The sequence below is a fragment of the Achromobacter sp. FW305-C-28 genome, assembly GCF_058783235.1.
This window is the reverse complement of the sequence record NZ_JBYSYL010000012.1, coordinates 113,853-169,976: the sequence shown is the minus strand read 5'-3', so window position 1 is coordinate 169,976 and position 56,124 is coordinate 113,853. Positions and strand designations below refer to the sequence as shown.

The window sequence follows — 56,124 nt, the reverse complement described above, 5'->3', positions numbered from 1 at the left end:
TTCCCCAGGCGTGATCTTGCTGTGCACAAGTATCCGCCGGGGGCCTCCAAGTTCGGCCCTGCGGGCCGAAGCGTTCACTCACTTACCCTCTGAGCGAACGGCTGTGTTGGTGGACTTCGTCGACCAATTCGGCTACCGCTTCGGGCGGGGTGAAGCGCGAAATGCCATGGCCCAAGTTGAACACATGGCCGCCCTTGCCTACCGGCCCGAACGCGTCCAGCACCCGGCGCGCCTCGGTGCGAATGGCGGGGCCGCCGCCAAACAGCGCCATGGGATCCAGGTTGCCCTGGAAGGCGACCGAATCGCCGGTACGGCGGCGCGCCGCGGACAGGTCCACGGTCCAGTCCAGGCCCACGGCATCGCAGCCGCAAGCGGCGATGGCTTCCAGCCACTGGCCCCCGCCCTTGGTGAAGACAATGGCCGGCACGCGGCGCCCTTCGTGTTCGCGGGTCAGGCCCGCCACGACCTTGCGGGTATAGGCCAGCGAAAACTGCTGGAACAGGCCGTCGGCCAGCACGCCACCCCAGCTGTCGAACAGCATCACGGCCTGCGCACCTGCCGCGATCTGCGCGTTCAGGTACTGCAGCGTGGCCTCGGCATTGATTTCCAGGATGCGGTGCAGCAGATCGGGACGCGAATACAGCATGGTCTTGATCAGACGGTAGTCGTCGCTGCCCTGCCCTTCGACCATGTAGCAGGCAATCGTCCACGGGCTGCCGGCAAAGCCGATCAGCGGCACCTTGCCGTCCAGGTCGCGCCGAATGGTGGACACCGCGTCGAACACATAGCGCAGCTTGTCCATGTCGGGCACGGCCAGGCGCGCCACGTCATCTTCCGTGCGCACCGGGCGGGCAAAGCGCGGGCCTTCGCCTTCGGCGAAGTCCAGGCCCAGGCCCATGGCGTGCGGCACGGTCAGGATGTCGGAAAACAGGATGGCCGCGTCCAGGTCGAAACGCTCGAGCGGCTGCAATGTGACTTCCGAGGCGTAGTCCGGGTTCTGAGCCAGGCCCATGAAGGAACCGGCCCGGGCCCGCGTCTGACGGTATTCGGGCAGGTAGCGACCCGCCTGGCGCATGAGCCAGATGGGGGTGTAGGGCACGGGCTCGCGCAAGAGCGAGCGCAAGAACACATCGTTCTTCAAGACGGCAGCGGACACGACTATCCTCGATGATCGGAAGCCGTGATTTTACTGCCCCAAGCTGACAGGGCATGACTGCCGCCTGCTGACGCCTTGCCGGCGCGCAAAGCCGGACGCTTTTCGCTTGGGTTCCAGCGCCGGCGCCTGGCAACATCCGAAGGCGCTGTGCCAGTTTGCACGCAGCGGGCCGGCCGGGTTACCGGACAATGGCCGTCAAACGTCGCCGCGTTCGGCCCGGCGCCGGTAGGGCGCGGCGTCGATGCCGTGCTTGCGCATCAGCGCCCAGAACGCCCGCCGGTGCTTGCTCGATGCCCGGGCCGCCCGCGCCACATTGCCCTGGTGGCGCGACAGCGCCAGGCGGATGTAGTCGGACTCAAAGCCGTCCACCACCCGCGCCTTGGCCTGGCGGAAGGGCTCGTGAACGCCTGGGGTTGCCTGGTGATGCAGGCCCGCCAGGCCTTGCTGCAGCACCTGCGGCGCCAGCAGCGGGCGCACGGACGGCGGCGTCTGCCTGGCCGGCGACGGCCTGGTGTCAAACGTGGCGCCGGGCCGGCCCCTGCCCGACGCCGGCGCCGGATACACCGCCCCGGTTTCTTCCAGCTGACCGGATGGCGCCCACGGCCCACGCCGCGCCAGGCGCCCCAGCCGCACCCGCAGGCTTTCCAGGCAGTACGGCGCCGTCATGAAATCGGCAGCCCCCAGCTGCAGCAGGTCTTCGATGGCCGGTGCGGTCATGTCGTGCACGAACAGCAGCACGGGCGTGACCAGCGCATCGCCCGCCTGCTGCAACGCCATGCGGGTCCAGGCCAGCGAAGCGGGCGCGACAGGCAGGATGCAATGGTCGTGCCGCCGCAGGCCTAGTGCCAGCCGGGCCAGCGCGTGGATGTCCGGACTGTCGTCCGTGGAAGCCGCTGCGTTTCGCAGTGGCACCAGGTGCAGCCGCACCCGCGCCAGCCGAGGCTGGTCGCGCGCGACCCACTCGCGCATGGCGGTTTCGTGGCCAGGGGTGAGCAACACCCCGCAATCCGTGGTTTCTCGCACGCTTTCTTCCTCAGGCGGCTTGCCTAAAGTTGAAGGCTACGGGTGGGCCACCCCGCTCGCCATTCGTAGCGAACGCAAAATCCCTCACGGTTTGCCGAGGCCGTGGCCCCCGCTACAGGCATGAAAAAAGCGGCCCGAGGGCCGCTTTTTTCAAGTCCGGGGCGAACCCCGGCGGACAGCTGTCGCCTAGTGCGAACGGCCGCCCTGGCGCAGCTTGCGCGCCGCGATGGCTTGCGCAGCCAGCATGGCGAGTTCAGCTTCGACAACCGCGATGTCGGCCTTGTCCTTGGCGTTGGCCAGGGCCTCTTCGGCGCGCTTGCGCGCTTCCAGGGCACGGGCTTCGTCCAGGTCCGCGGCACGGATGGCGGTGTCGGCCAGGACCGTCACGCTGCCCGGCTGCACTTCCAGAATGCCCCCGGCGACGAAGATGTTTTCCTCGCCTTGGTCGGCACGAACGATCTTGACCGTCCCGGGGCGTATGCGCGAAATCAGCGGGGTGTGACCGGGCAAGATGCCCAGCTCACCCGCCTCGCCAGGCAGCACCACGAACTTCGCCTCACCGGAGAAGATCGCTTCCTCTGCGCTGACGACATCCACATGCAGGGTAGCCATATCGGTTCCTTATTGCAGTTTCTTGGCCTTCTCGAAGGCCTCGTCGATCGAACCGACCATGTAGAAGGCCTGTTCCGGCAGGGAATCGCACTCGCCGTTCACGATCATCTTGAAACCACGGATGGTTTCAGCCAGCGGAACGTACTTGCCGGGCGAGCCGGTGAACACTTCAGCCACGTGGAACGGCTGCGACAGGAAGCGCTGGATCTTGCGCGCGCGGGCCACGGCCTGCTTGTCTTCCGGCGACAGTTCGTCCATGCCCAGAATCGCGATGATGTCGCGCAGTTCCTTGTAGCGCTGCAGCGTCTGCTGCACGCCACGGGCCACGGCATAGTGCTCTTCGCCGACGACTTGCGGGTCGAGCTGGCGGCTGGACGAATCCAGCGGGTCCACGGCGGGGTAGATACCCAGCGAGGCGATGTCACGCGACAGCACGACGGTCGAGTCCAAATGCTGGAAGGTCGTGGCAGGCGACGGGTCGGTCAAGTCGTCCGCAGGGACGTACACGGCCTGGATCGAGGTGATCGAGCCGGTCTTGGTCGACGTGATGCGCTCTTGCAGCTTGCCCATTTCTTCGGCCAGCGTGGGCTGGTAGCCCACGGCCGACGGCATACGGCCCAGCAGTGCGGACACTTCGGTACCGGCCAGGGTGTAGCGGTAGATGTTGTCGACGAAGAACAGGATGTCACGGCCTTCGTCGCGGAACTTCTCGGCCATCGTCAGGCCGGTCAGTGCCACGCGCAGACGGTTGCCCGGGGGTTCGTTCATCTGACCGAACACCATGGCGACCTTGTCCAGAACGTTCGACTCTTCCATTTCGTGGTAGAAGTCGTTGCCTTCGCGGGTACGTTCACCCACGCCGGCAAACACCGACAAACCGCTATGCTGCTTGGCGATGTTGTTGATCAGTTCCATCATGTTGACGGTCTTGCCCACGCCGGCGCCGCCGAACAGGCCGACCTTGCCGCCCTTGGCGAACGGGCACACCAGGTCAATAACCTTGATGCCGGTTTCCAGCAGTTCCACCGACGGCGACAGTTCGTCGAAACGGGGAGCCGATTGGTGGATGCCACGCTTTTCTTCGTGCTGGATCGGGCCGGCTTCGTCGATGGGACGACCCAGCACGTCCATGATGCGGCCCAGCGTGCCGGTGCCGACCGGCACCGAGATCGGGGCGCCCGTGCCGTTGACCTTCATGCCGCGGCGCAGGCCGTCGCTGGAGCCCAGCGCAATGGTACGCACCACGCCGTCGCCCAGCTGTTGCTGCACTTCCAGCGTCAGGCCCTTTTCGGCGAACGAGGAGGACTCGTCGTCGGCCAGGGTAAGCGCTTCATAGATCTTGGGCATGTGATCGCGGGGGAACTGAATATCCACCACGGCGCCGATGCACTGAACGATGGTTCCGTTGCTCATGTCGATTCCTTGCTTGATAGCTTTAGATGGGAGCTGCCTGCCTTAAACGGCGGCAGCGCCCCCTACGATTTCCGAAATTTCTTTGGTGATCGCGGCCTGACGGGTCTTGTTGTAGACCAGTTGCAGCTCTCCGATGACCTTCTTGGCGTTGTCCGACGCCGCCTTCATGGCGACCATCCGGGCCGACTGCTCCGAAGCCATGTTCTCGGCCACGGCTTGGTACAGCAGGCCTTCAACGTAACGCTGCAGCAGGTCGTCGATCACGCTACGGGCGTCGGGTTCGTAGATGTAATCCCAGCTGTAGTCCGACTTCACTTCCGACGTCTTCGCCAGGTTCTCGGCACCCGTCTGGTACGGATCTTCCAAACCACTGGCCAACGGCAGCAGGCGCAAGAACAGCGGCTCCTGCTTCATCGTGTTGACGAAGCGGGTCGAAGCCACGTACAGCGCGTCGATGCGACCTTCCAGGTAGGCGTCCAGCTGCACCTTGATCGCGCCCAGCAGGCGGTCCAGTTGCGGTTTGTCGCCCAGTTGCACTTCCTGGGACACCAGCTTGGCGCCGATACGGGTCAACACACCCACGCCCTTGTTGCCGAAAGCGGTCGCTTGCACGGCGATGCCGTTTTTCTCGAACTCTTTCAGCTTGCCCAACGTCACGCGAGTGATGTTGGTGTTCAAGCCGCCGCACAAACCCTTGTCGGTCGTCACCATGACCACGCCGACCGCCTTGATTTCGCGTTCGACCAGGTACGGGTGGCTGTACTCGGGGTTGGCCTGCATCAGGTGCGCAGCAATCTCGCGCACCTTGGTGGCGTACGGACGACCAGCACGCATCCGTTCCTGCGCCTTGCGCATCTTGGATGCGGCGACCATTTCCATCGCCTTGGTGATCTTGCGCGTGTTTTGCACGCTCTTGATCTTGGTTCGGATTTCCTTAATTCCGGGCATTGCGCTTTCCTGTGAAGACTGGCCGATGGGTTCCGCTCACGCCTCAACCATCCGGTAAGGATGGGTGAGGCGTTGCAGACGCCTAACCCATCACTTTCTTAAAAAGCACCGTGCTTCTTGAATTCCTGAACGGCGGTGGCCAGTTCGGCCTCGTCGTCCTTGGACAGTTCCTTGGTGTCTTCGATGCGCTGGATCAGGGCCGCATGCTTGGCCTTGAGTTGATCCTTCAGCGACTTCTCGAACGACAGCACTTGGGCCACGTCCACGTCATCCAGGTAGCCGTTGTTGACCGTGTACAGCGTGACGGCCAGTTCCCACACTTGCAGCGGCTGGTATTGCGGCTGCTTGAGCAGTTCGACCACGCGCTTGCCGCGTTCCAGCTGGCGACGGGTGGCGTCGTCCAGGTCGGAAGCGAACTGCGCGAAGGCGGCCAGTTCACGGTACTGCGCCAGGTCGGTACGGATACCGCCGGACAGCTTCTTGACGACCTTGGTCTGCGCAGCGCCACCCACACGCGACACCGAGATACCGGCGTTGATAGCGGGGCGGACACCGGCGTTGAACAGGTCGGTTTCCAGGAAGATCTGGCCGTCCGTGATCGAGATCACGTTGGTCGGAACGAAAGCGGACACGTCGCCAGCTTGGGTTTCGATGATCGGCAGTGCGGTCAGCGAGCCGGTCTTGCCCTTGACGGCGCCATTGGTGAACTTCTCGACGTAGTCTTCGTTCACGCGGGCAGCGCGTTCCAGCAGGCGCGAGTGCAGGTAGAACACGTCGCCCGGGTAGGCTTCGCGGCCCGGCGGACGGCGCAGCAGCAGCGACACCTGGCGGTAGGCCCAGGCTTGCTTGGTCAGGTCGTCATAGACGATCAGGGCGTCTTCGCCGCGATCGCGGAAGTATTCGCCCATCGTGCAGCCGGCGTAGGCAGCCAGGTACTGCATGGCGGCCGAGTCGGAAGCCGAAGCGGCCACGACGATGGTGTATTCCATCGCGCCGTGCTCTTCCAGCTTGCGCACCACGTTGTTGATCGTGGAAGCCTTCTGGCCGATAGCGACGTACACGCAGGTGACGCCCTTGCCCTTCTGGCTGATGATGGTGTCGACGGCCACGGCGGTCTTGCCGGTCTGGCGGTCGCCAATGATCAGTTCGCGCTGGCCACGGCCGATGGGAACCATCGAGTCGATAGCCTTGACGCCGGTTTGCAGCGGCTGCGACACCGAGCGGCGGGCGATAACGCCAGGCGCCACTTTTTCGATGATGTCGGTGGCCTTGGCATTGACCGGGCCCTTACCGTCGATCGGCTCACCCAGCGTGTTGACCACGCGGCCTTTCAGTTCGGGACCGACCGGAACTTCCAGAATGCGGCCGGTCGTCTTGACCTGGTCGCCTTCGGAGATGCCGGTGTAGTCACCGAGAATAACGGCGCCGACGGAATCGCGCTCGAGGTTGAGCGCCAGACCGAAAACGTTGTTGGGGAATTCGAGCATTTCGCCCTGCATCACGTCGGACAAGCCGTGGATGCGGGTAATACCGTCGGTCACGGACACGACGGTGCCCTGAGTACGGACATCAGCCGAAGCGCCCAGGCCCTCGATGCGGCTCTTGAGCAGTTCGCTGATCTCGGAGGGATTGAGTTGCATATTGACTCCTGGAATCCTGTTAGTTGCCTTAAGCGGCGAGCGTATCGCGCATGCGGGCCAATTGGGCTTGTACGGACGTATCGAGCACCTGGTCCCCGACGGCCACGCGCACGCCGCCAATCAACGACGGGTCGACGGTGACGCTGGGCTTGAGCTTGAGGCCGAATTTGTGTTCAAGGGCGGTGACCAGTTCTTTGACTTGGGCATCGCTCAGCTCGAACGCGCTGGTGATTTCCGCCTGCGCCGTGCCATCGTGACGATTCCGCAGCACCACGAATTGCGTGGCGATGTCGGGCAGCAGCAGCAGCCGGTCGTTTTCAACCAGCAGCTCGATGAAATTGCGGGCGGCTTGCGGCAAATCGGCCTTGATCAGGCCGGTAAACAGGTCGACGCGCTGCTTGTCACCCAGACGCGGGTCGGCCATGGCCTCGCGCACGTCGGGGTTGGATGCGACCTGGGCCAGCTCGCTGACCAGGTCGGCCCAGACCTGCAGACCGGCCTTGTCGTCGCGCGCGGCGGCGAACAAGGCTTCGGCGTAGGGCCTGGCAACAGTGGAAAGTTCAGCCATGACGGTCCCGGATTAAAGCTGCGCGCGAAGCTGGTTCAGCAGCTCGGCGTGCGCGCGGGCGTCAACCTCGCGCTTGAGGATCTGTTCAGCACCCTTGACAGCCAGCGCGGCAACGTCGTCGCGCAGCGAATCACGGGCGCGCTGCACTTCCTGCGCGGCATCCTGTGCAGCTTGCGCCACGATGCGGGCACGCTCGGCTTCCGCTTCGCGGCGGGCCTGCTCGATCAGGGAGGCGGCTTGCTTCTCGGCCTCGATGATGCGGGCGTGGTTTTCGGACTTGGCAGAAGCCTCGATCAGACTGACGCGCGCCTGGGCCTGGGCCAGATCGGCCTTGCCCTTCTCGGCGGCGGCTAGGCCGTCGGCGATTTTTTGGCGGCGCTCGTCCATCGCCTTCGTCAGAGGAGGCCACACGAATTTCATCGTGAACCAGCCCAGAACGAAGAACACGAGCATCTGGAAAATGATCGTCGCGTTCAGATTCACGGTCGTTCCTTTAACACCTTGCGGCTCCGACGGCACCCGGGAGGGGCAACGCGGAGCACTCGATACTTTGCTGACCGGCGACGGGGCTTATGCCCACATCGCCGCCAGCGTCATGACCCGCCTTTTCGCCGGCGGGCGTGCCTTAGCCGACGAACGGGTTGGCGAAGGCGAACAGCATGGCGATACCCACGCCGATCAGGAATGCCGCGTCGATCAGGCCAGCCAGCAGGAACATCTTCGTTTGCAGAGCGTTCATCAGTTCAGGCTGACGAGCCGAGGCTTCCAGATATTTGCCGCCCATCAGTGCGATGCCGATGCAAGCGCCGATAGCGCCCAGACCGATGATAAGACCGCAAGCGAGAGCAACGAAAGCGACGTTGGTCATGACAACTCCTTGGTTAGAAATCTGAAGTCAAAAATAAAAAAATGAGGGTACTGCTCAATGCAAGAGGATCTTGCTATCCAGCGCCGGCCGGGTGGCCGACGCCGGAAATTCGGGGGGATCAGTGGCCTTCGTGGGCCTGGCCGAGATACACCAGGGTCAGCATCATGAAGATGAAGGCCTGGAGCAGCACGATCAGGATGTGGAAGATTGCCCAGATCGAGCCGGCCAGCACGTGGCCGATTCCCAAGCCGATGCTTGCACCGTTGAAGCCGGTCCAGGCGCCGCCCAGGAGGGCGATCAGCATGAAAATCAGTTCGCCGGCAAACATGTTGCCGAACAACCGCATGCCCAGCGATACGGACTTGGCGGCGTATTCGATCAGGTTCAGCAGCAGGTTGAACGGTGCCAGCACGACGGCGCCGATGCCGTGCGCGTGGAACGGCGCGGTGAAGAGTTCTTTGATGAAGCCGCCCGGGTGCTTGATCTTGATGCCGTAATAGAACATCAGCAGTAGCACACCCAGCGACATGCCCATGGGCACGTTCAGGTCAGCGGTGGGCAGCACGCGGTGGTAGTAGAGGGGGTCGCCGTGGTGCGCGCCCAGGCCGGTCCAGCGCCAGATCGAGGGCAGCAGGTCGACGGGCAGCAAGTCCAGCGCGTTCATCAGGATGATCCAGAGGAACACGGTGAGCGCGAGCGGAGCGATGAAGAGACGGCTCTTGGCGTTGTGGACAATGCCCTTGGCCTGATCGTCGACCATGTCGACGATCATTTCCACGAAGGCCTGGAAGCGGCCCGGAACGCCGGCGGTCGCACGGCTGGCGGCGCGCCACAGGAAGAAGATGACGATCAGACCCGTCAGGCCGGACCAGAACAACGAGTCGTAATTGATGATGTCGAACTGAGCAATTGCGCTCTGTTTCTCGCCCGTATTGTTCAGATGCACCAGGTGATGCTGAATATACGCGGACTGAGGCGACACGTCGCTGGCAGCAGCCATTTGAATCCTACCCTATTTGCTGTATGCCCAGCCCTTGCGAGCTGGACGATTCCACGATTCGGTTTGCCGTAAATTTCCCGGCGCGCTATGACAACTTGCGGAACATCAAAAGCAGGAGATATCCCTTCAAGGTGAGAATCAGACCGAGCAGTGCGGCAGGCCAGACCAGCGTGTCCTGCGCCACATGCGAAAGCAGCCACAACAGCAATGCCGTTGCGAACAACTTGATCAACTCACCAGAGAGAAAGGTAAAGGGACTGGCTTTACCGGCCCGAACACTGACAGCCAGGCGCAATGCGAACAACGCATTGGGTATGAAATACGCTCCTGCCCCCGCCAGCGCCGACCAACCTGCCGCCGCCCCTCCTACAACCCCCGCTATTACTGCTGCTGCGAGCCCCATGGCGCCTTGCGCCACCAGCGCCAACAAGAGTCCGCGGCCCGCTTGAGCATTCAGCGCCGCGCGGTCCGCGTCGCTAAGCACCAGCACCCGGTCCACCGAGTCCTGATTCGCCAGAACCTGGCGCACTTCGCCCTGTTGCGACAGTTGCCGTGGTTGCGTTGGCAACCCCATCTGCCGCGCAGGTTCGTGCCGCACTGTGTTCTGCTGCATCAAACTTCCCCGCGTAAATTCCGGCCTGGCTACCTGCTTGGCTGGAACCCCGAAAGCGCTCTTGAAATCTGCTCAAGTAGCCCCACGTAGTTCCTGACCTTGCTAAGCCTGGCTTTTCGGCTTAGCTCTCCGGCCCGGCTTTTCAGCCTGGCCGCATAGCCCTGCCCCTCTGTACTGCTCTCTTGTTTCGCTACGAAGACCAGTGCTGTCGGCACCTTTGTCCTTATCCCGCAAGCGTCAAACCCGCAGAGTATAGCGTGATTCTTTTTACCCGAGCAAATGAACTTTCGGGGGTTTGTAAGGTGACAACAAGGGGCTGAAGCCTCGCGGCTGCCGAGAGAAATTGGGGACGCGAATGCCCCTCGCCGCCGGGCTCCCTCCATCCCGTCGACACAACACGATTGCGCAAAAAGAAAGCGGCCCCACCGGGGCCGCTTTGTCGTTGGAGGACGCCGCCATCATGGCGGCGCCGCTTTCCGCGCCAGGTCAGTCGCGCTTGACCGGCGGCGGCGCCCACAGGCCGTCCAGCGCCGTGTCCTGCGGCCAGTACAGACGCATGCTCAGCAGGAACTGGCCTTCGTTGGCCGGCGTGGCCAGCCAGTTCGAGCGCTTGCGTTCGCCCGGATCGCGGCGCTGGATGTAGATGTCCAGCGAACCGTCGGCGTTGTACTTCAGGCCGTCGGTACTGCGCAGGGCATAACGGTTGGCCGGGTTGTCGGCAAAGCCGTGCTTGTCGTTATAGACATGCAGTGACCAGAACGCGTTGGCCGGTGGCAATTGGCCCTTGTCGAAGTGCAGCACATAGTCTTCGTTCGACGACAACGCGCGGCCCTTGGAGTCCGACACCGTGACCGGATACAGCACGTCTTCCGGCGTGGGCGCACCCAGGCCCGCATAGGCAATGGCGGCGCGGCGCGTGTAGTCGGTGCCATACGTGCCGATGCCGGTCAGCACGGTGTTCCAGCCGTTGATCGGGGTGGCCAGGCGCGAGACGCCATCCGCGATGCGGCGGCCGGCCAGGGGCTGCGCGTCAGCCAGGGCCTGCTGCACGGTGGGGCTCAAGCGGCCATACGAGAACGGCTGGCGAGCATCGAGCCCGATGCGGCGCATGCGGTCCAGGATGGGCGTGTCGTTGGCGTGCGGCGGGTTGTTGCGCAGCACGTCGAAGAACAGCGTGAAGAACGAGGCGGCGTCCATCGCGGCCGCCTGTTCGGCGGGCGTGCCTTCGACCACGGTAACGGGCATCGGCATGGGCACGTCGCTACCGATCGGTGCGGTGCCGACGCCAGGACCGGTCTGCGGATAGGGCGATGCCGCGCCGCGGGCACGGCCCGGTACCGGCACGACCGGTGCAATCAACGGGCTGGCCGACATGTTGGCCTGGATCTGATTCACATTGGCGTAGTCCTGCGGACCGCCGGTCTGGGTCCAGCCGATCAGCCAGCCGGTGGACGTGGGGCTGTGGATCACGTCCACGCCAGGCGGCAGCGTGCCTTGCCAGTTGGGGCCGACGATGGCGAAGGACTGCGCGCCGGGGCCGTTGGTGCGGGTGCCGCGCGAGGCGAACACGTCGCTCCACATGTCCAGCGCGGACAGCACGCTATAGCGGTTGCCGGTATCGGGCAGGCGCACGATCAAGGGCGCGCGCGACACGTCGAACCACAGGCTGGAATACAGCGCGTCGGCGCTGGGCCACGGCGTATCGGCGGCGCGCGGGTCGGGGAACGCGGCCTTGTGGCCGAACTGGTTCACCGGCGCCTTGCCGTCCAGCGGCGACTGCACGGCAGTGGCCTTGCGGCGCGCCAATTCCATCAACACCATCGGGTACGCGTAGACGTAGGCGTCGATGGCGGTCTCGCGCAGTTCCTGCGCGCTCATCTGCGGCGCGGGCGCAGCAGCGGCCGGGTATGGCGTCTCGGACACCAGCCGCATCGACGGCCGCGGCGATTGGGCTTGCGTAGCGGTCACGAAGCAGACGCCCAGGGCGCCCGCGAGCACGGCGGCGGACCACCGGCGATTAAAAGGGGAAGTACGCATGCAAGGCTCCTTGTTGCTATTGTTTGCAGGCGAGCCGCCGCGCGTAGGCTTACCAGTTCGGGCAAGCCTCTCTGGCGCGGCACCTCTTAGTGATGACGCCCGTTCAGGATATGACCGATCACTGCAACAAGGTGCTGCCCAAAGGTTTCAAGGCGCAACGTTCCCGGGATGCCGACGCCGCACATGAAAACGCGCCCTTGCGGGGCGCGTGGGTCTTGCCTGGCGCATCCGGCCTGCCGGCACGGACGTAACAAGGTTTAACGGTGTTTAAAGTCCGGTTTGCGCTTTTCGGTGAAGGCGGCCATGCCTTCCTTCTGGTCTTCGGTGGCAAACAGCGAATGGAACACGCGGCGTTCGAACAGCAGGCCTTCGTTGAGCGACCCCTCGAAGGCACGGTTGACGCATTCCTTGGCCATCATGACCGAAGGCAGCGACATCGAGGCGATGACGGTGGCCGCGTCCATGGCTTCTTCCATGAGCTTGTCGGCCGGCACGACACGCGACACCAGGCCGGCGCGCTCGGCTTCTTCGGCGCCCATCATGCGGGCGGTCAGTGCCATGTCCATGGCCTTGGCCTTGCCCACCGCGCGCGGCAGGCGCTGCGTGCCGCCGGCGCCGGGGATGACGCCCAGCTTGATTTCGGGCTGACCGAACTTGGCGCTGTCGGCGGCGATGATGATGTCGCACATCATGGCCAGTTCGCAGCCACCGCCCAGCGCGTAGCCGGCCACCGCCGCGATCACGGGCTTCTTGATGCGCTTGAGGGTTTCCCAGTTGCGCGTGATGTATTCGCTGCCGTAGACATCCATGTACGACCAGTCTTTCATGGCGCCGATGTCGGCCCCGGCGGCGAAGGCTTTTTCGCTGCCGGTGATGACCACGGCGCCGATGCCGGCGTCGGCTTCAAAGGCCAGCAGCGCCGCCCCGAGCTCGTCCATCAGTTGATCGTTGAGCGCGTTGAGCGCCTTGGGGCGGTTCAGCGTCAGCAGACCGACGCGGCCGCGGGTTTCGACCAGCACAAACGACTCGCTCATTGAATGTCTCCAGGGGAAGGATGAAATAAGATATACGCATGGATAAAACCGATGCTTTCCCCGTACTTTACCGCCTCGCGCCCCATGACCCCGCCGGACACCGCTACCGGATAACCCTAACCGTCCAGGCCCCCTCGCCGGACGGCCAGCGGCTGTCGTTGCCGGCCTGGATTCCGGGCAGCTACCTGATCCGTGATTTCTCGCGCCAGATCGAGTCGCTGACGGCCTATTCGGGCAATCGGCGCGTGGTTGTCGACAAAATAGACAATCACACCTGGCAGGCCGCGCCTTGCGACGGACCGCTGCGGGTGGAATATGCGGTGTACGCCTGGGACCTGTCGGTGCGCGGCGCCCACCTGGACGAAACGCACGGCTTTTTCAACGGCACCAGCGTGTTCCTGCGGGTGCACGGGCAAGACCACCTGCCCTGCCTGGTGGACCTGGCGCCGCCGCGCGGCATCGACGGCTGGAAGGTCTACACCAGCCTGCCGGAAGCCCGCGGCCACCAGGGCGCGGCGCGCCGTCACGGGTTCGGGCGTTATCTGGCGCCGGACTACGACGCGCTGATCGACCACCCGGTGGAAATGGGCACGCCGCAGGTAGCGAGCTTCACGGCGCATGGCGCCGAGCACGAACTGGTGTTCACGGGCGTGGCGCCCAACCTGGACCTGGCGCGCATCACGGACGACGTTCGCAAGATCTGCGAAACCCAGATCGCGTTTTTCGAACCGCGCACGAAGCGCGCGCCGTTTCTGGACAGCGCCGATCGTTATGTGTTCATGACGATGGTGACGGGCGACGGCTACGGCGGCCTGGAACATCGCGCAAGCACGGCGCTGATGACGGCGCGCAAGGATCTTCCGGTGCTGGGCCAGCAAGGCCAGGGCGACGGCTACCGGGGCTTTCTGGGCCTGGTGAGCCACGAGTACTTTCACACCTGGAACGTGAAGCGGATCAAGCCGCAGGCGTTCGTGCCGTACGACCTGTCGCAGCCGGATCTGTCGCGGCTGCTGTGGGTGTTCGAGGGGTTCACGTCTTACTACGACGATCTGCTGCTGTTGCGTTCGACTGCGATCACGCAAAGCGATTATCTGCGGCTGCTGGCCAAGACGATCACGAGCGTGGCCCGCACGCCGGGGCGGCACAAGCAGTCGGTGGCGGAAAGCTCGTTCGATGCCTGGACGCGCTATTACAAGCAGGATGAAAACTCACCGAATGCGCTGGTGAGCTATTACACGAAGGGTGCGCTGGTGGCACTGGGGCTGGATCTGTTGATCCGCCAGGAATCCGCCGGGGCGTATTCGCTGGACGATGTAATGCGGCTGCTGTGGCAGCGCTATGGGCGGGATTTCTATCAGGGCAAGCCGCAAGGGTTGCCGGAAGATGGGCTGCCTGGGTTGATCAAGGAAGCGACCGGGGTGGATGCGCGGCGCTTCATCGCCCGCTATGCCTATGGCGTGGCGGATGTGCCGCTGGCCGAACTGCTGGCGCCGCATGGGGTGAAGGTGCAGTGGAAGGTGTCGGCGAATCTGCCTTCGCTGGATGTGCGTACGCGCAAGCAAGGGGACTCACTGGTGCTGGCTACCGTGTTGGAAGGCGGGGCGGGGCATAAGGGGGGCTTGTCGGCGGGGGATTTGTTGGTGGCTATTGATGGGTTGAAGGTTGAGGGGGCTGCGGGGGTTGAGGTGTTGCTCGGGCAGTATCGGGTGGGAGATCGGGTTCAGGTGCATGTTTTTCGGCGGGACGAATTGAGAGTGTTCACGGTCAAGTTGGCTGCGCCTGAGGCGTTGGATTGTGTGCTGACGTTTGGGTGAGGTTTTTTGATGGTTATTTAAGGGCTCTTCTTTGGAAGGGCCCTTTGCTTTTGGAGGGTGGGGTTCTTTAGCCGCGCGTGACGGGGCAGGCGCTCTTGATGTGCCTTACTGGTGGGCGCTGGGGCGAGCTTCTTGCTTGGCGTGGTGGCCGCCATCAGTTTGGGTTTGGAGCGGTTTGCGGGGCCCGCCTCGTGCCGGCCGCGCGGGCGGCCTTGCGAGGCTTACGCGGTGTCTTGCGTCGGCGGATGACGCTGCGCGCTTGCGGCGGGGGTGCTGTGATTTCGGCGGGGGTTGTTGGTGACTTGTCGTTGCGTTGCTCAGTTCAGTTTTGCGCCTGAGACTTCTACCGCGTTTTTCCAGGTGGTGAGTTCTTTTTCTATGTGGTCGGCGAAGGCTTGGGGGGTGGAGCCTACGGTTTCGTAGCCGTAGCTGTTCAGTTGGGCCTTCAGGTCGGGGGTCTGGATCGCGGTGGCGATGGCGGTGCTCAGCGTGTCCAGGATGCGGGGTGGGGTGTTGGCGGGGGCCAGGATGCCGTACCAGCCGTTGACGACGAAGCCGGGGACGGATTCGGCGACGGTGGGGACGTTGGGGAGCAAGGGGGAGCGGTGGTCGCCGGTGACGGCCAGGGCCTTGAGTTTGCCGGATTGGACTTGGGGGAGCGAGGTGGAGATGCTGTCGAACATCAGGGAGACTTCGCCGCCCAGCAGGGCGACGACGGCGGGGCCGCTGCCTTTGTAGGGGACGTGCATCATGTCGGTGCCGGTGCGGGCCTTGAACATTTCGGCGGCAAGGTGGCTGGTGTTGCCGTTGCCGGCGGAGGCGAAGCTGAGTTTGCCGGGGTGGGACTTGGCGTAGGCAATGAGGTCGGGGATGTTGTCGGCGGGAGTGGCGAGCGGGGCCGAGACGAGCATGGGCAAGGTGGCGACGAGGGAGACCGGGGCGAAGTCGCGGCGGGTGTCGTAGGGTAGCGAGGGGTAGAGGCTGGGGTTGATGGCGTGGGCGGCCAGGACCATGAGCAGGGTGTAGCCGTCGGGTTTGGCGCGGGCCAGTTGCGAGGAAGCGATGGCGCCGCCTGCGCCGGGCTTGTATTCCAGGACGACGGGCTGGCCCCACTTCTTTTGCAGGGCGGCGCCCAGCGGGCGGGCGAGGATGTCGGCGCTGCCGCCCGGCGGGTAAGGGATCAGCAGGGTGATGGGCTTGTCGGGGTAAGGGCCGGCGGCTTGTGCCGGGACGCCGGCCAGCAGGCTGGCGGCAGTGACGTATGCGACGACGAGAGAACGGAACATGTCGGAGCTCCTGAGTGGGCGAACGAGAAGCGGCGGGCGGAAACGATGGCCTCTTCCCGTCGATGCGACGGGTGCAGCCTGCAAGTGCAATCAGCCGTAGCGCGGCGTGCCGGCGGGGTCGAGCTGGATGGTGCGCAGCGGGTCGGGGAACTGCAACGGGGCTTCGGTGACGGACTGCAGGAAGTCAGGGCTGATGCCTTGCAGCACGGCGTGGACGCGCAGGCCGCTGAGGGTGACGTCAATGACGGCCAGGTCGGTGTAGATGCGGGTGACGACGCCGGCGCCGGTGAGCGGATAGCGGCATCGGCGCAGGATCTTGGGTGCGCCGTCGCGGTCGCGATGTTCCATGATGGCCAGGACCTGCTTGGCGCCGACGGCCAGATCCATGGCGCCGCCGACCGCGGGGATGGCATCGGCGGCGTCGGTTTTCCAGTTGGCGAGGTCGCCGCTTTCGGAGACCTGGAAGGCACCGAGCACGGCGTAATCGAGGTGGCCGCCGCGCATCATGGCGAACGAGATGGTGTGCTCGGTAACGGACGCGCCGGGCAAGAGCGTGATGGGCAGGCGGCTGGCGTTGATGAGGTCGGGGTCGATGGCGTCGCCCACGGCGGCAGGGCCCATGCCGAGGATGCCGTTTTCGCTTTGCAGCAGGATGTCCTTGTCGGGCGGCAGGTAGTCGCCGACCAGGGTGGGCATGCCGATGCCGAGATTGACGATGGCGCCGTCGGGGATGTCGTTGGCGAGCAGTTGCGCGATCTGTTGGCGGGTCAGGGGGGTCTGCATGTCAGGTCTCCACCCGGACGACGGCTTTGACGAAAAGGCCTTGGGTCATGATCTGCTCCGGCACGAAGGTGCCCAGCGGCACGACGTCGTCGACCTGGGCGATGGCGTGGCCGGCGGCCATGCACATGACGGGGTTGAAGTTGCGGGCAGCGTGGCGATACATGAGGTTGCCCCAGCGATCCCCCTGGTGGGCGCGGATCAGGGCGTAGTCGCCGCGCAGCGGCTGTTCGAGCACGTAGCCGACGCCGTCGATGACTTCCTGGTGGCGGCCCTGGGCCAGTTCGGTGCCGTAGCCGGTGGGGGTGTAGAACGGCCCCAGGCCGGCGCCGGCCGCGCGCAGGCGTTCGGCCAGCGTGCCTTGGGGCACGCACTCCAGTTCGACTTCGCCGGCTCGAAAGGCGCGCGCGAAAGCTTCGGAGTTGGGGGGCCGCGGGTGCGAGCAAATGATTTTCCTGACCAGCTTGCGGTTGAGCAGCGCGGCAATGCCGCGGTCCCAGGTGCCGGCGTTGTTGGCGATCACGGTGAGGTCGCGGCGACCGAGTTCGGCCAGGCAGTGCAACAGTTCGAAGGGCACGCCGGCTTCGCCGAAGCCGCCGACCAGCACGGAAGCGCCGTCGGGAATGATGGCCACGGCCTCGGCCATGGATGCCTGAATCTTGTCGATCACTTATTGCTCCTGCGCGATGCCCGCGGCGGCCACGATCTGTTGCCAGCGCGCGCGTTCCTGGTCGATGAAGGCAGCGAACTCGGCCGGCGTGTCGCCGCCGGCCTGTCCACCCATGGCGCGGAACCGTGCGCTGATGTCCGGGCTGCGGACCACGTCGCGAGTGGCGGCATAGAGGGTGTCGATGATCGGGCGCGGCGTGCCGGCGGGCGCGACCAGGCCGAACCAGGCAGTGACGACCATGTTCTTGACGCCGGCCTCGGCCATGGTGGGCACGTCGGGCAGTTCCGCCAGGCGCTGGTCGCTGGTGACGGCCAGCGCGCGCAGCTTGCCGGACTGGATGTACGGCATGGAACTGGGCAGGTTGTCGATCATGAAGGTGAACTGCTGGCCCAGCAGCGCGGCCACGGCAGGGCCGGCGCCCTTGTAGGGCACGTGGGTGCCCTGGATGCCGGCGCGCTGCTTGAAGAGTTCGGCGGACAAGTGCGGTGACTGGCCGGACCCGGAACTGCCGAACGAGATGCTGCCCGGCTCGCGCCGCGCGTCGGCCAGCAGGTCAGCGACGTTGCGCACGGGCGACGCGGCGTTGACGACCAGCACGTTGGGCACCGAGATGACGCGGGTGACAGGTGCGAAGTCGGCGGCCTGGTAGGGCAGCGTCCTGTAGAGCGCGTAGTTGATGGCGTTGGGGCCGATGTTGCCCATCAGCAGCGTGTAGCCGTCGGGCTTGGCGCGCGCCAGGGCCTGGGCGCCGATGATGCCGGCCGCGCCGGCGCGGTTTTCCACAATGACCTGCTGGCCCAGCCTGGCGGCCAGTTTGTCCGCGATGAGGCGTGCGGCGATGTCGGTGGTGCCGCCGGGCGAGGCCGGGATGATGAGGGTGATGGGTCGCTCGGGCCAGGCCGCCTGCGCGGAGCCTGCCAGGGCGATCGCCAGCGCGCTGGCGGCCAGCCAGCGTTGCGGGTGCAACATGCTTGTCTCCCTACGTGATCATCGAACGGATCAACTTGTGCGGGAGAGTGTGTGCGCGGCAGGCGCAAATGCCTATTCCGGAATGTGGAGGAGCGGCTTCGCCTGTGCCGAAGAGCCGCCGTTGCGGCGCGTCGCGAAGACGTCGGCGCGGACATCCGCGCGGATTCAAGACGGCGTCGAAACCGCGCCGCCGGATAACGCCCGGTCGGCGCCCGGTCAGCGCCCCGGCCGCGCCGCCATCTTGCCGGCCGTCTGCAGAAAGGCCTGCAAGGCACGGTTGCGGCCCAGGCGCCGGGTGACGGCGTAGACGGTGCCGCGCGACAGTTCGGCGGGCAGCGCGCAGACCACGATGCGGTCGCCGAAATGGCCGCAGGCGGATTGGGGCACCAGTGCGACGCCCAAGCCGGCCGCCACCAACGCCAATTGAGCGGGCACTTCGGCCACGCGCTGGGTCACGGTGTGCGCGATGCCGGCGCGGGCGCAGGCGTCGGCCAGGCCGCGGGCAAAGCCCGAGGTGTCCGGGCGCAGCATCACGAAGGCATCCTGCGCCAGGTCGGCCAGCGCCAGGCGCTTCCTGGCGGCCAGCCGATGGCCGGCGGGCAAGGCCGCCACGACGGGGTCGGGCCATAGCGCCAACGATTGCAGTTCGTCGTCGTCCACCGCGGTGCGCGAGATGCTGACGTCGATGCGTTGCCCGCGCAGCGCGTCCAGCTGCGCGGCCGGGTTCATTTCGTTGAGCAGCACGGACACCTGCGGATGGGTGGCGGCATGGCGCGCGATCAGCGCCGGCACCGGGCCCAGGAAGTGCGATCCGGACAGGCCGATCTCGATGCGCCCCGCCCTGCCCTGGTCGACTTCGCGGGCTCGCACGGTAGCGTCCTTCAGGCCGGCCAGCGTGGCGCGCACGTCGTTCAGGAAGGCCGCGCCGGCCTCGGTCAGCATCACCCGGCGGTTGTTGCGGTCGAACAGCTTGACGTCGAGCTCGCGTTCAAGCTGCGCGATCTGCAGGCTGAGCGGCGGCTGCGAAATATGCAGCCTGCTAGCCGCGCGGGTGAAGTTCAGTTCTTCCGCCAGCACGGCGAAATAGCGAAGTTGGCGGAGTTCCATGGCGGCCAATGATTTGCGAAAGATATGAAACCAGACAAAAACTATATTGGAAACTATCGTTCGCGGCGAGCAGAATTGTTTGGCGCCGATCGGGCGCAGCCATTTCTCCCGGAGGCCCCGCCATGACCACGCCGCCCCGCGCCCTGCGCATCGGACAGATCGTCCCCAGTTCCAACACCACCATGGAAACGGAGATCCCGGCCATGCTGCGGCTGCGCGAGACCATCGCGCCCGAGCGCTTCACCTTCCATTCCAGCCGCATGCGCATGAAGCAGGTGACGGCGGCCGAGCTGGCCTCGATGGACCGCGAGTCCGACCGTTGCGCGCAAGAGCTGTCCGACGCTCGCGTGGACGTGCTGGGCTACGCCTGCCTGGTGGCCATCATGGCGCAAGGCCTGGGCTACCACCGTGTATCGCAGGAGCGGCTGCACCAGGCGACCGTCGACAACGGCGCGCCGGCACCCGTCATTTCCAGCGCGGGCGCGCTGGTGGAAGGCCTGCACGCCATCGGCGCGCGCAAGGTCGCCATCCTGACGCCCTACATGAAGCCGCTGACCAAGATGGTGGTGGACTACATCGAAAACGAAGGCATCGAGGTGCACGACAGCCTGTCGCTGGAAATCGCCGACAACCTGAAGGTGGGCGCACAGGACCCGCTGGCGCCGGCCAGCCACGTCAACCGCCTGGACACGCGCGGCGTGGATGCAGTGGTGCTGTCGGCCTGCGTGCAGATGCCGTCGCTGGCGTCGATTCAGCCGGTGCAGGACCGCCTGGGCCTGCCGGTGGTGACCGCGGCCGCGGCCACCGTGTACCGCATGCTCAAGGTGCTGGGCCTGGAAACGCGCGTGCCCGATGCCGGCGCGTTGCTGACCGGCAAGTATTGAGCGCTATTTGCCGAACGACAGGACCTCGTTGGCGTTGACGATGGCGGCGGCGATTTCTTCGGTGGTGACCCGCTTGTTCATCGCCTGCTCGCGGATCAGGTCGTAGGCCTGCCCTTCCGTCACGTTGCGCGTACGCATCAGGATACTCTTGGCTTCCGAGATGCGGCGCGCGCCCAGCAGCTTGCCTTCGAGCTTGCGCAGGCGCCGCGCGTGCGACTTGATGTCGTCGCAGACCTGCCGCGCCACCACCAGGGTCGACAACAGGCCGAACGAACGCACCGGCGACGGCAGCACCGCCTTGGCGCCGATGCGCAACACGGCTTCGACGATGGTCGGATTCTCGTAGGTGACGATGGCGATGACCATCGGCGCGTCTTCGCTCTTGGCCCATTCGAAGCCCAGGTCGATGAAGTCTGGTCGCACCGCCAGGAAAACCGCATCCAGCCCCTGCGGCAGCGTTGGCGCGGGCGGCCAGAAGGTCTCGACCTGGCAGCCTATGCGCTGCAACTGCTGCGTCAACTGCCGGCCATCGGCATCATCGGGATGGTAGACCGCAATGCGCAGCGTGCGCAGGTCCTTGAGCAGCGTAGGCGTCGCACGCATGACGCGCAGGCGGCTGGCCGACTCCACGGTCAAACCTCCAGCGAACTCAGGGTCGCCGTCCAGTCGCCCAGCGAATGGGTGACCAGGTACGGATCGGGGTGCACCGGCCGCGTGGCTTCTCGCACGATGGTGAACTGCCCCTTGCCGTTGACCCGTCCCACCCGCGGATACAGGCAGGTGTGGTGGTTGGTAGGGTTGATGCGCACGCGTCCCTGCGGCGCGTCGAACTCGCTTTGCAGCACGCGGGGCAGTATCTGCGCGATCTCGTCCGTGCCGGTGTCGCGATAGGCGTTGGCGAAGATATGCATCTGGAAATAGGCGGCTTCCCAGCACAGGTTGGGCACGCAGTCCGGGCCGAAGCGCCGCCGCAGTCGTTCCAGGCAGCGATGATTGACCTCGGAATCGATCGACTGGAAATACGGCGCCGAGGTGAAATGCCCCGCGGCCACCTCGGGTTCCATCTGCGAGATCTCGGCCTCTGACGTGGTCAGGCTGGCGATCGGCATGGTCTTGGGATCGAAACCGGCATCGGCGTAGGCGCGGTAAAGGCAGGCCGTGGAATTTCCCACCACCGTCGAGAAGATGAAGTCCGGACGCTTGTTGCGGATGTCGTCGAGAATTTCACGGTAGTCGCGTTCGGTCGCCGTCAGCGGCACGTAGCGCTCTCCCAGCTTGGCGCTGTCCTGGCGTTGCAGCACCAGCTCGCGCATGATGCGATTGGACTCGTACGGATAGATGTAGTCCGAACCGATCAGGTAGACGCGGGCGCCGAAGTTGGCGGTCATGAATTCGGCCAGCTGCACGCTGTTCTGGTTGGGAGCGGCCCCCGTGTAGATGATGTTGTTGGAGAACTCGAAGCCTTCGTACAGCGTCGGGTAGAACAGCAGCCGATTCCATTTCTCGACCACCGGCAGCACGGCCTTGCGGCTGCTCGACATATAGCAGCCGAAAATGACGTTGACGCGGTCTTCGGTGATCAGCTTTTCGGCCAGGACGCTGTAGATGGCGGGATCCGAGCACGGGTCGTAGCGCACCGGCACAACCTCGCGTCCATCGACGCCGCCAGCCTCGTTGATCTCGTCGATGGCCAGCAGCGTGCCTTGCAGCTGCGAGCGACCGATCGTAGATGTGGCCCCGGTTTCAGAGAACAACACGCCCACACGGATAGGATCTTTGTTTGCCATGGTCTGAGGAGTCGAAGCACAGAGTTCAATCGGTCCAGGTGATCAGTTTCAACATAGGCACGGGCCGCGTCAACACGTGGATTCCTGGGGGTCTCAGCCAAGCGTGGCGCGGCTATAGCCGTGGGCGAGCGCAGCCGGCAGCGCTGCCGCGTTCAGCACGATCCGATACCCGCGGAATCCGAACATCGCCCGCAGCTGGGGTTCAGCGCGGCCATCCAGCGCCACGCATTGCACCCGCAGCCCGCCCCGGCGCAGTGCCAGAACCGCTTCGCGCGCATCGTCCACCAGGTAGCGCGGATCGTGCACGTCGATGTCTGACGGCGCTCCATCGGTGACGACGATGAGGGCACGCCGCTCGCCGGACAGCCGCAGCGCCAGCTCGCCGGCATGGCGCAGCGCCGCGCCCAGGCGTGTCGAATAGCGGGCGCGTGCCGCCGCGATGCGGCCCAGCGCCGCGTCCGCAGGCGTCGCGCCCGCGTCCAACAGGCGGTAATAGTGCACCGCGGCACGCGTGTCGGAACAGAAGCCGTGCACCGCGATGCGGTCACCGCTTCCAGCGACCGCGCCCACCAGCAGCGCCGCGGCGCGCTTTTCCAGGTCAAGCACGGTGGCGCCGTCCTGCGCGGGGTCATTGGCCGAGGCGGACAGGTCCAGCAGCACCAGCGTGCTGCAAACGCCGGGCTGGCTTCCCGGCCGCTGGAAAAAGCGCGCGTCCGGCGCCAGATCCAGGCGACGGTCGATCATGACTTCGATGGCGGCATTCAGGTCGATGTCATCCCCCTCCCATTGGCGCCGCAGCCGCCGCGCCCGGTCCAGGCGACGCGAACGCGGCAGTGCCAGCCGGGGCTGGCGCTGCCCCGCCAACAGCGGCGCTTCGCCACGCCAACCCGGCAGGCGTTCGATCACGGTGCACCAGTCCGGCCGGCTGCGCGCCAGCCGGTAGTCCCATTCGGGATAGTCGTAGCGGCCCAGTTCGGTGTCCTCGTCCGACGCCGCCTGGGCATCGCCCGGCGCGGCCTCGCGCGATTGCGGCGCCGCGCCCTGGCTTCCCAGGGCCAGCGCGGGCGGCGGCTCGGCGGCATCGCCGTAATCCCACAGATAGCTGTTGTCGTCGCGATAGCCCACCGGCACCACGTACTGCAGGGGATTGAAGCGCACCCGCATCTGGCCCAGGTCATTGGCCAGCAACGAACCCAGCCGACGGAACGCGGCAATATCGGCCAGGTCGGTGGCCGCCTGCGCTTCGAATAGATCGCGCCCCTTGTTGACCCAGTGGTTGTCATCGCGCAGCGCAGGATCCATCAACAGGCGGCACAGGCGTTGCATCAGCGCGGAAAAACTGAGGTCGGCCGGATCGGGCAGTGACGGCACGAATGGACGAAACCAGCGGCGCACGCCGGGATAACTGGCCGCCAGCACCCGCTCCACCCGCGCATCCTCGATGGCGGACACCACCGCCAGGCCCATCGGCTTGAGACTGGCGACGGGCTGGGCGGCGGGCGAATACAGCAGGTGGGCCGCGGCGTGAGCGACGGCGGCGTGATCCTTTGCGGCGACGCCGGGCGCGGCGCCCTCCCTGGCGGCGTTGTCCGGCAACAGCAGGTGCGTCAACGTCAGCACCGGTCGCGTCGGGCCGTCGGCCGCCTCGGAATCTGACGGCTCCACCGTCATGTCACGCCCGGACAGACCGCATAGCAACCACGAGAGGCCTGGCCGGGCCCTGTCCGACGCCTGCGTGCGCACGCGTGCAGCAGCGCCTTCCGCGGTTCCGAACGTCGCAAGCGCGCGCATCGTCATTCCAGGTTGGCGTCGATCAGCGCCCGTAACGCCGTCGCCATGTCGGGATCGTCGGTCAAGGCGCGCGTCATGGTCATGTCGCAGCTCTCGGCCGGGCTGACGCCGTCGCGGATCAGCACGCCGGCATAGATCAGCATGCGCGTCGACACGCCTTCGTCCAGGCCATGATGCTTGAGCTCGCGCGAACCCTGCGCGATACGCACCAGCCGGCGCGCCAGGCTGGCGTCGATGCCGGCTTCGTGCGCAACGATCGACGCTTCATGATCGGCGTCGGGATAGTCGAAATCCAGCGCCACGAAACGCTGGCGCGTCGATGGCTTGAGATCCTTGGCGCTGCTCTGGTAGCCGGGGTTGTACGACACCACCAGCTGGAAGTCTGGATGCGCGTGGACCACCTCGCCCTTCTTGTCCAGCGGCAGGATGCGGCGTGCGTCGGTCAACGGGTGGATCACCACGGTGGTGTCCTGGCGCGCCTCGACCACCTCATCCAGGTAGCAGATGCCGCCGTGGCGCACCGCCAGCGTCAGCGGACCGTCGTGCCAGGCCGTCCCGTCGGCGTCCAGCAGATAGCGGCCGACCAGGTCGGACGCGGTCATGTCTTCGTTGCAGGCCAAGGTCACCAACGGCCGGCCAAGCTTCCACGCCATATATTCCACGAAGCGCGTCTTGCCGCAGCCCGTGGGGCCTTTCAGGATGAGCGGCAGCCGGTGCGCATAGGCATGCGCGTACAGTTCGGCCTCACGGCCGCTGGGACGGTAATACGGTTCATGCGCAATCCGGTAGGCGTCGAGCAGAGCGGCCACGATGCAGATCCTTTGCAGCGGTCCGGCCAGCACCTGGCCGGACCTGGCGAACGGGAAGGGACTAGCGGTGTTGCGGCGCCTCGTTGGGAATGCCTTCGATCGGGCATTCCGGCGTGCCCACGGTCGAGCGCGTGAACGATTCGACCTGTTTGCGGGTGCCTTCCGGATCGTTGATCCAGTTCGCGTAGAAGTTGTAGGGGCATGCCGCGACGCCGCTGGCGTCCTCGCCCGAGTTGATCTTGCCGGTGTAGCCGCGATGCACCAGCTTGAACAGGTGGTTCTGCGACTGCATGTTCTTGCGCGCGTCGCGGATCAGGCTGGTCGACAGTTCGGCGTACTGGATGCCCATTTCTTCTTCGCCGCATTCGCCCAGGGTGCGTCCGTCGAAACCGATGATGGCGGAATGGCCGAAATAGGAATAGACGCCGTCGAAACCCGCCGCGTTGGCCACCGCCACATAGACGTTGTTCATCCAGGCCATGGCCTTCGATACCATCACCTGCTGATCCTTGGCGGGGTACATGTAGCCCTGGCATCGCACGATCAGCTCGGCGCCGCGCATGGCGCAGTCGCGCCAGATCTCGGGGTAGTTGCCATCGTCGCAGATGATCAGGCTGATCTTCAAGCCCTTCGGGCCTTCCGACACGTAGGTGCAATCGCCCGGATACCAGCCCTCGATCGGCACCCATGGCATGATCTTGCGGTACTTCTGCACGATCTCGCCCTGGTTGTTCATCAGGATCAGCGTGTTGTAGGGCGCCTTGTTGGGATGTTCTTCGTGGCGCTCGCCGGTCAGCGAGAAAACGCCCCAGACGTTGGCCTTGCGGCAGGCCTCGGCGAACACCGCAGTTTCCTCGCCCGGAATGGCCGCGGCGGTGTCGTACATTTCCTTGGCGTCGTACATGATGCCGTGGGTCGAGTACTCGGGGAAAATGACCAGGTCCATGCCAGGCAGGCCGCGCTTCATTCCCACCACCATGTCGGCGATCTTGCGGGCGTTGTCCATCACCTCGGCCTTGGTATGCAGGCGCGGCATCTTGTAGTTCACGACGGCCACGCCCACGCAATCGTTGCTGCTGGAGATATCTCCATGTCTCATGACAATGCTCCTCAAAGGTTGACGGTCATACCGTCAGGAAAGACCTGATCTTGTCCTGGTCCAGGCCGGCCCGGTCCGCCTCGTGCACGATGCGGCCGCGATCGATGACCAGGAAGCGGTCGGCAAGGTCGAGCGCAAAACTCAGCATCTGTTCGGACACGACGATGGCGAAGCCCTGTTCCTCGCGCAATGCATTCAGCGCCCGCGCGATGTCCTTGATGATCGACGGCTGGATGCCCTCGGTCGGCTCGTCCAGGATCAGTACCCGCGGGTTGGAAATCAGCGCGCGAGCGATCGCCAGTTGCTGCTGCTGTCCGCCCGACAGATTGCCGCCCTTGCGTCGACGCATCTCTTGCAGCACGGGAAAGAAGCGATACAGGTAGTCCGGCACTGCTTTGATCCGGCTGTGCTCGGCGCCGGTCAGGATGTTCTGCTCGACCGTCAGGAACGGGAAGATCATGCGCCCCTGCGGCACGAAGGCCAGCCCATTGCGCACCCGCTGGTAGCTGGCCAGCCCGGACAGCTCGGTGTCGCCCAGCCGGATACTGCCGGAACCGGAACGCAGCATGCCGATCAGCGCCTTGAGCAAGGTGGTCTTGCCCATGCCGTTGCGGCCCATGATGGCCACCGATTCGCCCGCCGCCACCTCGAAACTCACGTCGCGAATGACGTGCGATTCGCCGTAGCTCACATTCAACCCGTCGATGCGAAACAAGGATGTCTCCCTTTCAATGACCCAGGTACACGTCGAGCACGCGCGGGTCGGCTTGCACCTCGGCCACGCTGCCCTCGCTCAACAGCCGCCCCTGGTGCAGCACCGTGACCTTGTGGGCGATGCGTTTGACGAAGTCCATGTCGTGCTCGATCACCACCACCGACTTGCCGCGCGCAATGCGCACCAACAGCTCGGCGGTCTGTTCCCGTTCGCGCGGGCTCATACCCGCCACCGGTTCATCCAGCAGCAACAGGCGCGGCTCCTGCATCAACAACATGCCGATCTCCAGCCATTGCTTCTGGCCGTGGCTGAGACGCCCGGCCTTTTCGGCCAGCCGGTCGGCCAAGAAGACCTGCGAGGCCATCGCCTGGATGCGCTCGCGCACCTCGGCCGTGCGACGAAAGCGCAGCGAACGGATCACGCCGTGCACATTCGGCAGCGATATCTCGAAGTTCTCCAGCACCGTCAGGTCTTCGTACACCGACGGCGTCTGGAACTTGCGGCCGACCCCTGCCCGCACGATGTCGAACTCCGCCAGCCGCACCAGGTCGCGGCCCTCGAACATCACGCGCCCCGCCGACGGTCGGGTCTTGCCGCAGATGATGTCCAGCAAGGTGGTCTTGCCCGCGCCGTTGGGACCGATGATGACGCGCAGTTCGTCCTGCGCCACGCTCAGGCTCAGGCCGTCGACTGCGCGAAAGCCGTCGAACGACACGGTCAGGTCCTCGACGCTCAGGATGACGCCCGCGCTGGGGCGGTCAATGCGCATGTCCATGGCGGGTGACTCGGACAGGTCCAGTGCAGTGGTCATCGCGCGCTCCCGACAGTGCGGCGTGCCTGCAACTGGCTGACCACGCCGGCCAGGCCGTTGGGCATTGCCACCACCACCACGATGAAGATCGCGCCCAGGAAATACAGCCAGATCTCGGGAAAGGTCTCGGACAGATACGATTTGAGAAAGCCAATCAGCAACGCGCCCACCACCGCACCGGGAATCGACAGCCGGCCGCCGACCGCAGCGTAGATCACCATCTCGATCGACGCCACGACGCCGATTGCCCCCGGCGAGATCAACCCCACCTGCAGGGTGAAGAACGCGCCGCCAATGGACGACAGGATGGCCGCGACGCAAAACACACAAGCCTTCACATGCGCGGTGTCATAGCCCGAGAAGCGCACGCGGTCTTCGCGATCGCGGATGGCAATGAGGATCTTGCCGAGCCGGCTGCGCACAATGAACAATGCCGCCACCATGGCCAGCGTCAGCACGGCCGCCTCGACCAGATACAGCACCTGCTTGCCATCGTCGCCGACGATGTCCCAGCCGAGCAGCGTGCGGAAATCGGTGATGCCGTTGGCGCCGCCGGTGTCGCCTTGCTGGCCGATGATCAGGACGGTCAGCGTCATCGCCAGTGCCAGCGTCACGATGGCGAAATACACGCCGCCGACCCGCTTGCGAAAGATCGCCAGGGAAAACAGATACGCCGCCGCGCCCGGTAGCGCCACGATCAGCAAAAGCGTCCATCCCAGGGAATGGAACGGCAGCCACCACACGGGCAGGCTGTCGACGCTGCTCCACACCATGAAGTCGGGCAGCTCGGGAGCGGACGCCTCCAGCTTCAGGAACATGGCCATCATGTAGCCGCCCAATCCAAAGAAGATGCCCTGCCCCAGGCTCAACACGCCGCAGTAGCCCCAGGTCAGCACGATGCCGATCGCCACGAAGGCGAACGCCATGTATTTGCCAAGCAGGTTGAGCCGGAACGGGTCCAGCGATAGCGGCATCACGGCCAGGATCAGCAGCGCCACCAACGCCAGCGCGATTTCCTCGGTTCTGCGGTGCAAGGTCTTCATCGTGTCATCCTCGCGTCTTGGCCGCGAACAGCCCGTTGGGGCGGAAGTACAGCACCACGATCACCAGGACCAGGATCGTGACCTTGGCCATCGAGCCGCTCATCAGGTACTCCAGCGTGGTCTGTGATTGCGCGATCGCCAGCCCCGAGAAGGCAGTACCCAGCAGGCTTTGCACCCCGCCGAACACCACCACGATGAACGAGTCGACGATATACAGCTGGCCCGTTCCCGGATTGGTGGAACCGATCATGGTGAATACGCAGCCGGCGATGCCTGCCAGGCCAGAGCCCAGCGCGAACGTCAGGGCATCGACTCTCCGCGTGTTGATGCCCACGGCGCCCGCCATGGCGCGGTTCTGGGTCACCGCCCTCACCCGCAGTCCCCATGCGCTGCGGTACAGCAGCAGGTAGACGCCCAGCGCCACCAGCAGCGTCAACCCCAGGATGAAGATGCGGTTCAACGGAAATTGCAGATCGGGCGTCGGCTCCCAGGCGCCGCTCAACCATGAGGCCAGCGGCACGCTGACTTCCTGTGCGCCGAAGATCGAGCGATAGGTCTGCTGCAGGATCAGGCTCAGGCCCCAGGTCGCCAGCAGCGTGTCCAGCGGCCGGTTGTAGAACCAGCGGATGAAACCACGTTCGAGCAAGTAGCCAAACGCCGACGTCGCCAGGAACGCCAGGGGGATCGCCACGAACAGATAGACGTCCATCCACCCGGGCGCCCAGCGCTGGAACGCCACCGACACCAGATAGGTGGTGTAGGCGCCCATGGCCATCAGCTCGCCATGGGCCATATTGATGACGCCCATCAGGCCGAACACCACGGCCAGGCCGATCGCCATCAGCAGCAGAATGCTGAACAGGCTGATCCCGTTGAAAAACTGCATCGCGGCGATATCGATGTTCATGATCGCGTTCCATGCGCCGACGACGGCGCCCTCGGCGGTTGGCAGGCCCGTTTACAGCTTGGGGAAGGGATTGGGTTCGATCAGGTCGGCCGATTCCCAGACCACGTCGAACTGGCCGTCGGGCCGAGCACGGCCTACGCGCACTTTCTTCCACACGTGATGGTTCTTCTCGTGCACCCGCACCGTGCCTTCCGGCGCCTCCAGCGTCAGGCCGGCCGAGGCCGCGATGACCTTGTCGGGGTCGAACGAGCCGGCCTTCTCGGCGCCCAGCTTCCATAGATAGACGCTGTTGTAGGCCACTTCCATCGGGTCGCCGATGACGCGATCCTGTCCATACTTGGCTTTGAATGCCTTGACGAACTTCTCGTTGGCCGGATTGCGCAGGCTCTGGAAATAGCCCATGCAGGCGTAGTAGCCCGCCGCGTTGTCCTTGCCGATGCCCTCGATCTCGTTCTCGGACACCACGGTCGACAGCAACACCACCCGCGTGCCGTCCAGCCCGGCGGCGCGCAACTGCTTGTAGAACGCCACGTTCGATCCGCCCACCACCGTGCTGTAGATGCACTCCGGCTTGGCGGCCTTGATCTTGTTGATGATGGACGAGAATTCGGTGTGCCCGAGCGGTGCGTATTCCTCGCCCACCACCTTGGCGCCCATGTGGGCAATCGCCGGCTTGGCGATCTTGTTGCAGGTACGCGGATAGATGTAGTCCGAGCCAACCAGGAAGAAGGTCTTGCCCTTTTCGCGCGCCATCCATTCCACCGCTGCGATCACCGACTGCGTCGCTTCCTGCGACGGATAGAACACGCGCGCATCCTGCTCCTGCCCTTCGTAGTACGTGGGGTAATACAACAGGCCCTTGCTGCGCGCCAGCACGGGCAGCAGCGCTTTTCGCGAGGCCGAGGTGTAGCAGCCGATGATGGCCGCGACCTTGTCGCGATCCAGCAGTTTTCGGGCCTTTTCGGCAAACACGGCGTTCTCGCTGGCGCCGTCCTCGACGATCGGATCGATCATGCGGCCCATCACGCCGCCTGCGGCGTTGATCTCTTCGATGGCCAGTTTCTCGGCATCCACCAGCGACGCCTCGGCGATGGCGATGGTGCCAGACAGGGAATGCAGCAAGCCCAGCTTCACGGTTTCCTGCGCGAACGCGCGGCGGGGCAAGGCGGCCACCCCCGACGCGGCACCCAACAGGACCATGGAGCCACTGTGCTGCAGAAAGCGGCGGCGGTTGTATGCGCTCATCGATACGCTCCTGTGCGTTTCCGAAGGCAAGCCTGTAGCCAGGCCGCCCGGGATTGGGCGGCCGCCCCAGGCAGCCACATCACGACGACAACCATCCATCCGCCATGCATGCGTTTCTTCAGGCAAAGCTGCGCCCACGGCGCGTCATGGCGCCATCCGGAAGAAGACGATTTGCAAACGGAAAACGAAAAGGCCCGAGCCGGAAAATCCGGCTCGGGCCTTTTTGCCCCACGCCTGACTGGCAACACTGGCAGTCGGCGAAAATTGGAAGACGATCTAGCGTCTGGAAGGCATTCTGAAGAAGCGCACGGTCTCGTGCCATGCGTATTTTCCCTTACCAGGCGCGGCCTGGCGGGGTGGCTACGGCAAACGGCGGATCACGCTGTTGGCGTACATCGGCCCCTGCACGTGGTGGCCCGTCATGACGTTGGTCTGGTAGCGCTGCACCACGCCGTCGAGCGATGCGGGGTCGAGCAACGCCCGCATCGTGGCAAAGCCGGCCGAGTCCACGCGTTCGGGCGCGCGGCCCTTGGGATACAGGCGCCGCTTGCCCTCGTCGATCGGCGCCTGCAGCACGCCGCCGCTGGCCGTCAGGTCCAGCACGAGCTTGCCGTCGCGCAAGCGCGCCGATCCATACGCGCCCAGTTCGGCGTCGTCCAGCAGCAGGCTTCCGGTCAGCGCATAGTCGCCCGACGGCAGCGGCTGCACGTACAGGCGCAGGGTATAGGGCGGCTCGCCGTTTCGATCATCGACCGTCCAGCGGTATTCGCCGGCCGCCCAGGAGGATGACGGCGCGGCCGTGGCGCTGGCGGCCGGCGCCGCAGGCGTGACGGCCTGGGCGGCGGTGCCGGTGCAGAGCGCAGCGCTCAGCAATGCGGCGCGTAGCGATCGCGTCAGGAAGGGTTGCATGGTGTTCTCCTTGGTGTTGCGTTCAGGGGGTGTACGGGAAGCGCGTCCGGGAAGGCTGGGCCGCGCCCGCTTCAATACTTGACCCGCAGGTTCAGCATGGCGCTGCGCGGTTCGCCATAGGCGTTGCCCATGTCCGCGTTGCCCAGCCGCTGGTAATAGACCTTGTCGAACAGGTTGTTCACGTTCAGGCCCAGCGACACGTGGTCGCTGACGCGATAGCCGATGCGGGCATTCCAGAGGGCGTAGCCGGCCTGTGACACGCGCACCGAACTGCCGCTGACCGGGCCCTGCACGGCGCTTTCGGTATAGATACCGCTCTTGATGTTGACGCCGCCGCCCACGCTCCAGCGGTTCCATTGGCCCGGCAGCTGATAGGTCGTCCACAGCTGGAAGATATGCTTGGGCGTGAAGGTCCTGAAGGCCGCGCCGCCATTGGTGTTGTCTTTCAGGTAGCGGGTGGTGTTGAACGTATAGCCGCCCGCGACTTCCCAGCCCGGCGCGATGCGGCCCGAGACCTCGGCTTCCAGGCCCTGGCTGCGCACCTGGCCGCTGGCGTCATAGCAGCAGTCGCCTACGTCGGGATAGGCCGGGTCGCGTTGGGCGCGGTTGCGTTCGGTGATGCGAAACAGCGCGAAAGACGTGTTCAGCTTGCCATCGAGCCACTCGCTTTTCAGGCCGGCTTCGTAGTTGGACCCCACCACCGGCGGCAGCGAGCCGCCGTCGGCCGTGCGCAAATCGCTCTGCACGCGGAAAATGTCGGCATAGCTCGCGTACGCGGTCCAGTGGCTGTCGATGTCGAAGACCAGGCCCGCGTACGGCGTCATGCGGCCTTGCTCGCTGACCGCCGGATCGCTGCGGCCGTTGATGAGATTCTTGCTCTGCGTGCGCCACCAGCTCATGCGCGATCCCAGCACCAGCGTCAAGGGATCCGCCAGTTTCAGCCGCGCCATCGCATACACGCCGGACTGGCGGGTCTTGACGTCGCTCTTGCTGCCCCATTGGGGGTCGGCCGGCTCGGGGTAATCGTTGACGTCGTAGTGAAAGACATCCACTGGCCGCGCCGAAAAGCCCGGCAAGGAATACGCGTTGTAGGCCCGCGCGCTGCGGTCGTACCAATTGCCGCCGAACACCAGTTCATGACGGCGGCCCAGGGCTTCGAATGCGCCCGTCACCATCAGGTCCACGCCCAGCTGCTGGTTGCGGTATTGGTTACCGCCGCCATAAAGCCGCGGCCCCAGGCCGGTCTGGCGGTCCACCGCGCCGCGCACGTAGGCGTATTTGAGCTTGCTGGTTTCGTCGGCCTGGTTGACGTTGAGGCGGACGGTCCAGTCGGACGAGAACTGGTGGACCAGTTCGGCGAACACCTGCGTGTTCTCGAAATCCCAGCGGTTCCAGTCGGCACCCAGGTAAGTGCCGCGCGTCAGGCCAAGATCGCCGCCGTCCTTGTAGCGCGGCAGCTGCATCATGTAGGGCAGCCAGTCGCGCTTCTGGTAGCTGCCGCCCAGGGTCAGCAGCGTGCGCTCGCCCAGGTCGGCCTCGACGATGCCGTAGTAGGCCTGCTTCTGCGAGTTGGCCACGTCATAGAAATACTTGCGGTCTTCCTGCGCCGTGGCGATGCGGCCACGCACCGAACCGGATGCGTTCAGCGGCGTGGACAGGTCCAGTTCGCCGCGGTAGTTGTCCCACGACCCGGCGCTGGCCGAACCGGAAAACTGCAATTCGCGCGTGGGGCGCTTGCGCACCAGGTTGATGACGCCGCCGGGCTGTCCCGCGCCGTTGAACAGGCCGGCCGCGCCGCGCAACAGTTCGACGTGGTCGAACATGAATAGATCGGGCTGCGCCCACGATGCCCCCCCCGTCTGCATCGGCACGCCGTCGTACTGGAAGTATTCGATCTGGAAGCCGCGCGAATAGAACTGCGGAATCGCGGCGGTGGCGGCCAGGTCGATGGTGATGCCCGGAGTCTGCGCCATGGCGTCTTCCAGCGACGCCAGGTTCTGGTCTTCGATGCGTTGCCGCGTGATGACGGACACCGACTGCGGGATTTCACGCAGCGACAACGGCAGCTTGCCGCCGACGGTGACGCTGGGCGCCGTGTAAGACGCGCTACCTTCGGTGATGCCGGTCTGCTCGCCCTGCACCGTGACCGGCGCCAGGATGGCGGTGCCCGGCTCGGCCGACTGCGCCCCCGCGCTGCCCGCCCCCGCGGCCAGCCCGACCGCCACGGCGCCGCGCCGCAACCACTGCGCGGCGGCTGCCGCGCTCGCGTGGGATGAATGTTTGCGCCGCGCCAACCGACGCGCCCCACGTGTCTTGATACCCACGATTTCCTCCGCTTCCTGCCCGTTTCAATAAGATTGATAATCATCTTCAACGGGCGGGCGGCGGGCAATCGGAAAGGCTTTCGAATTCCGGATTAAGGCTTTCGCTTTTTCACCGGCGACACGGCCTGGCGGATGGCCGGCGCCTGTTCACGCAAGGCCTGCCACAAGTGCGTCATCACCGGCCCCTGCGGCCGATCGCGGCGCCGCGCGGCCGCCAGCGTCTCGGTACTGCCGGGCAAGTGGCGGTTGGCGAACGACAGCAGGCGGCCATCCTGCAGTTCGTCTTCGATCAGAAAACGCGGCATGTGGCCCCAGCCCAGGCCTTGCAGCAGGATCTCTTTCTTCATCAGCGGGTCGGCGACCGTGCACTGGCGCGCGCCCTCGACCATGAAGTAGTTCCGCGCGGGCGTATGGCGGGCGGTGTCGCGCATGACGCACTGGGTGTAGTCGCGCAGCTGCTCGGGCTTGATGGCGCGCGGTGCGGGCTCGCCCAGGTAGCCGGGCGCGGCCACCGGCACGAACGGCACGCTGCCCAGGTCCAGCCATTCGACCTGCGGCTCGCCGGGTTCGACGCGATGCAGAATCAGGTCGGCATCGCCATCCATCAGCCGTTCCCAGGGGCCGGTGACCGCCTCGAAATGCAGGTTCAGCCGCGTGGCCGGCCACCCCGCGAAGAACTCGCCCAGCATGCCCAGCAGCAAGGGCCGCGGGCAGAAATCACCGATCACCACGTTCAATTCGGTTTCCTGGCCCATCGCCAACTGTGCGGCATGGGCCCGCAGGCCGGCCAGTTCGCGCAACAGGGCCTGAGCGCGCAGGTGAAACGACTGTCCGGCTGGCGTGGGCTTGACGCGGTAACCGGCGCGATCCAGCAGTACCAGGCCCAGCTGGCGCTCCAGCTTGGCCACCGCGGCGAACACGGCCGGGTGGGACCGGTGCAGCAGCGTGGCGGCGGCCTGGAAGCCGCCTGCCCGCACCACCGCGTCGAAGCATTGCAGGTCGTGCAGCGTGAATTCGCTCATGTCTGTTTTTCCGACAATCTCTGTGCGATCTTTGTAATATCTTCCAAAACGGCCCGCAACTACGATCTGCCTCATCGACTCTTCTTTCAGGAAGGCCCATCATGCAGACCGATTCCTTCATCACCACGGGCGACGGCGCCCGCATTGCCTACCGCTGGGATGGCGACGCCGCCCTGCCCGTGCTGGCGCTGTCCAACTCCATCGGCACCACGCTGCACATGTGGGACGACCTGGTGCCGGCGCTGGCGCGGCATTTCCGCGTGCTGCGGTTCGACACCCGCGGGCATGGCGCTTCCAGCGTGCCGTCGGGCCCGTATTCACTGGACCGGCTGGGCCGCGACGTACTGGAATTGTTCGATGCCCTGGGCGTGCCACGCGCGCACTTCCTGGGACTGTCGCTGGGCGGCATCATCGGTCAATGGCTGGGCGTGCAGGCGCCTGACCGCATCGACCGGCTGATCCTCGCCAATACCTCGCCCTATCTCGGTCCCGCGCCGCAGTGGGACGAGCGCATCGCCGCCACGCTGCGGGCGCCCGACATGGCGGAAACCGCCGAGACCTTTCTGGCGAACTGGTTTCCCACTGCGATGCTGCAGGCCGGCGGCCCGGTCATCGACACGTTCCGCGGCATGCTGCTGGCGACCGACAGGCACGGCCTGGCGGGCGCCTTCGCCGCGGTGCGGGACACGGACCTGCGCCGCACCATCGCGTTGATTCCGCGCCCCACGCTGGTCATCGCCGGGCGCGACGACACCGTGACCGCGGCCAGCCATGGCGAGCAGATCGCGCAGACGGTGCCGGGTGCGAAGCTGCTGGCGTTGCCGGCGGTGCATCTGTCCAACATCGAGCAGCCAGAGGCTTTCCGCGAGGCGGTGCTGGGCTTCCTGCGCAGTTAACGCAGCTCGCTGGGGCGCACGCCGAAGCGACGGCGAAACGCCACCGAGAAGTGCGCGGGGGCATAACCCACGTGCCAGGCGGCCTCGGACACGCTCAGGCCGCCGCTCAGGATCAATTCGCGTCCATGGGTCAGGCGCGCCTCTTGCAGATAGCGGGCCATGCTGACACCGAAGGCGCGCTTGAAGGCCGCTTCCAGCTTGCGGGTGTGCAGGCCCAAGTCACGCGCAAGCGCCGAAGAGGACGGCGCGCCGCGCAGGTCCGCAGCCAGGCGGCGGCGCGCTTCGTGGGCGGCATCCAGGCCGCGCACGGTGGCCGACGGCGCCGCCGCGCGTTCATCCGGCAACGGCGCCTGCCCGGCCTGGGCCAGGGCAATCGCCGCCAGTTCCAGGCCCTTGGCGGCCAGGTACAGGCCGCGCGCCGGCCCTTCGTAGCGGCACACACGCACCTGGTCCGCGATGCGGCGCGCCTCGCGGCCCGCCGCGCCGTGCCAGATGACGGGGTGGCCGTACCCCGGATGGCCCCGCCCCAAGTCGCGCAGGAAATCGGGATCCACGCCCAGTTCCTGCCACAGCGCCGCCGCCGGCAGGGTGACCACGGTGTAGCGCTGGTCCACGCCGGCCTCGAAGGCATCGGCGCCCTGGGCCTGCCCCGGGTTCCAGGCCAGGCACAACGCCGGCCCGCGCAACGCGAGCGGCGCGCGGTCTTCGACGCGGCTGCGCACCTGCCCGTCGAGCAAGATGACCTTCAGGCCGGGATACAGGGATTCTTCGCGCCACTCGGTGACGCTGCGGCGGAACACGCCGGCGCGCAGCGAGCAGCCATGGACCAGGTCAAGCGCCGCGTCGACGCGGTGGTGTTCGGCAGCGGGGGCCGCGGCGCGGGCGCGCAGGAAAGGCATGGGATCGGACCGGATGCACCGGTCAGCAGGCTTATTTGAGAATAATTATTATTACCCAAGTTCCTTGCCGGCTCAATCAGGCGCCCCCACCCCGCTGACCCTGTGGTGTCATTCGCCCGCCCGCTCCCAGCGCCGCTGGATCGCCTTGGCGGCCACCACGCCGTCCGCCATCGACGTGACCACGCAGGGGTGCATGCGGTGCGCCACTTCGCCGATGGCATAGATGTCGGGCACGCTGGTTTCGGCGGTGGCGACATCGGTGCGGATGTAGCCACGCTCGTCGCGCGCCAGTTGCAGGCCATCGGCAAACGATGCCTGCGGTTCCCAGCCATAGAACACCAGGATCAGGTCATAGCGCCGGCCGTCCACGCTGCGGTTGGCCGGGTCGACCTGGTACGGGCCGATGCGCACGCCTTCCTTGCCGGCGCGCTGCACCCATTGCTGCTGGGCCCGCACGCTGCGCGCGTACAGGTGCACCGTGGCGGCGCCGCGGTTACGCACATAGACATAGTTTTCGAAGGCGTTGTCGCCGCCGCCCAGCACGGCGACGGACAGGCCGGAGTAATCCTGCGCCACGATGGGCGAGCCCGGGCCGATCAGCACGCCGGGCCAGCGCGATCCGGGGGGATGTTCCGGAAAGCCCTTGGCGCGCACGCCGGAGGCGATCACCAGGGTGCGGCCCCGCACCTGCGATACGCCCCCATTTTCATCGGACAAGCTGGCCTCGATGCCGCCCTTGCAGGGCCGCACCGCCGTCACCCGGGCGCCCAGCCGCAACGGCACGCCGGCCGCGCGCACGCTGGTGTCGATATTGGCGGCCACCTGTTGGCCCGTCACGCCGGGCAGCACGGCGATCCAGTCGTCCGTGAAGGGGTTGTCGCTGCTCAGCCCACCCAGGCGGTCGCCCGCCTCGACCAGCAGCGGCGCCAGGCCCAGCCTGGCCAGCCACAGGGCGCAGGAGGCGCCGGCCGGGCCGCCCCCTACAATGACCGAATCGTGCATCTGTTGCATTTCACCCCTTGTTTGCCATTGCCGGCCCCTCACGGGCGCCCGGACATGGCCGAATTGTAGCCAGCGCGCCACCCCCGGCCCGGCATCGCCTTACAATTCCGCCTATTCCACCCAGGTTTTCATCATGCCCACACGCCGCATCATCCTTTCCGGGCTCGCGCTCGACGCCCGCATCGGCATTCTCGAACACGAGCGCCGTGCCACCCAGCCCCTGCATGTCGACGCCGAATTCGACGTGGACATCCAGCGCACGGTCGACGACCACGATATCCACAGCGTGCTGGACTACCGCCGCCTGCGCGAAGCCATCGTCGAAGAGTGCACGCAGGCGCATGTGAACCTGATCGAAACCCTGTCCGAACAAGTCGCCGCACGCCTGTTGGCCGACTTCCAGGAAATCCGCTCGCTGCGCCTGCGCATCAGCAAACCCATGGCCTTTTCCGACTGTGCGGCGGTAGGCGTGGAAATCCAGCTCTCGCGTTGACCATGAACGATATCGCTCCCCCCGGCATCCGCTTTCGCACTGAAGCTGAAGAGAAAGCCCGCCACGAAGGCAACAAACTGACCAAGCGCCTGGCGCGTGAAACCACGCGCGCGCTGTCCGACTACAACATGATCGAGGCGGGCGACCGCGTGATGGTCTGTCTGTCCGGCGGCAAGGATTCCTACGCCATGCTGGACATCCTGCTCCAGCTGCAAAAGCGCGCCCCGTTTCCGTTCGAGCTGATCGCCGTCAACCTGGACCAGAAGCAGCCCGGTTTTCCCGCCGACATCCTGCCGCGCTACCTGACCGAACTGGGCGTGCCGTTTCACATCGAAACGCAGGACACCTACTCGATCGTCACGCGCGTGCTCGAAGAGGGCAAGACCATGTGCTCGCTCTGTTCACGCTTGCGCCGGGGCATCCTGTACCGCGTGGCGTCCGAGCTGGGCGCGACCAAGATTGCGCTGGGCCACCACCGCGACGACATCCTGGGCACGTTCTTCCTGAACCTGTTCTACGGCGGCAAGGCCAAGGGCATGCCGCCCAAGCTGGTGTCCGACGACGGCCGCCACACGGTGATCCGCCCGCTGGCCTATGTGCCCGAGACCGACCTGATCGCCTACGCCGAACTCAAGCAGTTCCCGATCATTCCCTGCAACCTGTGCGGCTCGCAGGAAAACCTGAAGCGCAAGGAAGTCGGCCGCATGATCAAGGAATGGGACAAGCAGCACCCGGGCCGCTCGTGGAACGTGTTCAACGCGCTGTCGCGCGTGGTGCCGTCGCACCTGATGGACCGCGACCTGTTCGATTTCGTCGGCCTCAAGCCGACGGGTGTGCCGGATGCCAACGGCGACACGGCATTCGACTCCGTGGACCCAACCGACGGCGAAAATGATGAAGCCTGCGGCGACACCGCGGCCACCCCCGCGCAGACGCCAGACGGCATCGTTGAAAAGAAAGTGATGTTCACGCGCGGCTGAATGCCGCGAAGGCGGGCCAAGGCCACACGGGCCCCGGACGGAATGCATCACACCACGCGTGCCGGCGCTCGACCGGTACGCCTGCCTTGAGCGCCGGCCTGGCGCTCAAGGCACACAGGCCCGCTACGCGTTCAACACCCGCACCGGCGTCCCGGCCTGCCAGGCCTTCACGGCCTCCAGCGCATTGCGATAGAACGCCTCGAAATTCTCGCGGCTGACATAGCCCAGGTGCGGCGTCAGGATGACGTTGTCCAGGTCGCGCAGATTGTCGGTGGGCGACAACGGCTCTTCGTCATACACATCCAGCCCGGCGCCCGCGATGCGGAACTTCACCAGCGCATCCATCAGGGCTTCCTGGTCCACCAGCCCCGCCCGCGACGTGTTCACCAGATAGGCAGACGGCTTCATGGCGGCCAGCGCGGCCGCGTCGACGATGTGGCGGCTGCGATCGGACAGGATCAAGTGCAGGCTGACGACGTCGGACGTGGAGAACAGCTCGTGCTTGTCCACCCGCTTGACGCCGGCCTCGGCCGCGCGCTCGTCGGTCAGGTTGGGGCTCCAGGCCACCACGTCCATGCCGAAGGCCAGGCCCACCTTGGCCACGGCCGCGCCCAGCTTGCCCAGGCCCAGCACGCCCAGCCGCTTGCCGGCCAGGGGCTCGGGCATACCCGTCTGCCACATGCCGCGGCGCATCGCCGCGTCTTCGGCGGTCAGGTGCTTGAACAGGCCCAGGATGTGCGCCCAGGCCAGTTCGGCGGTGGCGGTGTTGGCGTCGGCGCTGCCGGGTGCGCCGCTGACGACGATGCCCTGCGCGGTGCAGGCCGGCATGTCGATGGCGTTGTTGCGCATGCCGGTGGTGACCAGCAGGCGCAGGCGCGGCAGCGCGCGGATGCGCTCGGCCGGGAACGGCGTGCGTTCCCGCATGGCGATGATCACGTCGAAGGGTTCGAGGGTGGCCTCGACCTGTTCGTCGGGAATGAAGTTGTTGAAGATCTGCACCTCGGCATCGCCGCCCAGGGAACCCCAGTCGGCGTAGCGTTTGGCGACATCGTGGTAATCGTCGAGGATTGCGATTTTCAAGTCTTGTCTCCGGGTGGCGTGGCGCGCATCGCGCCAGCCGCCCGGCCAGCGCGTTGCGCGCCGGTCAGTTCAGTCGTGCCTTGAGCTGGTCCAGCGGCAGCGCGCCGCTGATGCGCGAGCCGTCAGGGAAGAACAGGGTCGGGGTGCCGCGCACCATCAGCTGCTTGCCCAGCGCCAGCAGCTTGTCTTCAGGCACGCCGCAATTGGCGGTGGCCGGCTTCTGGCCACGCAGCATCCAGTCGTCCCAGGCCTTGCCCGGGTCTTTCGAACACCAGACGTCGCGCACCTTCACATTGGAGTCGGGCGACAGGATGGGATACAGGAAGGTGTAGACGGTGATGTTGTCCACGTCTTCCATGGTCTTGCGCAGCTGCTTGCAATAGCCGCAGTTGGGGTCTTCGAAAATCGCGACCTTGCGCGAGCCGTCGCCCTTGACCTGCTTGATGGCGAGGTCCAGCGGCAGCTGGTCGAACGGAATGGTGCCCAGCTTTTCCTGCGCTTCGCGCGTCACGTCGCGGCGAGTCATGGCGTCGATCAACGGACCTTCCATGACCCAGGTGACTTTTTCGTCCGTGTAGATCAGGTCCATGCCCAGCTGCACTTCGAACAGGCCATAGGGCGTGCGGCGCACCGCGGTGACGTCCATGCCGGTGAAGCGCTGCTTGAAGCGGTCCTTGACGGCGTCCGCCACGGGGTCCGCTGGCGCCACCTGGGTGGTGGAATAGCTCTTGTCGCCTTTGGCCGGCTGCCCCACCGTGCTGGTGGAAACGGACTTGTCGCCCTTGGCCGGCGCCTGCGCCTGGGCGCCTGCGGACAAGCCCAGGCCCGCGGCCATGAAGCAGGCAGCCAGCGCGGCGGGAAAACGGAAATTCATGGGCACTCCTGTAATTATCGTGACGTATCGCATACGTAGGCGGAAAGCGTAACCGATCCGGTGTGACGCGGCGCCGGGCAATGCCGGGGCCTGGCGCCAGGGCCATGGGAATCAGACAGTTCGGGACCCGTACGGGTTCCTCAATGCGCCGATTCCGGCGGCCGCCCACAGGCGATACGAAAAACGGGGCCTGGGCCCCTTCAATTCGTGGAGGCGCCCGCGATCAGCCGCCGCTTGATCAGCGGGGCCCGCTCGACCCAGTGCATGCCCGCGTTGCGCAGCCAGACCAGCGGGGTGGCGTGCGACCCGAACAGCTTGTGCAGGCCATCGGTGGCCAGCCGCAAGGCCAGCACCGGCTCGGCGCGCGCGCGCTGGTAGCGATGCAGCACCCGCAGGTCGCCTGCCTGGCGGTAAGGCTCGCGACCGGCCACGGTGCGGGCCAGGGCCTCGACGTCGCCCAGGCCCAGATTCAGGCCCTGGCCGGCCAGCGGGTGCAAGCGATGCGCGGCGTCGCCGGCCAGCGCGATGCCGGGTGCGACCATCTGGGCGCGTTCCAGTGTCAGCGGAAAGCCGTGCAGCTTGCTGCGCACTTTCAGGCGGCCCAGCCGGCCTTGGGCGGCGTGTTGCAGCAGGGATTCCAGCCGGGCGGCCTGCTCGTCGGCCGGCAAGGCCAGCAGTTCGGCGGCGCGCTCGCTGCGCATGGACCAGACCATGGACACCTGCGGGCCGTCGGCGGTATCGGGCAGCGGCAAGAGCGCCAGCACGCCGTCGTCGCGGAACCATTGGAAGGCCGTGCCCTGGTGGGCGTGTTCGGCATCCAGGTTCACGACCAGGCCGGTGTCGTTGTACGACACCGCGTCGTGCTTCAGGCCGGCGGCAGTGCGCAGCGGCGAGGCGGCGCCGTCGGCGCCCACGAACAGTTCCGCCTGCAGCCGGGCGCCGCTTTCGGTGTCGACCGCGCCGGCCTGGTAGCCGGTGCAGCGGTCTTCGATCCAGGGAATGCCGAACATGCGCACGGCCTGGATCAGCACCCGTTCGATTTCGCCGGACTCGACGATCCAGGCCAGTTGCGGCAAGGCGGCCTGCCAGGCGTTCAGGTGCACCAGTCCGTCGGCATCGCCATGGATTTCCATGGCCTGCACCGGGGTCAGGCGGGCGGACGGCATGGCGTCCCAGACGCCCAGCTCGGCCAGGAAACGCTGGCTGGCGGGCGAAATGGCATAGACGCGCGCATGGTAGTGGTTGGGGTCAGCCGGCGGCACGGTGGTGCGCGGCGCCAGCAGCGCCACGCGCTGGCCGCGGCGGGCCAGGGCCAGCGCGGACGACAGACCGACGATGCCGGCCCCGCAAACGACGATCTGGTGGGTCATCTTGCGCTGGGCTCCCCGGCTTGCTTGGGCCACAGCAGCCACATCTGGCCACGCTGCTTCATGCGGCCTGCCTGTTGGCCGGCCTCTTCGCCGTAGCCCCAGTAGAAGTCGGCGCGGGCCGCCCCGCGGATGGCGGTGCCGGTATCTTGCGCGAACACCAGGCGTTGCAACGGCCGGTCAGAGGCCGGGTAGGTGGTGGCCAGGAACACGGGCGTGCCCAGCGGCACGAAGCCGGCGTCCACCGCAATGGCGCGGCGCGGGGCCAGGTTGACGCCGTAGGCGCCCTTGGGGCCCAGTTCGGGGTCGATCACCGGTTCTTCGCGGAAGAACACCACGGCCGGGTTGGCATTGAGCATCTCGGGCACGCGCTTGGGGTTGCGCTGCGCCCAGGCACGGATGTTCTGCATGGACGCCTGATCGGCCGACAGCTCGCCGCGGTCCGCCAGCCAGCGGCCGATGGATACGTAGGGCTGGCCGTTGTGGTCGGCATAGGCCACGCGGATGGTCTTGCCAGTATCGGGGCCGTCGGTCAGCTGCACCCGGCCCGAGCCCTGCACCTGCAGGAAGAAGTTGTCGACGGGGTCGTCGACCCAGACCACCACCGGCGGGCGGCGGCCCGACGATTCGATCGCGGCGCGGGTGTCGTAGGGCACCACGCGCTTGCCTTCGAGCTTGCCGCGCACGCGCTTGCCGGCCAGATCGGGGTAGACCGAACCCAGGTCGATGGTCAGCAGATCGGCCGGCACCGCGTACAACGGCCATTGATAGTTGCCGCCCTGGCGGCGCGAGCCGCGCACCAGGGGTTCGTAGTAGCCGGTGACGGTGTTGGCCGCCGGCTTGCCGTCAGGCGCGTTCAGGCGCCAGGGTTGCAGGTAGGCCTGCAAGAAGCGGCGCACACCTTCGATGTCGGTGGCGGCGGGCGCGCGGGCCGGATCGGCCGCGGCAGCGCAGACCGGCTGCCAGGCGCGCGGCGCGGCGCGGGCCGGCGCGGCCAGGTTGCCGCTGGTCGGGCGCATCAGCCCCTTGCAGTTGCGCAGGAACAATGGCCAGAACTGCGCCAGATCATCGTTGGACCAGCCCGGCATCTCGGCCCACGAGGCCGCCTTGAACTTGCCCGCCAAGGCGCGCGGCGGCGTATCGGGCAGGGCCGACAGCGCCGGCACCACCAGGGGACCGTCGACGGACGAGGCGCGCGGGCCGGACGGGCCCGGCTGGCCGGAATCGGGGGGGACCTCGGAGGTCGTGCTGCATGCCGCCAGCAGGACTGACAGCACGGACAGGCTAAGAATGCGCTTCATGAGCAGATGGAAAACCGTACAACGTGTGGCCGCGCCCCGGTCAATGCAGGGTACGCGGCATGGCCAGGACGAATTCGGAGATCGGCACTTCGAACGGAATGCCGTTCTCGCCGACGCAATGGTAGGTGCCGCGCATCGTGCCGACCGGGGTGGGCAGGGGACAGCCGCTGGTGTATTCGAAGGTCTCGCCGGGCGCCAGCAGCGGTTGCTGCCCCACGACCCCCAGCCCGCGCACTTCCTGCACGCGCTGGTTGCCATCGGTGATAATCCAGTGGCGGCTGATCACCTGGGCCGGATGCTCACCGGTATTGGTGATGCGAACGGTATAGGCGAACACGAACTGCTGCTCGCCAGGATCGGACTGTTCTGGCACGAAGCGCGGAGAGACGGAGACGCTAAGGTCGTAAGGTTTCACAGCCCTTCCCTGTGTGACACGCTCAAACTGCAATAATGGCACATTATGCCTTCCCCAACCCCGAACATCATGTCTACGTCCTCTACCCGCATTACCCCCAGCATCCTGTCCGCCGACTTCGCCCGCCTGGGCGAGGAAGTCCGCAACGTCGTGGCCGCCGGCGCCGACTGGATCCACGTCGACGTGATGGACAACCACTATGTGCCCAACCTGACCATCGGCCCGATGGTCTGTGCGGCGATCCGTCCCCATGTGTCCGTGCCGATCGACGTGCACCTGATGGTCGAGCCCGTGGACGCGCTGGTGCCCATGTTCGCCAGCGCCGGCGCCAACTACATCAGCTTCCACCCGGACGCCAGCCGCCACGTCGACCGCACGCTGTCCCTGATCCGCGAAAGCGGCTGCAAGGCCGGCCTGGTGTTCAACCCGGCCACGCCGCTGTCCTATATGGACTACGTGATGGACAAGATCGATCTGGTGCTGATCATGTCGGTCAACCCCGGCTTTGGCGGCCAGAGCTTCATTCCCGCCACCCTGACCAAGCTGCGCGAGGCCCGCGCCAGGATCGACGCCTGGATGCAGGCCGGCGGCCAGGAAATCATGCTGCAAGTGGACGGTGGCGTGAAAATCGACAACATCGCTGAAATCCGCCGAGCCGGCGCCGACACCTTCGTGGCCGGCTCGGCCATTTTCGGCAAGCCCGACTACGCCGGCATCATCACGGCCATGCGCGAACAGATCGCCATCGGCGAAACCACCGCCATCTGAGGAACGCCATGACCGCCTTTCGCGCCGCGCTGCTGGATCTTGACGGCACCCTGCTCGACTCCATCCCCGACCTGGCCTTCGCGGCCAACGCCATGCGCGTGGAACTGGGCATGATCTCGCTGCGCGAGGACGTCGTGGCCACCTTCGTGGGCAAGGGCGTGGACAACCTGGTGCGCCGCAGCCTGGCGGGCAGCCTGGACGCCGCCGACCCCTCGCCGGAAGATTTCGAGCGCGCCCGCGAGGCCTTCTACCGCCATTACCACCTGGTCAACGGCGAGCGCGCGCGGGTCTACCCGGGCGTCATCGAAGGCCTCAAGCACATGCGCGACCAGGGCCTGAAGCTGGCGGTCGTCACCAACAAGCCCACCGAATTCACGCTGCCGCTGTTGCAGCGCACGGGCCTGGCGGGCTTTTTCGACGCCGTGGTGTGCGGCGACACCTGCCCGCGCCGCAAGCCGGACCCGGACCAGGTGCTGCACGCCTGCGAACTGCTGGGCGTGACGGTGGACGAAGCCGTCACCATCGGCGATTCCATCAACGATGCCCAGGCGGGCCGCAGCGCCGGCACCCAGGTGCTGGTGGTGCCTTACGGTTACAACGAAGGCCGTGACGTGCGCGAGCTGGATGTCGATGGTATAGTTGACACGCTTGTCAACGCCGCCCAGTGGGTGGCGCTCTGGAATCAAAACCAGAACGCCGCGAAAACCGCGGTCTGATTGCACTCGAAAGCGTGCCTCGAAGTCACCCCGAATATCGACCTGACCTGATGAACGTTTCCATCCAGAACCAAATGCTCAGCGCCTCGTGGCGCTGGTGGCGTTTGTCTTCCGGGTGGCGATGATTCCCTTCCCGGCCCTGGACGCGTACACCACCGCCTAGCGCCGATACTGTGCAGAACACAGAGCCAAGCCCGGAACCAGATACCTGGACCGGGCTTTTTGTTGCGCGCCCGGTCCCCAAGCAGACACCCATTGCCCACGAGACCCGACATGACCGAAATCGAATTCAAAGCCCTCGCCGCGCAAGGCTACAACCGCATCCCCCTGGTGGCCGAGACCTACGCCGACCTGGACACCCCCCTGGGCATCTACCTGAAGCTGGCCCACGCCGGCCCGCAGGCCGGCCGCATGACCTGCCTGATGGAATCGGTGGTGGGCGGCGAGCGCTTCGGCCGCTATTCATTCATCGGCCTGCCGGCCCGCACGGTGATCCGCGCCAGCGGCACCCGCACCGAGGTGCTGCAGGACGGCAAGGTCGCTGAAACCCACGACGGCGATCCCCTGGCCTTCATCGAGCAGTACCAGAGCCGCTTCAAGGTCGCCCTGCGCCCCGGCATGCCGCGCTTCTGCGGCGGCCTGGCCGGTTATTTCGGCTACGACACCGTGCGCCACATCGAGCCTTGCCTGGGCCCGGCCGTCAAGCCCTTCCCGGCCGGCATGGAAGGCGGCACGCCCGACCTGATGCTGATGCACGTGGACGAACTGGTCATCGTCGACAACCTGGCCGGCCGCATCTACCTGATGGTCTACGCCGACCCGGCCCAGCCCGAAAGCTACAGCCGCGCCCAGCAGCGCCTGCACGACCTGCGCGCCCGCCTGCGACGTCCGGTGGAAATTCCGTACAGCCACGCCAGCATGCAGACCGAAGAGCGGCGTGACTTCAAGAAAGAAGACTATCTGGCGGCCGTGCACCGCGCCAAGGAACACATCGCCGCTGGCGACCTGATGCAGGTGCAGATCGGCCAGGTCATCGCCAAGCCCTTCCGCGATTCCCCGCTGTCTCTCTACCGTGCCCTGCGGTCGCTCAATCCCTCCCCCTACATGTACTTCTGGAACTTCGGCGACTTCCAGGTGGTGGGCGCGTCGCCCGAGATCCTGGTGCGCCAGGAACGCGCCGTGGTCGACGGCACGCCGAAGTCGCAGATCACCATCCGCCCGCTGGCCGGCACCCGCAAGCGCGGCGCCACGCCCGCGGAAGATGCCGCGCTGGCCGCCGAGCTGCGCGCCGACCCCAAGGAAGTGGCCGAGCACGTGATGCTGATCGACCTGGCCCGCAACGATGTCGGCCGCGTGGCCGAGGTGGGCTCGGTGAAGGTCAGCGACACCATGGTCATCGAACGCTACTCGCACGTGATGCACCTGGTGTCCAACGTCACCGGCAACCTGAACCCCGGCATGAGCAGCATGGACGTGCTGCGGGCCTCGTTCCCGGCCGGCACGCTGACCGGCGCGCCCAAGGTCGAGGCCATGAAGATCATCGACGAACTGGAACCCGTGCGCCGCGGCATTTACGGCGGCGCGGCCGGCTACCTGTCGTACGGTGGCGAAATGGATGTAGCCATCGCCATCCGCACCGGCGTCATCAAGGACGGCACGCTGTACGTGCAGGCCGCCGCCGGCATCGTCGCCGACTCCAACCCCGAAGCCGAATGGGCCGAGACCGAAGCCAAGGCCCGCGCCGTGCTGCGCGCCGCCGAGCAGGTGCAGCACGGCCTGGACGAACCCATCTGAGGCCCCGCCCCCTACCCGCCCCGAGCCGCGCGACGGCCCGCCTGGAGAGAAAAAATGCTGTTGATGATTGATAACTACGATTCGTTTACCTACAACCTGGTGCAGTACTTCGGCGAATTGGGCGAAGACGTGCGCGTCGCGCGCAACGACCAGATCACGCTGGAAGAGATCACCGCGCTGAATCCGGACCGCATCTGCGTGTCGCCCGGCCCCTGCTCGCCGGCCGAGGCGGGCATCTCGGTGCCCGTGATCCAGACCTTCGCCGGCAAGAAGCCGATCCTGGGCGTGTGCCTGGGCCACCAGGCCATCGGCGCGGCCTATGGCGGCGACATCGTCCGCGCGCAGAAAATCATGCACGGCAAGACGGTGCAGATCTCGCACACCGGCACCGACCTCTTCACCGGCCTGCCGACGCCGTACACTGTCATTCGCTACAACTCGCTGACCATCGACCCGGCGACGCTACCCGACTGCCTGGCCGTGACCGCCACCGCGCCGGACGGCGACATCATGGGCGTGCGCCACAAGACGCTGCCCCTGTACGGGGTACAGTTCCACCCCGAATCCGTGCTCAGCGAACACGGCCACGCCCTGCTGCGCAATTTCCTGAACCTCGCCTAAGAAGGACGCACCGTGACCATCTCCCCCGCAGAAGCGCTGACGCGCTGCATCGAACACCGCGAAATTTTCCACGACGAAATGCTGCACCTGATGCGCTTGCTGATGCGCGGCGAAATGTCGCCGCAGATCGCCAGCGCACTGCTGATGGGCCTGCGCGTGAAAAAGGAAACCGTCGGTGAAATCACGGCGGCCGCGCAAGTCATGCGTGAATTCGCCACGCCCGTGGTCACACCCAACCCCGAAGACCTGCTGGACATGTGCGGCACCGGCGGCGACGGCAGCCATACCTTCAACATTTCCACCACCGCCATGTTCGTGGCGGCGGCGGCCGGCGTGCCCATCGCCAAGCACGGCAACCGCAGCGCCTCGTCGTCCAGCGGCAGCGCCGACGTGCTCGAAGCGCTGGGCGCCAACCTGGTGCTGACGCCCGAACAAGTGGCCGAGTGCATCCAGGCCACCGGCATCGGCTTCATGTTCGCCCCCGCGCACCACGGCGCCATGAAGAACGTGGCGGCCGTCCGCAAGGAACTGGCCGTGCGCACCATCTTCAACATCCTGGGCCCGCTGACCAACCCGGCCGGCGCCGCCAATCAGCTGATGGGCGTGTTCCACCCCGACCTGGTGGGCATCCAGGTGCGCGTGCTGGAACGCCTGGGTTCGCGCCACGTGCTGGTGGTGCACGGCAAGGACGGCATGGACGAAGCCTCGCTGGGCGGCGCCACCATGGTGGGCGAGCTCAAGGACGGCAAGGTCAGCGAGTACGAAATCCACCCCGAAGACTACGGGCTATCCATGATGTCCAATCGCAGCATCAAGGTGTCCAATCGCGAACAGTCGCGCGAACTTGTCATAGAGGCGCTGGACAATGTCGAGGGCACCGCCCGTGACATCGTCGCGCTGAATGCGGGTCTCGCCATCTACGCAGGCAATAAAGCCGATTCCATTCCCGCAGCCTTAGCGCTAGCATTCGAACTGATATCCACCGGCGCGGCACGAGCCAAGCTGGAAGATTTCTGCGCATATACCCGGAAATTCCAGAAATGAACGATATTCTCGCGAAGATCCTCGCCGTCAAGGTCGAGGAAGTCGCCGCCGCTCGCCAGATGCGCAGCGAAGCCGAAGTCCTGCGCGAAGCGCAGGCCCGCCAGGACGTGCGCGGCTTTGCCCAGGCCATCGAAGACAAGATCTCGCAGGGCAAGGCCGGCGTCATCGCCGAAATCAAGAAAGCCTCGCCGTCCAAGGGCATCCTGCGCGAAACCTTTCAGCCCGCTGAAATCGCAGCCTCGTACGCCGTGCATGGCGCGGCCTGCCTGTCGGTGCTGACCGACGTGCAGTTCTTCCAGGGCTCGCACGACCACCTGCGCCAGGCGCGCGCGGCCTGCTCGCTGCCGGTGCTGCGCAAGGATTTCGTGATCGATCCCTACCAGATCATCGTGGCCCGCGCGATGGGCGCGGACTGCGTGCTGCTGATCGTGGCGGCGCTGACGCCCACGCAGCTGCGCGACTACGAAACGCTGGCCATGGAACTGGGCATGGACGTGCTGGTGGAAGTGCATGACGCCCAGGAGCTGGACGTGGCGCTAACGCTGAAGACGCCCCTGCTCGGCATCAACAACCGCAATCTGCGTACGTTCGAGACCAGCCTGCAGAACACGCTGGACCTGTTGCCGCGCATTCCCGCCGGCAAGCGCGTCGTGACCGAAAGCGGCATTCTCAAGCCTGAAGACGTCAAGCTGATGCGCCAGCACAAGGTCGACGCCTTCCTGGTGGGCGAAGCCTTCATGCGCGCCAAGGACCCGGGCGCCGAACTGGCCCGCCTGGTCGCCTAGGCCCGACCCAACGCCGCCACCCGCCGGTACAAGGTGCTACGGTGCACGCCCAGCGCGCGCGCCGCGGCGCTGACGTTGCCTGCGTGCGCGGCGAGCGCCGCGCGGATGGCATCGTCGGCAATCGCCTGCAGGCTGGCGGCCGCGGCCGCCGTGGGCGCAGCGGCGACAGTTTCGCCGCGAACCTCGGCCGGCAGCATCTCGCGATCCACCACGCCCGACGCACCCGCCAGCACATGCAAGGTGCGCAGCACGGCGGCCAGCTGGCGGTAATTGCCTGGCCAGGCGTACTGCGCCAGCGTGTCTTCGATATCGGTGGGCAGCACCGGGCCCGCACCCTGCGCGGCCCATAGCGCACGCAAGAGTTCGCGCAGGTCGGCGCGCGTGCGCAGCGGCGCAAGCGTCACGGTGTATTCGGCAATACGGAAATACAGGTCGGGGCGCACCGGCGCATCCGGGCCGTCGTGCGCCAGCGCGCGGTGGGTGGCGCACACCAGCGTGAAGTCCACAGCCACCGGCCGCGCCGCACCCAGCGGCGAGACTTCGCGTGACTGCAGCACGCGCAACAGGCGCGACTGCAGGGTCAGCGGCATATCGCCGATTTCATCCAGGAACAGCACGCCGCCGTGGGCCTGCCGCAGCAGCCCCTTGCTGCCCTGGCGGCGCGCGCCGGTGAAGGCGCCGTCTTCGTAGCCGAACAGTTCGGATTCGATCAGGCTTTCGGGCAGCGCCGCGCAATTGACGGCCACGAACGGGCCCGCCGCGCGTTGGCTGCGCGCGTGCAGCTGGCGCGCGAACACTTCCTTGCCCACGCCCGTTTCACCTTGCAGCAGGATCGACACACCCGCATCGGACAGATGCACGGCGCGTGCCAGCGCGCCCAGCGTGGCCGCGTCGAAACTGGCGATGCCGGCGCGCGCATCGGACGCGGGTGTCACAACGGGCGTCGGCAGGCGCAGAGACGGCGCCGGGGTTGCCGGCACACGGCTGCGCGGCAGGCGCAGCCGCGCGTGATAGATCGCGCCGGACCGCGCGTGCACGCGTCCCGCGGCATCGGGGCTGTGTTCCAGGTCGCCCTCGAACAGGTCCGCGTAGCGATACACGCCCAGGGCGGTGGCGGCCAGGCCCAGCGCCAGCATCGCGCGGCGGTTGGCGCCCACCAGGAGGTCGCCCTGGAAGGCCAGCAGGGCCTCGCCCGGCGTGCCCAGGCCAGAACGGTCGCGATGCAGGCGCAGCACGGCGCAGGGTTCGTGCGCCGCGTCAAAGAGCTGATGTTCGATCAGGTCGACCGCGGCGCGCACCAGTGCCAGCACGTCGGGGCGCGTGTCGTGCGCCGGGCTGGACAGGTCCAGCACGCCCAGCATGCGGCCTTCGCTGTCGGTGATGGGCACGGCGGCGCAGGTCAGGATGCGGTTGGGTTCGAAATAATGTTCGGCGCCGTGCACCACGATAGGCCGGCCTTCGACCAGCGCGGTGCCGATGGCGTTGGTGCCCGCGGCGGCTTCGTCCCAGGGTGCGCCCGGCATCAGCGACACACGCGACGCGCGCTGGGCGAAATCCAGGTCACCGTCGCTGTCGAGCACCAGGCCCTGGGCATCGGACAGGATCACCAGGCCATCGCTGCCGCCTTCGCGGCGCAAGAGCGACATGGCGGGTTCGGACAGGCGGCGCAGCGCGTCGTTGCGCTGGCGCGCCTCGCGCAGTTCGCCGGCCGTCATGAGTTCGGCGCGGCGCGCGCCGCGCATGTCGAAGCCCAGGTCGGCGCAGCGGCGCCAGGACCGCAGGATGGGTTCGGCCACCAGCCCGGCCGGAACGGCGCCCTGCTGGTTGAACAGCTGGCGCGCTTGCGTCAGCGATTGCCGACGGGAATGAGTGGCCATGCATGTCTCCTTGGACGGCGTTCTGCGACACCTGTTCCGCGACAGTGTCGCGAAACGCGACACCTTGGGGCGGCTGACCGCCGCCCACGCCCTTTGCCGGCGCGTGGAAATCTACTTTCGCACGCGGCAGGCGCGCTTGTCCAGCGGGGAACCCCCGGGATGGCACACCGTTTGCTTGATACAGGACAGGCACCCGACTGCCGCCATCCCGACAATACGGAGACAAGCATGGACATCGCGACCCGCGTCACCCCCGAATCCTATGGCACCCGCCTGGACCTGAAGACCCAGTACGACAATTTCATCGACGGCAAATGGCAAAAGCCCGCCGACGGCGAGTACTTCGACAACGTCACGCCGGTCACCGGCCAGGTGCTGACCCGCAACGCCCGCTCGAAAGAGCGCGACATCGAACTGGCGCTGGACGCCGCGCACCGCGCCGCCCCCAAATGGGGTGCGACCCCGGCCGCCCAACGCGCGCAGATGCTGATGCAGATCGCGGACGTCATGGAGGCCAACCTGGAACGCCTGGCCACCGCCGAAACCTGGGACAACGGCAAGCCCATCCGCGAAGCCCGCGCCGCCGACATCCCGCTGGCAATCGACCACTTCCGCTACTTCGCCTCGTGCATCCGCAGCCAGGAAGGCGGCCTGTCCGAAATCGACAGCGACACCGTGGCGTATCACTTCAACGAGCCGCTGGGCGTGGTCGGCCAGATCATCCCCTGGAACTTCCCCATCCTGATGGCCGCCTGGAAGCTGGCGCCTGCCCTGGCCGCCGGCAATTGCGTGGTTCTCAAGCCCGCCGAACAGACGCCGCTGGGCATCCTGCTGCTGATGGAACTGATCGGCGACATCCTGCCCCCGGGCGTGGTCAACGTGGTGACCGGCTTCGGGCTGGAAGCGGGCAAACCGCTGGCCTCCAGCAAGCGCATCGCCAAGATCGCCTTCACCGGCGAAACCACCACCGGCCGCTTGATCATGCAGTACGCGTCGCAGAACATCATTCCCGTGACGCTGGAACTGGGCGGCAAGTCGCCCAATATCTTCTTTGCCGACGTGGCCGCGCAAGACGACGACTTCCTGGACAAGGCAGTCGAAGGCTTCGTGATGTTCGCGCTGAACCAGGGCGAAGTCTGCACCTGCCCCAGCCGTGCACTGATCCAGGAATCGCTCTACGACAAGTTCATGGAACGCGCGCTCAAGCGCGTGGGCGAGATCAAGCAGGGCAACCCGCTCGATGCCGACACCATGCTGGGCGCGCAGGCCTCGACCGAGCAGCTGGAAAAGATCCTGTCGTACCTGGACATCGGCAAGCAGGAAGGCGCCCAGGTGCTGGCCGGCGGCAGCCGTGCGCAGTTGCAGGGCGCGCTGGAAGGCGGCTATTACGTGCAGCCCACGGTGTTCAAGGGCCACAACAAGATGCGCGTGTTCCAGGAGGAAATCTTCGGGCCGGTGGTGGCGGTGACCACCTTCAAGGATGCTGACGACGCGCTGGCGCTGGCCAACGACACGCTGTACGGCCTGGGCGCGGGCGTGTGGTCGCGCGATGCCAACACGTGCTATCGGATGGGCCGCGCCATCAAGGCCGGCCGGGTCTGGACCAACTGCTATCACGCCTACCCGGCGCATGCGGCGTTTGGCGGCTACAAGCAGTCGGGCATCGGCCGCGAGAACCACAAGATGATGCTCAACCACTACCAGCAGACCAAGAACCTGCTGGTGAGCTATTCGCCCAAGAAGCTCGGTTTCTTCTGATCGCGACGCAAGGCGGCGCCGGGCCTGACGGCCCGGCGCGATTCACCCGAACAGCACCCTGCGGAGCCGCACCATGGCAGACCCCACCCCGCGCGTTGTCGCCACCGACGCGGCACGCGAACTCATCGATACCCTTCGCGCCAAGCATGGCCCGCTGATGTTCCACCAGTCCGGCGGCTGTTGCGACGGCAGCTCACCCATGTGCTACGCCCAGGGCGAATTCATGGTGGGCGGCTCGGACGTGCTGCTGGGCGACCTGGAGGGCTGCCCGTTCTACATGGGCGAAGACCAGTTCGCCTACTGGGAACACACCCAGCTCATCATCGATGCGGTGCCCGGACGCGGCGGCGCGTTTTCGCTGGACAGCGCCGAGGGCAAGCGCTTTCTGCTGCGCTCGCGGCTGTACTCCGATGAAGAATGGGCCAACGTGGCGGCGGTCACCAAGGGCTGATGCGCCACAGGGCCCGGCCGCCGCTACGCCTTACGCGCCTTGCGGCGTTCCGCCCTTGTCAGCGGTGGCCTCGCCGGCAACCTGCTTCCATTGAAACGACACGCGGCGGATGCGCGCGGCGCGAAACTGCGTGAACGAACGGCCACCGGGCATCGGTGCGCCGCGTAGGGGACTGCTGGCGTTTTTCATTGCGGATCAAGCATTGACGGGAAAATCTTGCGGGCGGTGCGCGGATCAGCCGGCGCTGGCCGCCCAGGCGCTGACGGGGGCCCGGCGGGTCCATTCTAGGGCGTCTTCCAGACGGTCGTTACCCCAGAACATCTCGCCATCCACGAAGAAGGTCGGCGCACCGAAGAGGCCCAGGTGACGCGCCTGGTCGACCTGGCGGCGCAGCGCTTCCTTGGCCGCTTCCGACTTGCCGCGCGCGATCAGCGCATCGGCATCCAGCGACAGTTCGGTCAGCAATTCATGCACGACGTCTTCGGCCTGGATGTCCTGGTCGCGCTGGAAATTGGCGCGGAACACGGCCACGCAGAAATCGCGGCCCCAGGGCTCGTCCTGGCCCAGCAGGGCAATGCGCGCCGGCAGCACGCTCATGCGCGGAAACAGCCGCGGCCGGTTGTAGGCCACGCCGTACTTTTCGGCCAGGCGGGCGATGTCGCGCATCATGTAGGCGCCCTTGCCCGGGAACAGGCGAAAAGGCGTGTCGTTCCAGCCCTGGGCCTGGAAGATCGGGCCCAGCAGGAAGGGACGCAGGTCCACCTGCACGTCCGCCTGCCTGGCGAGAGTATCGATGCGCTCGATCGCCAGATAGCTGTAGGGGCTGGCGAAATCGAACCACATTTCGATGCGGGGGGTGGCGGACAAAGGCGCATTCATCGCAAAAGCTCCGGCGGCAGGACGTGGAAAGAGCATAGTCCAGGCCGCCAATCAGCGGGAATCGCATTCCCGCGGTGCAACATGACTGAATCTTGGCGATCCCCGGCGACAGCGGCGACTTGCGGCCGCTTGGCGTGCGGATCAAGCCCTATTGGACGCCGCAGGCGTTATATTGCACAAGCAACTTTTCCGCCGCCTACGCATGAGTTTCAAGAATGTCATATCCGCTGGCCAAACTGCCTCCGCTTGACCTCGTCCGGGGCTTCGTTGCGGTGGGCCGCCGCATGAGCATCACGCTGGCGGCGCAAGACCTGCACGTGACGCAATCGGCCGTCAGCCGCCAGATCCGCGCACTGGAAGCGCACCTGGGCGTGCCGCTGCTGCTGCGGGGCTTTCGCAGCGTGTCGTTCACGTCCGAAGGCGCGCAACTGTTCCGCATGGCCGACACCTGGTTGAGCCAGCTGGGCGACCTGACCGAACAGCTGCGCGCGCCGGAACGCCGCACGCCGGTCACCGTCACCACCACCATCGGCGTCGCGTCGCTATGGCTGCTGCCCAGGCTGGGCGACTTCCAGGCCGCATATCCGAACATCGACGTGCGCGTGGCGGCCGACAATCGGGTCATCGACATCGACCGGGAAAGCGTGGACATCGCCATCCGCTACAGCCTGCGCGACACCGTGCCGGATGGCGCTGTCTGGCTGTTTGGCGAATCGGTGGTGCCGGTAGCCCATCCATCCCTGAAAGCGCGTGCCCTGGACGCGCGCGAATTGCAGCGCCACGTGCTGCTGGAGTTCGACGACCCCACCCGCCCCTGGCTGCAGTGGTCCGAATGGCTCAATGCGCGCGGCCTGGGGCGGGTGCGGCCCAAGGGCATGCTGCGGTTCAACCAGTACGACCAGATCGTGCACGCCGCGCTGGCCGGCCACGGCATTGCCTTGGGGCGGCTGGCGCTGATTGCGCCGATGCTGGCCGACCAGCGCCTGGCCACCGTGGGCGGGGCCGCCGCGGACGCCACCGAGCATGCCTATTGGCTGGTGCGCAATGCCCGCCGCAGCACGCCCGATGCCGACATCGTGACCCGCTGGCTGGTGCAGCAAGGCGCGGCCACCGCCCAGGCGCTGACGCCACCGTGAGGCAGGCCTGACGGGCGTCGTACAAGATCTATACAAACTTTCATACATTCCCGCCCGCACTCCTGTAGATTGCGGCCTGCGCAACGCGTACGGGCCCCCGACCC

Annotated in this window: 55 protein-coding genes; 14 read left to right on the top strand and 41 right to left on the bottom strand. The window is 66.2% G+C overall.

Annotation, left to right across the window (positions count from 1 at the left end):
* Window positions 1-82: 82 nt before the first annotated feature.
* The 13 genes from hemE to AC3WMR_RS25280 form a co-directional block, all read right to left on the bottom strand.
* Entirely contained in the window at window positions 83-1,156 is a 1,074-nt protein-coding gene (gene hemE / locus AC3WMR_RS25340; protein ID WP_492265863.1) for a uroporphyrinogen decarboxylase, read from the bottom strand.
* A gap of 195 nt (window positions 1,157-1,351) precedes the next feature.
* On the bottom strand, window positions 1,352-2,179 hold the full coding sequence (locus tag AC3WMR_RS25335) for a response regulator (protein WP_492265864.1): 828 nt from the start codon (window positions 2,177-2,179) through the stop codon (window positions 1,352-1,354).
* A gap of 186 nt (window positions 2,180-2,365) precedes the next feature.
* Entirely contained in the window at window positions 2,366-2,791 is a 426-nt protein-coding gene (locus tag AC3WMR_RS25330) for a F0F1 ATP synthase subunit epsilon (protein WP_006392535.1), read from the bottom strand.
* A 9-nt stretch (window positions 2,792-2,800) separates the two neighbouring features.
* Window positions 2,801-4,204, bottom strand: coding sequence for a F0F1 ATP synthase subunit beta (atpD, locus tag AC3WMR_RS25325; protein WP_492265865.1), 1,404 nt, complete (start codon window positions 4,202-4,204; stop codon window positions 2,801-2,803).
* A gap of 42 nt (window positions 4,205-4,246) precedes the next feature.
* Window positions 4,247-5,152, bottom strand: coding sequence for a F0F1 ATP synthase subunit gamma (atpG, locus tag AC3WMR_RS25320; RefSeq protein WP_025139743.1), 906 nt, complete (start codon window positions 5,150-5,152; stop codon window positions 4,247-4,249).
* A gap of 98 nt (window positions 5,153-5,250) precedes the next feature.
* A complete protein-coding gene (gene atpA, locus AC3WMR_RS25315) occupies window positions 5,251-6,792 on the bottom strand; it encodes a F0F1 ATP synthase subunit alpha (RefSeq protein ID WP_492265866.1) in 1,542 nt (513 codons plus the stop codon).
* A 28-nt stretch (window positions 6,793-6,820) separates the two neighbouring features.
* A complete protein-coding gene (locus AC3WMR_RS25310) occupies window positions 6,821-7,360 on the bottom strand; it encodes a F0F1 ATP synthase subunit delta (protein WP_025139745.1) in 540 nt (179 codons plus the stop codon).
* Between the two features lie 12 nt (window positions 7,361-7,372).
* Window positions 7,373-7,843, bottom strand: a complete 471-nt coding sequence (locus AC3WMR_RS25305; protein WP_006227275.1) for a F0F1 ATP synthase subunit B — start codon at window positions 7,841-7,843, stop codon at window positions 7,373-7,375.
* A 142-nt stretch (window positions 7,844-7,985) separates the two neighbouring features.
* Window positions 7,986-8,228, bottom strand: a complete 243-nt coding sequence (gene atpE / locus AC3WMR_RS25300; protein WP_003815363.1) for a F0F1 ATP synthase subunit C — start codon at window positions 8,226-8,228, stop codon at window positions 7,986-7,988.
* A 118-nt stretch (window positions 8,229-8,346) separates the two neighbouring features.
* Window positions 8,347-9,228, bottom strand: coding sequence for a F0F1 ATP synthase subunit A (gene atpB / locus AC3WMR_RS25295; protein WP_492265867.1), 882 nt, complete (start codon window positions 9,226-9,228; stop codon window positions 8,347-8,349).
* Between the two features lie 85 nt (window positions 9,229-9,313).
* Complete coding sequence (locus AC3WMR_RS25290; protein WP_175193693.1) at window positions 9,314-9,727, bottom strand: ATP synthase subunit I; 414 nt, start codon at window positions 9,725-9,727, stop codon at window positions 9,314-9,316.
* Between the two features lie 600 nt (window positions 9,728-10,327).
* Window positions 10,328-11,878 (bottom strand): DUF1254 domain-containing protein, encoded by a 1,551-nt coding sequence (locus AC3WMR_RS25285; RefSeq protein WP_492265868.1) that lies wholly within the window; start codon window positions 11,876-11,878, stop codon window positions 10,328-10,330.
* A gap of 257 nt (window positions 11,879-12,135) precedes the next feature.
* Window positions 12,136-12,912, bottom strand: a complete 777-nt coding sequence (locus AC3WMR_RS25280) for an enoyl-CoA hydratase (RefSeq protein WP_025139749.1) — start codon at window positions 12,910-12,912, stop codon at window positions 12,136-12,138.
* A 38-nt stretch (window positions 12,913-12,950) separates the two neighbouring features.
* Between AC3WMR_RS25280 and AC3WMR_RS25275 the strand changes: the two genes are divergently transcribed.
* Window positions 12,951-14,726 carry a M61 family metallopeptidase gene (locus tag AC3WMR_RS25275; RefSeq protein WP_492265869.1) on the top strand — a complete coding sequence of 592 codons (1,776 nt, stop codon included), beginning with the start codon at window positions 12,951-12,953 and terminating at the stop codon, window positions 14,724-14,726.
* A 317-nt stretch (window positions 14,727-15,043) separates the two neighbouring features.
* On the opposite strand, the gene AC3WMR_RS25270 is transcribed toward AC3WMR_RS25275, so the two are convergent.
* From AC3WMR_RS25270 to AC3WMR_RS25250, 5 genes are all read right to left on the bottom strand, one after another.
* Window positions 15,044-16,012 (bottom strand): Bug family tripartite tricarboxylate transporter substrate binding protein, encoded by a 969-nt coding sequence (locus AC3WMR_RS25270; RefSeq protein WP_492265870.1) that lies wholly within the window; start codon window positions 16,010-16,012, stop codon window positions 15,044-15,046.
* A gap of 90 nt (window positions 16,013-16,102) precedes the next feature.
* Window positions 16,103-16,795, bottom strand: coding sequence for a 3-oxoacid CoA-transferase subunit B (locus AC3WMR_RS25265; protein ID WP_492265871.1), 693 nt, complete (start codon window positions 16,793-16,795; stop codon window positions 16,103-16,105).
* Between the two features lies 1 nt (window position 16,796).
* Window positions 16,797-17,462, bottom strand: a complete 666-nt coding sequence (locus AC3WMR_RS25260) for a 3-oxoacid CoA-transferase subunit A (protein ID WP_492265872.1) — start codon at window positions 17,460-17,462, stop codon at window positions 16,797-16,799.
* Entirely contained in the window at window positions 17,463-18,431 is a 969-nt protein-coding gene (locus tag AC3WMR_RS25255; protein WP_492265873.1) for a Bug family tripartite tricarboxylate transporter substrate binding protein, read from the bottom strand.
* Between the two features lie 216 nt (window positions 18,432-18,647).
* On the bottom strand, window positions 18,648-19,538 hold the full coding sequence (locus AC3WMR_RS25250; RefSeq protein WP_492265874.1) for a LysR substrate-binding domain-containing protein: 891 nt from the start codon (window positions 19,536-19,538) through the stop codon (window positions 18,648-18,650).
* 122 nt (window positions 19,539-19,660) lie between these two features.
* Between AC3WMR_RS25250 and AC3WMR_RS25245 the strand changes: the two genes are divergently transcribed.
* Window positions 19,661-20,422: a maleate cis-trans isomerase family protein gene (locus AC3WMR_RS25245; RefSeq protein WP_025139756.1), complete on the top strand. Its 762-nt coding sequence runs from the start codon at window positions 19,661-19,663 to the stop codon at window positions 20,420-20,422.
* A 3-nt stretch (window positions 20,423-20,425) separates the two neighbouring features.
* Here AC3WMR_RS25245 and AC3WMR_RS25240 read toward each other — a convergent pair whose 3' ends face one another.
* The 13 genes from AC3WMR_RS25240 to AC3WMR_RS25180 form a co-directional block, all read right to left on the bottom strand.
* On the bottom strand, window positions 20,426-21,052 hold the full coding sequence (locus AC3WMR_RS25240) for an ANTAR domain-containing response regulator (RefSeq protein WP_492265875.1): 627 nt from the start codon (window positions 21,050-21,052) through the stop codon (window positions 20,426-20,428).
* Between the two features lie 2 nt (window positions 21,053-21,054).
* On the bottom strand, window positions 21,055-22,209 hold the full coding sequence (locus AC3WMR_RS25235) for a transporter substrate-binding domain-containing protein (protein WP_492265876.1): 1,155 nt from the start codon (window positions 22,207-22,209) through the stop codon (window positions 21,055-21,057).
* A 93-nt stretch (window positions 22,210-22,302) separates the two neighbouring features.
* Window positions 22,303-23,880, bottom strand: a complete 1,578-nt coding sequence (locus AC3WMR_RS25230; protein ID WP_492265877.1) for a nitric oxide reductase activation protein NorD — start codon at window positions 23,878-23,880, stop codon at window positions 22,303-22,305.
* 122 nt (window positions 23,881-24,002) lie between these two features.
* Entirely contained in the window at window positions 24,003-24,809 is an 807-nt protein-coding gene (locus AC3WMR_RS25225; RefSeq protein WP_492265878.1) for a CbbQ/NirQ/NorQ/GpvN family protein, read from the bottom strand.
* A 61-nt stretch (window positions 24,810-24,870) separates the two neighbouring features.
* Complete coding sequence (locus AC3WMR_RS25220) at window positions 24,871-25,908, bottom strand: aliphatic amidase (protein ID WP_025139761.1); 1,038 nt, start codon at window positions 25,906-25,908, stop codon at window positions 24,871-24,873.
* A 25-nt stretch (window positions 25,909-25,933) separates the two neighbouring features.
* Complete coding sequence (gene urtE / locus AC3WMR_RS25215) at window positions 25,934-26,623, bottom strand: urea ABC transporter ATP-binding subunit UrtE (RefSeq protein ID WP_492265879.1); 690 nt, start codon at window positions 26,621-26,623, stop codon at window positions 25,934-25,936.
* A gap of 13 nt (window positions 26,624-26,636) precedes the next feature.
* Window positions 26,637-27,398, bottom strand: coding sequence for an urea ABC transporter ATP-binding protein UrtD (gene urtD / locus AC3WMR_RS25210; RefSeq protein ID WP_492265979.1), 762 nt, complete (start codon window positions 27,396-27,398; stop codon window positions 26,637-26,639).
* A 32-nt stretch (window positions 27,399-27,430) separates the two neighbouring features.
* On the bottom strand, window positions 27,431-28,477 hold the full coding sequence (gene urtC, locus AC3WMR_RS25205; protein WP_492265880.1) for an urea ABC transporter permease subunit UrtC: 1,047 nt from the start codon (window positions 28,475-28,477) through the stop codon (window positions 27,431-27,433).
* A gap of 4 nt (window positions 28,478-28,481) precedes the next feature.
* Complete coding sequence (gene urtB / locus AC3WMR_RS25200) at window positions 28,482-29,384, bottom strand: urea ABC transporter permease subunit UrtB (protein ID WP_025139765.1); 903 nt, start codon at window positions 29,382-29,384, stop codon at window positions 28,482-28,484.
* Window positions 29,385-29,435: 51 nt separating this feature from the next.
* Window positions 29,436-30,629: an urea ABC transporter substrate-binding protein gene (urtA, locus tag AC3WMR_RS25195; protein ID WP_025139766.1), complete on the bottom strand. Its 1,194-nt coding sequence runs from the start codon at window positions 30,627-30,629 to the stop codon at window positions 29,436-29,438.
* A 360-nt stretch (window positions 30,630-30,989) separates the two neighbouring features.
* Window positions 30,990-31,538 (bottom strand): hypothetical protein, encoded by a 549-nt coding sequence (locus tag AC3WMR_RS25190; protein ID WP_492265881.1) that lies wholly within the window; start codon window positions 31,536-31,538, stop codon window positions 30,990-30,992.
* A 71-nt stretch (window positions 31,539-31,609) separates the two neighbouring features.
* Entirely contained in the window at window positions 31,610-33,862 is a 2,253-nt protein-coding gene (locus AC3WMR_RS25185) for a TonB-dependent siderophore receptor (RefSeq protein ID WP_492265882.1), read from the bottom strand.
* 92 nt (window positions 33,863-33,954) lie between these two features.
* Window positions 33,955-34,884 carry a LysR family transcriptional regulator gene (locus AC3WMR_RS25180; RefSeq protein WP_492265883.1) on the bottom strand — a complete coding sequence of 310 codons (930 nt, stop codon included), beginning with the start codon at window positions 34,882-34,884 and terminating at the stop codon, window positions 33,955-33,957.
* 101 nt (window positions 34,885-34,985) lie between these two features.
* On the opposite strand from AC3WMR_RS25180, the gene pcaD reads away from it, so the two are divergent.
* On the top strand, window positions 34,986-35,780 hold the full coding sequence (gene pcaD, locus AC3WMR_RS25175; protein WP_492265884.1) for a 3-oxoadipate enol-lactonase: 795 nt from the start codon (window positions 34,986-34,988) through the stop codon (window positions 35,778-35,780).
* Here pcaD and AC3WMR_RS25170 read toward each other — a convergent pair.
* A complete protein-coding gene (locus tag AC3WMR_RS25170; protein WP_492265885.1) occupies window positions 35,777-36,679 on the bottom strand; it encodes a helix-turn-helix transcriptional regulator in 903 nt (300 codons plus the stop codon). The genes pcaD and AC3WMR_RS25170 overlap by 4 nt on opposite strands.
* Before the next feature lie 108 nt (window positions 36,680-36,787).
* Entirely contained in the window at window positions 36,788-37,690 is a 903-nt protein-coding gene (locus AC3WMR_RS25165) for an NAD(P)/FAD-dependent oxidoreductase (protein ID WP_175193662.1), read from the bottom strand.
* 124 nt (window positions 37,691-37,814) lie between these two features.
* Between AC3WMR_RS25165 and folB the strand changes: the two genes are divergently transcribed.
* Together folB and ttcA are read left to right on the top strand one after the other, a co-directional pair.
* Window positions 37,815-38,174, top strand: a complete 360-nt coding sequence (folB, locus tag AC3WMR_RS25160) for a dihydroneopterin aldolase (protein WP_025139773.1) — start codon at window positions 37,815-37,817, stop codon at window positions 38,172-38,174.
* Between the two features lie 2 nt (window positions 38,175-38,176).
* Entirely contained in the window at window positions 38,177-39,154 is a 978-nt protein-coding gene (gene ttcA, locus AC3WMR_RS25155; RefSeq protein WP_492265886.1) for a tRNA 2-thiocytidine(32) synthetase TtcA, read from the top strand.
* Window positions 39,155-39,277: 123 nt separating this feature from the next.
* On the opposite strand, the gene AC3WMR_RS25150 is transcribed toward ttcA, so the two are convergent.
* From AC3WMR_RS25150 to apaG, 5 genes are all read right to left on the bottom strand, one after another.
* Window positions 39,278-40,234 carry a D-2-hydroxyacid dehydrogenase family protein gene (locus AC3WMR_RS25150; protein WP_492265887.1) on the bottom strand — a complete coding sequence of 319 codons (957 nt, stop codon included), beginning with the start codon at window positions 40,232-40,234 and terminating at the stop codon, window positions 39,278-39,280.
* A gap of 64 nt (window positions 40,235-40,298) precedes the next feature.
* Entirely contained in the window at window positions 40,299-41,108 is an 810-nt protein-coding gene (locus AC3WMR_RS25145) for a DsbC family protein (RefSeq protein ID WP_492265888.1), read from the bottom strand.
* Window positions 41,109-41,308: 200 nt separating this feature from the next.
* On the bottom strand, window positions 41,309-42,478 hold the full coding sequence (locus tag AC3WMR_RS25140) for a UbiH/UbiF family hydroxylase (RefSeq protein WP_492265889.1): 1,170 nt from the start codon (window positions 42,476-42,478) through the stop codon (window positions 41,309-41,311).
* A complete protein-coding gene (mltA, locus tag AC3WMR_RS25135; RefSeq protein ID WP_492265890.1) occupies window positions 42,475-43,776 on the bottom strand; it encodes a murein transglycosylase A in 1,302 nt (433 codons plus the stop codon). The genes AC3WMR_RS25140 and mltA overlap by 4 nt, the downstream gene beginning before the upstream one ends.
* A 40-nt stretch (window positions 43,777-43,816) precedes the next feature.
* Window positions 43,817-44,191 (bottom strand): Co2+/Mg2+ efflux protein ApaG, encoded by a 375-nt coding sequence (gene apaG / locus AC3WMR_RS25130; RefSeq protein ID WP_006392509.1) that lies wholly within the window; start codon window positions 44,189-44,191, stop codon window positions 43,817-43,819.
* A gap of 45 nt (window positions 44,192-44,236) precedes the next feature.
* Here apaG and rpe point away from each other — a divergent pair, with 45 nt between their 5' ends.
* The 6 genes from rpe to trpC all read left to right on the top strand — a co-directional run bounded on the left by rpe (window position 44,237) and on the right by trpC (window position 49,919).
* Window positions 44,237-44,959 carry a ribulose-phosphate 3-epimerase gene (rpe, locus tag AC3WMR_RS25125; protein ID WP_025139779.1) on the top strand — a complete coding sequence of 241 codons (723 nt, stop codon included), beginning with the start codon at window positions 44,237-44,239 and terminating at the stop codon, window positions 44,957-44,959.
* Window positions 44,960-44,967: 8 nt separating this feature from the next.
* Window positions 44,968-45,675, top strand: a complete 708-nt coding sequence (locus AC3WMR_RS25120) for a phosphoglycolate phosphatase (protein WP_492265891.1) — start codon at window positions 44,968-44,970, stop codon at window positions 45,673-45,675.
* 273 nt (window positions 45,676-45,948) lie between these two features.
* Window positions 45,949-47,469, top strand: a complete 1,521-nt coding sequence (trpE, locus tag AC3WMR_RS25115; protein WP_492265892.1) for an anthranilate synthase component I — start codon at window positions 45,949-45,951, stop codon at window positions 47,467-47,469.
* Window positions 47,470-47,523: 54 nt separating this feature from the next.
* On the top strand, window positions 47,524-48,090 hold the full coding sequence (locus AC3WMR_RS25110; RefSeq protein WP_492265893.1) for an aminodeoxychorismate/anthranilate synthase component II: 567 nt from the start codon (window positions 47,524-47,526) through the stop codon (window positions 48,088-48,090).
* 12 nt (window positions 48,091-48,102) lie between these two features.
* A complete protein-coding gene (trpD, locus tag AC3WMR_RS25105) occupies window positions 48,103-49,134 on the top strand; it encodes an anthranilate phosphoribosyltransferase (RefSeq protein WP_025139783.1) in 1,032 nt (343 codons plus the stop codon).
* Window positions 49,131-49,919, top strand: coding sequence for an indole-3-glycerol phosphate synthase TrpC (gene trpC, locus AC3WMR_RS25100; protein WP_492265894.1), 789 nt, complete (start codon window positions 49,131-49,133; stop codon window positions 49,917-49,919). Before trpD ends, trpC begins: the two co-directional genes overlap by 4 nt.
* Here trpC and AC3WMR_RS25095 read toward each other — a convergent pair.
* A complete protein-coding gene (locus AC3WMR_RS25095; protein WP_492265895.1) occupies window positions 49,916-51,796 on the bottom strand; it encodes a sigma-54-dependent Fis family transcriptional regulator in 1,881 nt (626 codons plus the stop codon). The two genes, trpC and AC3WMR_RS25095, sit on opposite strands and share 4 nt — an antisense overlap.
* Window positions 51,797-52,024: 228 nt before the next feature.
* Here AC3WMR_RS25095 and adh point away from each other — a divergent pair, with 228 nt between their 5' ends.
* Complete coding sequence (gene adh / locus AC3WMR_RS25090; RefSeq protein WP_025139786.1) at window positions 52,025-53,554, top strand: aldehyde dehydrogenase; 1,530 nt, start codon at window positions 52,025-52,027, stop codon at window positions 53,552-53,554.
* 73 nt (window positions 53,555-53,627) lie between these two features.
* Window positions 53,628-54,005, top strand: a complete 378-nt coding sequence (locus AC3WMR_RS25085) for a DUF779 domain-containing protein (RefSeq protein ID WP_025139787.1) — start codon at window positions 53,628-53,630, stop codon at window positions 54,003-54,005.
* Between the two features lie 30 nt (window positions 54,006-54,035).
* Here AC3WMR_RS25085 and AC3WMR_RS25080 read toward each other — a convergent pair whose 3' ends face one another.
* Both AC3WMR_RS25080 and AC3WMR_RS25075 read right to left on the bottom strand, forming a co-directional pair.
* Window positions 54,036-54,194, bottom strand: a complete 159-nt coding sequence (locus AC3WMR_RS25080) for a hypothetical protein (RefSeq protein ID WP_175219947.1) — start codon at window positions 54,192-54,194, stop codon at window positions 54,036-54,038.
* 45 nt (window positions 54,195-54,239) lie between these two features.
* Window positions 54,240-54,884 (bottom strand): 2-hydroxychromene-2-carboxylate isomerase, encoded by a 645-nt coding sequence (locus tag AC3WMR_RS25075; protein WP_492265896.1) that lies wholly within the window; start codon window positions 54,882-54,884, stop codon window positions 54,240-54,242.
* 215 nt (window positions 54,885-55,099) lie between these two features.
* Here AC3WMR_RS25075 and AC3WMR_RS25070 point away from each other — a divergent pair, with 215 nt between their 5' ends.
* Complete coding sequence (locus tag AC3WMR_RS25070; RefSeq protein WP_492265897.1) at window positions 55,100-56,020, top strand: LysR substrate-binding domain-containing protein; 921 nt, start codon at window positions 55,100-55,102, stop codon at window positions 56,018-56,020.
* The last annotated feature ends 104 nt before the right edge of the window (window positions 56,021-56,124 follow it).

Excerpts from the sequence above, each read along its gene's own strand:
- AC3WMR_RS25280 (WP_025139749.1), bottom strand. The coding sequence starts at position 12,912 with ATGAGCGAGTCGTTTGTGCTGGTCGAAACCCGCGGCCGCGTCGGTCTG.
- AC3WMR_RS25080 (WP_175219947.1), bottom strand. The coding sequence starts at position 54,194 with ATGAAAAACGCCAGCAGTCCCCTACGCGGCGCACCGATGCCCGGTGGC.
- atpD (WP_492265865.1), bottom strand. The coding sequence starts at position 4,204 with ATGAGCAACGGAACCATCGTTCAGTGCATCGGCGCCGTGGTGGATATT.
- mltA (WP_492265890.1), bottom strand. The coding sequence starts at position 43,776 with ATGAAGCGCATTCTTAGCCTGTCCGTGCTGTCAGTCCTGCTGGCGGCA.
- trpC (WP_492265894.1), top strand. The coding sequence starts at position 49,131 with ATGAACGATATTCTCGCGAAGATCCTCGCCGTCAAGGTCGAGGAAGTC.
- urtB (WP_025139765.1), bottom strand. The coding sequence starts at position 29,384 with ATGAACATCGATATCGCCGCGATGCAGTTTTTCAACGGGATCAGCCTG.
- trpE (WP_492265892.1), top strand. The coding sequence starts at position 45,949 with ATGACCGAAATCGAATTCAAAGCCCTCGCCGCGCAAGGCTACAACCGC.
- AC3WMR_RS25190 (WP_492265881.1), bottom strand. The coding sequence starts at position 31,538 with ATGCAACCCTTCCTGACGCGATCGCTACGCGCCGCATTGCTGAGCGCT.
- AC3WMR_RS25235 (WP_492265876.1), bottom strand. The coding sequence starts at position 22,209 with ATGGCAAACAAAGATCCTATCCGTGTGGGCGTGTTGTTCTCTGAAACC.
- AC3WMR_RS25220 (WP_025139761.1), bottom strand. The coding sequence starts at position 25,908 with ATGAGACATGGAGATATCTCCAGCAGCAACGATTGCGTGGGCGTGGCC.
- folB (WP_025139773.1), top strand. The coding sequence starts at position 37,815 with ATGCCCACACGCCGCATCATCCTTTCCGGGCTCGCGCTCGACGCCCGC.
- AC3WMR_RS25140 (WP_492265889.1), bottom strand. The coding sequence starts at position 42,478 with ATGACCCACCAGATCGTCGTTTGCGGGGCCGGCATCGTCGGTCTGTCG.
- AC3WMR_RS25120 (WP_492265891.1), top strand. The coding sequence starts at position 44,968 with ATGACCGCCTTTCGCGCCGCGCTGCTGGATCTTGACGGCACCCTGCTC.
- AC3WMR_RS25075 (WP_492265896.1), bottom strand. The coding sequence starts at position 54,884 with ATGAATGCGCCTTTGTCCGCCACCCCCCGCATCGAAATGTGGTTCGAT.
- AC3WMR_RS25230 (WP_492265877.1), bottom strand. The coding sequence starts at position 23,880 with ATGACGGTGGAGCCGTCAGATTCCGAGGCGGCCGACGGCCCGACGCGA.
- AC3WMR_RS25110 (WP_492265893.1), top strand. The coding sequence starts at position 47,524 with ATGCTGTTGATGATTGATAACTACGATTCGTTTACCTACAACCTGGTG.
- atpA (WP_492265866.1), bottom strand. The coding sequence starts at position 6,792 with ATGCAACTCAATCCCTCCGAGATCAGCGAACTGCTCAAGAGCCGCATC.
- AC3WMR_RS25070 (WP_492265897.1), top strand. The coding sequence starts at position 55,100 with ATGTCATATCCGCTGGCCAAACTGCCTCCGCTTGACCTCGTCCGGGGC.
- AC3WMR_RS25265 (WP_492265871.1), bottom strand. The coding sequence starts at position 16,795 with ATGCAGACCCCCCTGACCCGCCAACAGATCGCGCAACTGCTCGCCAAC.
- AC3WMR_RS25095 (WP_492265895.1), bottom strand. The coding sequence starts at position 51,796 with ATGGCCACTCATTCCCGTCGGCAATCGCTGACGCAAGCGCGCCAGCTG.
- urtC (WP_492265880.1), bottom strand. The coding sequence starts at position 28,477 with ATGAAGACCTTGCACCGCAGAACCGAGGAAATCGCGCTGGCGTTGGTG.
- AC3WMR_RS25255 (WP_492265873.1), bottom strand. The coding sequence starts at position 18,431 with ATGTTGCACCCGCAACGCTGGCTGGCCGCCAGCGCGCTGGCGATCGCC.
- AC3WMR_RS25085 (WP_025139787.1), top strand. The coding sequence starts at position 53,628 with ATGGCAGACCCCACCCCGCGCGTTGTCGCCACCGACGCGGCACGCGAA.
- adh (WP_025139786.1), top strand. The coding sequence starts at position 52,025 with ATGGACATCGCGACCCGCGTCACCCCCGAATCCTATGGCACCCGCCTG.
- AC3WMR_RS25170 (WP_492265885.1), bottom strand. The coding sequence starts at position 36,679 with ATGCCTTTCCTGCGCGCCCGCGCCGCGGCCCCCGCTGCCGAACACCAC.
- AC3WMR_RS25180 (WP_492265883.1), bottom strand. The coding sequence starts at position 34,884 with ATGAGCGAATTCACGCTGCACGACCTGCAATGCTTCGACGCGGTGGTG.
- urtA (WP_025139766.1), bottom strand. The coding sequence starts at position 30,629 with ATGAGCGCATACAACCGCCGCCGCTTTCTGCAGCACAGTGGCTCCATG.
- AC3WMR_RS25285 (WP_492265868.1), bottom strand. The coding sequence starts at position 11,878 with ATGCGTACTTCCCCTTTTAATCGCCGGTGGTCCGCCGCCGTGCTCGCG.
- AC3WMR_RS25145 (WP_492265888.1), bottom strand. The coding sequence starts at position 41,108 with ATGAATTTCCGTTTTCCCGCCGCGCTGGCTGCCTGCTTCATGGCCGCG.
- AC3WMR_RS25330 (WP_006392535.1), bottom strand. The coding sequence starts at position 2,791 with ATGGCTACCCTGCATGTGGATGTCGTCAGCGCAGAGGAAGCGATCTTC.
- AC3WMR_RS25250 (WP_492265874.1), bottom strand. The coding sequence starts at position 19,538 with ATGGAACTCCGCCAACTTCGCTATTTCGCCGTGCTGGCGGAAGAACTG.
- pcaD (WP_492265884.1), top strand. The coding sequence starts at position 34,986 with ATGCAGACCGATTCCTTCATCACCACGGGCGACGGCGCCCGCATTGCC.
- atpG (WP_025139743.1), bottom strand. The coding sequence starts at position 5,152 with ATGCCCGGAATTAAGGAAATCCGAACCAAGATCAAGAGCGTGCAAAAC.
- AC3WMR_RS25275 (WP_492265869.1), top strand. The coding sequence starts at position 12,951 with ATGGATAAAACCGATGCTTTCCCCGTACTTTACCGCCTCGCGCCCCAT.
- urtD (WP_492265979.1), bottom strand. The coding sequence starts at position 27,398 with ATGGACATGCGCATTGACCGCCCCAGCGCGGGCGTCATCCTGAGCGTC.
- AC3WMR_RS25165 (WP_175193662.1), bottom strand. The coding sequence starts at position 37,690 with ATGCAACAGATGCACGATTCGGTCATTGTAGGGGGCGGCCCGGCCGGC.
- AC3WMR_RS25310 (WP_025139745.1), bottom strand. The coding sequence starts at position 7,360 with ATGGCTGAACTTTCCACTGTTGCCAGGCCCTACGCCGAAGCCTTGTTC.
- atpB (WP_492265867.1), bottom strand. The coding sequence starts at position 9,228 with ATGGCTGCTGCCAGCGACGTGTCGCCTCAGTCCGCGTATATTCAGCAT.
- AC3WMR_RS25270 (WP_492265870.1), bottom strand. The coding sequence starts at position 16,012 with ATGTTCCGTTCTCTCGTCGTCGCATACGTCACTGCCGCCAGCCTGCTG.
- atpE (WP_003815363.1), bottom strand. The coding sequence starts at position 8,228 with ATGACCAACGTCGCTTTCGTTGCTCTCGCTTGCGGTCTTATCATCGGT.
- ttcA (WP_492265886.1), top strand. The coding sequence starts at position 38,177 with ATGAACGATATCGCTCCCCCCGGCATCCGCTTTCGCACTGAAGCTGAA.
- rpe (WP_025139779.1), top strand. The coding sequence starts at position 44,237 with ATGCCTTCCCCAACCCCGAACATCATGTCTACGTCCTCTACCCGCATT.
- AC3WMR_RS25245 (WP_025139756.1), top strand. The coding sequence starts at position 19,661 with ATGACCACGCCGCCCCGCGCCCTGCGCATCGGACAGATCGTCCCCAGT.